This is a genomic window from Paractinoplanes rishiriensis (genome assembly GCF_016862375.1).
In the GTDB taxonomy this organism is placed as follows: domain Bacteria; phylum Actinomycetota; class Actinomycetes; order Mycobacteriales; family Micromonosporaceae; genus Actinoplanes; species Actinoplanes rishiriensis.
Window position 1 is genome coordinate 56,204 of the sequence record NZ_BOMV01000034.1, and the last position, 57,671, is coordinate 113,874.

Annotated in this window: 45 protein-coding genes (2 of these 45 running past the window's edge); 20 read left to right on the forward strand and 25 right to left on the reverse strand. The window is 72.0% G+C overall.

Going from position 1 to position 57,671, the window contains the following annotated elements:
• Positions 1 to 2,452, reverse strand: the 5' portion of a protein-coding gene (locus Ari01nite_RS15260; RefSeq protein WP_203781891.1) for an ATP-binding protein. The gene continues 560 nt to the left of window position 1, outside the view; only the first 2,452 of its 3,012 coding nucleotides appear in the window; the start codon lies at positions 2,450 to 2,452; the stop codon falls past the left edge of the window.
• 96 nt (positions 2,453 to 2,548) lie between these two features.
• Here Ari01nite_RS15260 and Ari01nite_RS15265 point away from each other — a divergent pair, with 96 nt between their 5' ends.
• Positions 2,549 to 3,382: a class I SAM-dependent methyltransferase gene (locus Ari01nite_RS15265; protein WP_203781892.1), complete on the forward strand. Its 834-nt coding sequence runs from the start codon at positions 2,549 to 2,551 to the stop codon at positions 3,380 to 3,382.
• 27 nt (positions 3,383 to 3,409) lie between these two features.
• Here the strand turns inward: Ari01nite_RS15265 and Ari01nite_RS15270 are convergent, their stop codons facing one another.
• The 5 genes from Ari01nite_RS15270 to Ari01nite_RS15290 all read right to left on the reverse strand — a co-directional run bounded on the left by Ari01nite_RS15270 (position 3,410) and on the right by Ari01nite_RS15290 (position 8,713).
• Positions 3,410 to 4,219, reverse strand: coding sequence for an ABC transporter ATP-binding protein (locus Ari01nite_RS15270; protein ID WP_203781893.1), 810 nt, complete (start codon positions 4,217 to 4,219; stop codon positions 3,410 to 3,412).
• Between the two features lie 2 nt (positions 4,220 to 4,221).
• Positions 4,222 to 5,247: a FecCD family ABC transporter permease gene (locus tag Ari01nite_RS15275; RefSeq protein WP_203781894.1), complete on the reverse strand. Its 1,026-nt coding sequence runs from the start codon at positions 5,245 to 5,247 to the stop codon at positions 4,222 to 4,224.
• Entirely contained in the window at positions 5,244 to 6,263 is a 1,020-nt protein-coding gene (locus Ari01nite_RS15280; protein WP_239162775.1) for a FecCD family ABC transporter permease, read from the reverse strand. The genes Ari01nite_RS15275 and Ari01nite_RS15280 overlap by 4 nt, the downstream gene beginning before the upstream one ends.
• 2 nt (positions 6,264 to 6,265) lie before the next feature.
• On the reverse strand, positions 6,266 to 7,264 hold the full coding sequence (locus Ari01nite_RS15285; RefSeq protein WP_203781895.1) for an ABC transporter substrate-binding protein: 999 nt from the start codon (positions 7,262 to 7,264) through the stop codon (positions 6,266 to 6,268).
• A gap of 78 nt (positions 7,265 to 7,342) precedes the next feature.
• The gene (locus Ari01nite_RS15290) at positions 7,343 to 8,713 is read right to left on the reverse strand and encodes a M14 family zinc carboxypeptidase (protein WP_239162776.1); all 1,371 of its coding nucleotides are present in this window, start codon (positions 8,711 to 8,713) and stop codon (positions 7,343 to 7,345) included.
• Between the two features lie 196 nt (positions 8,714 to 8,909).
• On the opposite strand from Ari01nite_RS15290, the gene Ari01nite_RS15295 reads away from it, so the two are divergent.
• The 3 genes from Ari01nite_RS15295 to Ari01nite_RS15305 all read left to right on the forward strand — a co-directional run bounded on the left by Ari01nite_RS15295 (position 8,910) and on the right by Ari01nite_RS15305 (position 14,040).
• Positions 8,910 to 9,683, forward strand: a complete 774-nt coding sequence (locus Ari01nite_RS15295) for a hypothetical protein (RefSeq protein ID WP_203782006.1) — start codon at positions 8,910 to 8,912, stop codon at positions 9,681 to 9,683.
• Positions 9,684 to 9,746: 63 nt separating this feature from the next.
• Positions 9,747 to 12,443, forward strand: coding sequence for a hypothetical protein (locus tag Ari01nite_RS15300; protein ID WP_203781897.1), 2,697 nt, complete (start codon positions 9,747 to 9,749; stop codon positions 12,441 to 12,443).
• Between the two features lie 181 nt (positions 12,444 to 12,624).
• Positions 12,625 to 14,040 carry a M28 family peptidase gene (locus Ari01nite_RS15305; RefSeq protein WP_203781898.1) on the forward strand — a complete coding sequence of 472 codons (1,416 nt, stop codon included), beginning with the start codon at positions 12,625 to 12,627 and terminating at the stop codon, positions 14,038 to 14,040.
• Positions 14,041 to 14,108: 68 nt separating this feature from the next.
• Here the strand turns inward: Ari01nite_RS15305 and Ari01nite_RS15310 are convergent, their stop codons facing one another.
• The 6 genes from Ari01nite_RS15310 to Ari01nite_RS15335 form a co-directional block, all read right to left on the reverse strand.
• A complete protein-coding gene (locus Ari01nite_RS15310) occupies positions 14,109 to 17,426 on the reverse strand; it encodes a S8 family serine peptidase (protein ID WP_239162777.1) in 3,318 nt (1,105 codons plus the stop codon).
• 80 nt (positions 17,427 to 17,506) lie between these two features.
• Positions 17,507 to 18,712: an ABC transporter permease gene (locus Ari01nite_RS15315; protein ID WP_203781899.1), complete on the reverse strand. Its 1,206-nt coding sequence runs from the start codon at positions 18,710 to 18,712 to the stop codon at positions 17,507 to 17,509.
• Between the two features lie 65 nt (positions 18,713 to 18,777).
• The gene (locus Ari01nite_RS15320; protein WP_203781900.1) at positions 18,778 to 19,446 is read right to left on the reverse strand and encodes an ABC transporter ATP-binding protein; all 669 of its coding nucleotides are present in this window, start codon (positions 19,444 to 19,446) and stop codon (positions 18,778 to 18,780) included.
• Positions 19,443 to 20,612 carry a peptidoglycan-binding domain-containing protein gene (locus Ari01nite_RS15325; RefSeq protein WP_203781901.1) on the reverse strand — a complete coding sequence of 390 codons (1,170 nt, stop codon included), beginning with the start codon at positions 20,610 to 20,612 and terminating at the stop codon, positions 19,443 to 19,445. Before Ari01nite_RS15325 ends, Ari01nite_RS15320 begins: the two co-directional genes overlap by 4 nt.
• Positions 20,609 to 21,535 carry a hypothetical protein gene (locus Ari01nite_RS15330; protein WP_203781902.1) on the reverse strand — a complete coding sequence of 309 codons (927 nt, stop codon included), beginning with the start codon at positions 21,533 to 21,535 and terminating at the stop codon, positions 20,609 to 20,611. Before Ari01nite_RS15330 ends, Ari01nite_RS15325 begins: the two co-directional genes overlap by 4 nt.
• Before the next feature lie 24 nt (positions 21,536 to 21,559).
• The gene (locus tag Ari01nite_RS15335; RefSeq protein ID WP_203781903.1) at positions 21,560 to 21,979 is read right to left on the reverse strand and encodes a hypothetical protein; all 420 of its coding nucleotides are present in this window, start codon (positions 21,977 to 21,979) and stop codon (positions 21,560 to 21,562) included.
• Positions 21,980 to 22,187: 208 nt separating this feature from the next.
• On the opposite strand from Ari01nite_RS15335, the gene Ari01nite_RS15340 reads away from it, so the two are divergent.
• Both Ari01nite_RS15340 and Ari01nite_RS15345 read left to right on the forward strand, forming a co-directional pair.
• Entirely contained in the window at positions 22,188 to 22,700 is a 513-nt protein-coding gene (locus tag Ari01nite_RS15340) for a SigE family RNA polymerase sigma factor (protein WP_203781904.1), read from the forward strand.
• A gap of 32 nt (positions 22,701 to 22,732) precedes the next feature.
• The gene (locus Ari01nite_RS15345; protein ID WP_203781905.1) at positions 22,733 to 24,016 is read left to right on the forward strand and encodes a hypothetical protein; all 1,284 of its coding nucleotides are present in this window, start codon (positions 22,733 to 22,735) and stop codon (positions 24,014 to 24,016) included.
• A 153-nt stretch (positions 24,017 to 24,169) separates the two neighbouring features.
• Here the strand turns inward: Ari01nite_RS15345 and Ari01nite_RS15350 are convergent, their stop codons facing one another.
• Positions 24,170 to 24,835: a DUF4360 domain-containing protein gene (locus tag Ari01nite_RS15350; RefSeq protein WP_203781906.1), complete on the reverse strand. Its 666-nt coding sequence runs from the start codon at positions 24,833 to 24,835 to the stop codon at positions 24,170 to 24,172.
• Positions 24,836 to 25,193: 358 nt separating this feature from the next.
• On the opposite strand from Ari01nite_RS15350, the gene Ari01nite_RS15355 reads away from it, so the two are divergent.
• The 3 genes from Ari01nite_RS15355 (at position 25,194) to Ari01nite_RS15365 (ending at position 30,679) form a co-directional block, all read left to right on the forward strand.
• The gene (locus tag Ari01nite_RS15355) at positions 25,194 to 25,856 is read left to right on the forward strand and encodes a DUF4360 domain-containing protein (RefSeq protein ID WP_203781907.1); all 663 of its coding nucleotides are present in this window, start codon (positions 25,194 to 25,196) and stop codon (positions 25,854 to 25,856) included.
• Positions 25,857 to 26,356: 500 nt separating this feature from the next.
• Positions 26,357 to 28,177, forward strand: a complete 1,821-nt coding sequence (locus Ari01nite_RS15360; protein WP_203781908.1) for an RICIN domain-containing protein — start codon at positions 26,357 to 26,359, stop codon at positions 28,175 to 28,177.
• Positions 28,178 to 28,285: 108 nt separating this feature from the next.
• Positions 28,286 to 30,679, forward strand: a complete 2,394-nt coding sequence (locus Ari01nite_RS15365; RefSeq protein WP_203781909.1) for a rhamnogalacturonan lyase family protein — start codon at positions 28,286 to 28,288, stop codon at positions 30,677 to 30,679.
• Between the two features lie 16 nt (positions 30,680 to 30,695).
• Here Ari01nite_RS15365 and fadD8 read toward each other — a convergent pair whose 3' ends face one another.
• The 9 genes from fadD8 to Ari01nite_RS15410 form a co-directional block, all read right to left on the reverse strand.
• Positions 30,696 to 32,282 (reverse strand): fatty-acid--CoA ligase FadD8, encoded by a 1,587-nt coding sequence (fadD8, locus tag Ari01nite_RS15370; protein WP_203781910.1) that lies wholly within the window; start codon positions 32,280 to 32,282, stop codon positions 30,696 to 30,698.
• A gap of 17 nt (positions 32,283 to 32,299) precedes the next feature.
• Positions 32,300 to 33,475: a thiolase C-terminal domain-containing protein gene (locus Ari01nite_RS15375; protein ID WP_203781911.1), complete on the reverse strand. Its 1,176-nt coding sequence runs from the start codon at positions 33,473 to 33,475 to the stop codon at positions 32,300 to 32,302.
• Positions 33,472 to 34,602 carry a thiolase family protein gene (locus tag Ari01nite_RS15380; protein ID WP_203782001.1) on the reverse strand — a complete coding sequence of 377 codons (1,131 nt, stop codon included), beginning with the start codon at positions 34,600 to 34,602 and terminating at the stop codon, positions 33,472 to 33,474. Before Ari01nite_RS15380 ends, Ari01nite_RS15375 begins: the two co-directional genes overlap by 4 nt.
• Before the next feature lie 14 nt (positions 34,603 to 34,616).
• A complete protein-coding gene (locus Ari01nite_RS15385) occupies positions 34,617 to 35,657 on the reverse strand; it encodes a thiolase family protein (RefSeq protein ID WP_203781912.1) in 1,041 nt (346 codons plus the stop codon).
• Positions 35,650 to 36,102, reverse strand: a complete 453-nt coding sequence (locus tag Ari01nite_RS15390; protein ID WP_203781913.1) for a Zn-ribbon domain-containing OB-fold protein — start codon at positions 36,100 to 36,102, stop codon at positions 35,650 to 35,652. The genes Ari01nite_RS15385 and Ari01nite_RS15390 overlap by 8 nt, the downstream gene beginning before the upstream one ends.
• Positions 36,099 to 36,527, reverse strand: a complete 429-nt coding sequence (locus tag Ari01nite_RS15395) for a PhlB family protein (RefSeq protein WP_203781914.1) — start codon at positions 36,525 to 36,527, stop codon at positions 36,099 to 36,101. The genes Ari01nite_RS15390 and Ari01nite_RS15395 overlap by 4 nt, the downstream gene beginning before the upstream one ends.
• The gene (locus tag Ari01nite_RS15400; protein WP_203781915.1) at positions 36,524 to 37,303 is read right to left on the reverse strand and encodes an SDR family NAD(P)-dependent oxidoreductase; all 780 of its coding nucleotides are present in this window, start codon (positions 37,301 to 37,303) and stop codon (positions 36,524 to 36,526) included. Before Ari01nite_RS15400 ends, Ari01nite_RS15395 begins: the two co-directional genes overlap by 4 nt.
• Positions 37,300 to 38,745, reverse strand: coding sequence for an aldehyde dehydrogenase (locus Ari01nite_RS15405; RefSeq protein ID WP_203781916.1), 1,446 nt, complete (start codon positions 38,743 to 38,745; stop codon positions 37,300 to 37,302). Before Ari01nite_RS15405 ends, Ari01nite_RS15400 begins: the two co-directional genes overlap by 4 nt.
• 80 nt (positions 38,746 to 38,825) lie before the next feature.
• Positions 38,826 to 41,609 carry an AfsR/SARP family transcriptional regulator gene (locus tag Ari01nite_RS15410; RefSeq protein ID WP_203781917.1) on the reverse strand — a complete coding sequence of 928 codons (2,784 nt, stop codon included), beginning with the start codon at positions 41,607 to 41,609 and terminating at the stop codon, positions 38,826 to 38,828.
• Positions 41,610 to 41,708: 99 nt separating this feature from the next.
• On the opposite strand from Ari01nite_RS15410, the gene Ari01nite_RS15415 reads away from it, so the two are divergent.
• Both Ari01nite_RS15415 and Ari01nite_RS15420 read left to right on the forward strand, forming a co-directional pair.
• A complete protein-coding gene (locus Ari01nite_RS15415) occupies positions 41,709 to 42,803 on the forward strand; it encodes a class I SAM-dependent methyltransferase (RefSeq protein ID WP_203781918.1) in 1,095 nt (364 codons plus the stop codon).
• Positions 42,800 to 43,498 carry a PIG-L deacetylase family protein gene (locus tag Ari01nite_RS15420; protein ID WP_203781919.1) on the forward strand — a complete coding sequence of 233 codons (699 nt, stop codon included), beginning with the start codon at positions 42,800 to 42,802 and terminating at the stop codon, positions 43,496 to 43,498. Before Ari01nite_RS15415 ends, Ari01nite_RS15420 begins: the two co-directional genes overlap by 4 nt.
• A gap of 35 nt (positions 43,499 to 43,533) precedes the next feature.
• Here the strand turns inward: Ari01nite_RS15420 and Ari01nite_RS15425 are convergent, their stop codons facing one another.
• The 3 genes from Ari01nite_RS15425 to Ari01nite_RS15435 all read right to left on the reverse strand — a co-directional run bounded on the left by Ari01nite_RS15425 (position 43,534) and on the right by Ari01nite_RS15435 (position 46,090).
• Positions 43,534 to 44,850 carry a LuxR C-terminal-related transcriptional regulator gene (locus Ari01nite_RS15425; RefSeq protein WP_203781920.1) on the reverse strand — a complete coding sequence of 439 codons (1,317 nt, stop codon included), beginning with the start codon at positions 44,848 to 44,850 and terminating at the stop codon, positions 43,534 to 43,536.
• Positions 44,851 to 45,073: 223 nt separating this feature from the next.
• Complete coding sequence (locus Ari01nite_RS15430; RefSeq protein ID WP_203781921.1) at positions 45,074 to 45,544, reverse strand: peroxidase family protein; 471 nt, start codon at positions 45,542 to 45,544, stop codon at positions 45,074 to 45,076.
• Positions 45,545 to 45,676: 132 nt separating this feature from the next.
• Positions 45,677 to 46,090, reverse strand: coding sequence for a hypothetical protein (locus Ari01nite_RS15435; protein ID WP_203781922.1), 414 nt, complete (start codon positions 46,088 to 46,090; stop codon positions 45,677 to 45,679).
• A 1,163-nt stretch (positions 46,091 to 47,253) separates the two neighbouring features.
• Here Ari01nite_RS15435 and Ari01nite_RS15440 point away from each other — a divergent pair.
• The 9 genes from Ari01nite_RS15440 to Ari01nite_RS15480 all read left to right on the forward strand — a co-directional run.
• Positions 47,254 to 48,357, forward strand: coding sequence for a GDSL-type esterase/lipase family protein (locus Ari01nite_RS15440; RefSeq protein WP_203781923.1), 1,104 nt, complete (start codon positions 47,254 to 47,256; stop codon positions 48,355 to 48,357).
• On the forward strand, positions 48,354 to 48,998 hold the full coding sequence (locus tag Ari01nite_RS15445; RefSeq protein WP_203781924.1) for a DUF1961 family protein: 645 nt from the start codon (positions 48,354 to 48,356) through the stop codon (positions 48,996 to 48,998). Before Ari01nite_RS15440 ends, Ari01nite_RS15445 begins: the two co-directional genes overlap by 4 nt.
• 128 nt (positions 48,999 to 49,126) lie before the next feature.
• Positions 49,127 to 49,783 carry a YesL family protein gene (locus Ari01nite_RS15450; RefSeq protein ID WP_203781925.1) on the forward strand — a complete coding sequence of 219 codons (657 nt, stop codon included), beginning with the start codon at positions 49,127 to 49,129 and terminating at the stop codon, positions 49,781 to 49,783.
• Positions 49,780 to 51,300: an extracellular solute-binding protein gene (locus Ari01nite_RS15455; RefSeq protein WP_203781926.1), complete on the forward strand. Its 1,521-nt coding sequence runs from the start codon at positions 49,780 to 49,782 to the stop codon at positions 51,298 to 51,300. The genes Ari01nite_RS15450 and Ari01nite_RS15455 overlap by 4 nt, the downstream gene beginning before the upstream one ends.
• A gap of 69 nt (positions 51,301 to 51,369) precedes the next feature.
• Positions 51,370 to 52,362, forward strand: a complete 993-nt coding sequence (locus tag Ari01nite_RS15460; RefSeq protein ID WP_203781927.1) for an ABC transporter permease — start codon at positions 51,370 to 51,372, stop codon at positions 52,360 to 52,362.
• 17 nt (positions 52,363 to 52,379) lie between these two features.
• Positions 52,380 to 53,303, forward strand: coding sequence for a carbohydrate ABC transporter permease (locus Ari01nite_RS15465; RefSeq protein WP_203781928.1), 924 nt, complete (start codon positions 52,380 to 52,382; stop codon positions 53,301 to 53,303).
• A 136-nt stretch (positions 53,304 to 53,439) separates the two neighbouring features.
• Positions 53,440 to 56,040 carry an exo-rhamnogalacturonan lyase family protein gene (locus Ari01nite_RS15470; protein WP_203781929.1) on the forward strand — a complete coding sequence of 867 codons (2,601 nt, stop codon included), beginning with the start codon at positions 53,440 to 53,442 and terminating at the stop codon, positions 56,038 to 56,040.
• Positions 56,041 to 56,584: 544 nt separating this feature from the next.
• Positions 56,585 to 56,707 (forward strand): hypothetical protein, encoded by a 123-nt coding sequence (locus Ari01nite_RS50905; protein ID WP_275410852.1) that lies wholly within the window; start codon positions 56,585 to 56,587, stop codon positions 56,705 to 56,707.
• Positions 56,708 to 57,197: 490 nt separating this feature from the next.
• On the forward strand, positions 57,198 to 57,671 hold the 5' portion of the coding sequence (locus tag Ari01nite_RS15480; protein ID WP_239162778.1) for a Xaa-Pro dipeptidyl-peptidase. The gene runs 1,236 nt beyond the window's last position; the window shows 474 of its 1,710 coding nt (coding positions 1-474); it begins with the start codon at positions 57,198 to 57,200; the stop codon falls past the right edge of the window.

Below are 57,671 nucleotides of genomic sequence, written 5' to 3' on the forward strand. Positions count from 1 at the left end.
GCCGGTGGATGTCGCGTGCCTGCCGCAGCGAGGCGGCCGCCGCCGCGGTGTCGCCGAGAGCCGCCTCGAGCAGGCCGACCCGGTGCGCGTGCGCGCCCATGAAGCAGACCAGCGCCCCGTTCACCGTGCAGGTGCCGGCCAGCGGCCGCAGGTCGGCCAGCAGCAGGGTGCACAGCGCCCGGTCGCCCAGCGCGATCGCGGCCGCGGCCAGCTCGCCGGCGAAAACCGACCAGAGGTACGAGCGGTCGGCCCGCCAGTCGTCCAGCGCCAGCACGGTGTCGACCTCGCGCCGCGCCGCGTCCAGGTCGCCGGCCCGGGCCAGGAACCCGGCGGCCACCGCGTGCGCGTGCGCCGGCGCGCCCACCCACCAGCGCACCGCCTCGGCCGCGGTCCGGCGCAGCTCGTCCGGCTCGCCGCGGGCCCGGACCAGCTCCAGCCGCTGCGACATCCGGACGTTGCCGGTGTCGCTGTCGCCGGCCGCCTCGCCCAGCCCGGCGGCCTCGTCGCTGAGCCGTTCGGCCGCCGCCAGGTCGCCGTCCAGCAGCGCCAGCGCGGCCTGCCGGGTCCGCAGCACGTAGTCGTGCCGGGGCTGGCGCAGCCGCTCGGTGACGTACGCGAACTCGGTGAACGCCGCCCGGAACGCCGCCGACCCGTTCTCCAGGTGCGCGTTCGCGGTGAGCAGCAGCGCCTGCGCCGCCCGCTCCGGATCGCCGGCCAGCCGGGCGGCGGCGGCGATCTCGGCCGCGATGGCCGCCCGCTGCGCGCCGGTGCCCGGGGTCCAGAGCACGTCGTGCTGGGCGAGCAGGCAACTGGCCAGGGTGGCCGGATCGTCGAGGCCGCGGGCGATGGCCACGGCCCGCTCGGCGTAGGGGGCGGCGCGCGGCCGGTCGGCCGGCACCGAGTGCTGCAACTGCCGGGCCAGCGCGGCGGTGACCTGGGCCTCGGCCGGGGTACCGCGGCCGTCCAGGGCGGCGCGGGCGGTCTCCAGCACGGCGATCAGGTCGGTGCGTGGCATGGCGAACCGGGCACCGAGGCGGTCGAGCCCGAGGGCCACCAGGCCGAGCAGTTCGGGGTCGCCGCCGGATCCCGGTGCTCCGGCTGGTGCAGCCCGCGTGGCCCCGGCGGCTCCGGTGGCCGCAGCCTGCTGCCAGGCGGTCTCCAGCAGCTCCCGGGCGTCGTCCGTGGCGCCGGCCCGCGACCGCAGCTCCGCCTCCCGGGTGAGCAGCCCGACCAGGTCGGCCGCCGACAGCCGACGGCCGGTGTCGGCCGCCGCCGCGCGGACCCGGGCCAGGTGGCCGGCGGCCTCGGCGAACGCGTACCGGGCGGTGTCCGCGTCGGCGGCCGCGTGCGCCCAGGAAACCGCCGGGCCGGTGGCGCCGGCGGCGGTGAAGTGCCGGGCCAGCTCGGCGGGAAAGATCCGTCCGCCGCGATCGTGCCGGTGCTGGAGGGCCTGGCCGACCCGGGCGTGCAGGTCGAGCCGGCGGTTCGCGGTCAGGCCGGCGTAGATCGTCTCCCGGTAGAGGTCGTGTGCGAACGATCCGTCGCCGGCCAGGATCCCGGCGGTGACCGCCTCGGCGGCCCGGTCGGCGACCTGCTCGGGCGACGCGCCGGTGACCTCGGCCAGCACGTCCGGGTAGAGCACCGGCCCGGCGACCGCGGCGACATCGAGAAGTGCCCGGCACCCCTCCGGCAGCCGGTGGAGACGGCGCCGGACGGCCTCGCGGGCCGCGGCCGGCACCTCGTCGGCCGCGCCGCCGGCCGCCAGCAGGTGGCACAGCTCGCGGGCCAGGAACGGGTGCCCGCCGCTGCGCCGGTGCACCAGCGAAGCCCAGGCGGTGGCGGCCTCGTCGCCGGCCAGCGTCGTGATCAGCTCGGCTACCGCGCCGGCGGTCAGCCCGGTCAGCGCGATCGGCTCGGCCAGGCCGGCCAGGTCGGCCAGGGCCGCGGCCACCGGCGGCGACGCCTCGCCGGGCCGGTAGGCGCCGACCAGCCGGAGCCTGGCCGGGCCGCGCTGCCGGGCCAGGTAGTGCAGCAGCTCGACCGTCGACGGGTCGGCCCACTGCAGGTCGTCGAGCACCACGACGGCCGGCCCGGCCCGGTGCAGCAGGCGGGCGACCGCGTCGAAGACCAGCACCCGGCCGGTGTCGGCCGGATCGGCCGTGGCCGGTGCGCCGATCAGGTCGGGCACGATCGCGGCCAGCCGCGGGTCGGCGTCGGCCAGCAGTTCGGGGCGGCATTCGAGCAGGCCGCGCAGCGCCTGGGTCCACGGCCACCAGGCCGGCGCCCGGTCGTCGTCCCACGCCGTGCCCCAGAACAGGGCGCCGGCCTCGGTCGCGAAATGGCTCAGCAGGGCGGTCTTGCCGATGCCCGCCTCGCCGGTGACCAGCACCAGGCCGGAGGGCGCCGCGCGGAGCCGGGCGAGTGGCTCGGCCCGGCCGACGAAGGGTGACACGTTGGCATTTTGCGCGCCCGGGCAGGTGCCAGGCCAGTTCTGGCGGATGTCCGACCGGATCTGGCGCGTATCCGGGTGAACCCAAGGAGGACACCCATGTTCGACCCTGTGCAGTACAAGACCACCACCCGCGCCCAGTGGGAGGAGGCCGCCGAGGCGTGGCACCGCTGGGGACCGACGATCGAGGACTGGCTCGGCGCGGCCACCGAACGGATGCTCGACGCGGCCCGGCTCACCGCGGACAGCCGGGTGCTCGACGTCGCCGCCGGGGCCGGCGGTCAGACGATCGCGGCGGCCCGCCGGTCCGGTCACGTCCTGGCCACCGATATCGCGCCCGCCATTCTCGGCTACGCGGCGAAGGCGGCGAGCGACGCCGGGCTGACCAACGTGGCGACCCGGGAGGTCGACGGCGAGCACCTCGGCATCGACGGCGAGTTCGACGCGGTGATCTCCCGGGTCGGGCTGATCTACTTCCCGGACCAGCGGGCCGCGCTGGCCGGCATGCACGCGGCGCTGCGGCCGGGCGGCCGGCTGTCCGCGGTCGTCTACTCCACCGCGGACCGCAACGGGTTCTTTGCGGTGCCGGTCGGCATCATCCGGCGGCGGGCCCAGTTGCCGCCGCCGGCGCCCGGCCAGCCCGGCCCGTTCAGCCTCGGCTCGCCGGGCGTCGCCGAGCGGTTGCTGGCCGATGCCGGTTTCCGCGAGATCACCGTCGAGGCGGTGCCGTCGCCGCTGCGGCTGCCCGCGGCGGCCGACTGCGTGCGGTTCGAGCGGGAGTCGTTCGGCGCCCTGCACCAGATGCTGTCCGGCCTGGACGCCGCCGCGCGGGACGAGGCCTGGCAGGAGATCGAGCGGGAGTTGCGCCGGTTCGAGGGGCCGGACGGCTTCGCCGGTCCGTGCGAGATGCTGGTGGTGTCCGGCACCCGATGAGTCAGGCCGATGAGTCAGGCCGATGAGTCAGGCCGGTGAGCCGGTACGGTGCCGGCCGATCGGGACGATCATCGGGGTGCCCGAGACCGGGTCCGGCACCACCCGGCAGCGCATGTCGAACACGTCGCCGACCACCTGCTCGGTGAGCACCTCGGCGGGCAGGCCGGCCGCCGCCACCTGGCCGGCCCGCATCACGATCAGGTGGTCGGCGTAGCGGCAGGCCAGGTTCAGCTCGTGCAGCACCATCACCACGGTCGCGCCCTCGGTCTCGTTCAGGTCGGTGAGCAGGTCGAGGACCTCGACCTGGTGGCTCACGTCCAGATAGGTGGTGGGCTCGTCGAGCAGCAGGATGCCGGTCCGCTGGGCCAGCGCCATGGCGATCCACACCCGCTGGCGCTGGCCGCCGGACAGCTCGTCGACCGCCCGCGTCGCCAGGTCGAGGGTGCCGGTGGCGGTGAGCGCGGCGGTCACCGCGGCGTCGTCGTCGGCGGTCCACCGGCGGAACCAGCCCTGGTGCGGGTGCCGGCCGCGGCTGACCAGGTCGGTCACCGTGATGCCGTCCGGCGCCACCGGGCCCTGCGGCAGGATGCCCAGGCGCAGCGCCACCTCGCGGCTGGGCAGATCCTGGATCGACCGGCCGTCGAGCAGCACGGCGCCGGACGCGGGGGAGAGCAGCCGGGCCAGGCCGCGCAGGAAGGTGGACTTCCCGCAGGCGTTCGGTCCCACCACCACGGTGACCTTGCCGGGCGGCACGGTGAGGCTGAGGTCGTGCACGACGCGGCGGTCGCCGTACCCCAGCGACAGGCTTCGCGCCTCGAGAGCGGACGGGGCGAACACGGTCAACCTCCTCGGCCGGTACGGTTCGACTTGGCCAGCAGCCACAGCAGGTAGGGCGCGCCGATCGCGCCGGTGACGACGCCGACCGGGAACGGGGTGGGCCCGACCAGGTGCGCGCCGATGAAGTCGGCGACCAGCACCACGAGCGCGCCGACCAGGGCGGCCTGGAGCAGCACCGGCCGGCCGCCGCGGACCAGCCGCACCGCGATCGGCCCGGACAGGAAGGCCACGAACGCGACCGGGCCGGCCGCCGCGGTGGCCGCGCCGACCAGGCCGACCGCGACCGCGAGCAGGGCGAGCCGGCTCAGCTGCACCCGCTGGCCGAGGCCGCGGGCCAGGTCGTCGCCGAGTTGCAGGCTGGTCAGCGCGCGGCCGAGGACCAGTGCCGCGGGCAGCAGCACCACCACCGCGGCGGCCAGCGGGATCACCTGCTCCCAGGTGCGGCCGTTGATGCTCCCGGTCAGCCAGATCAGCGCGTCCGCCGCCACCCGGATGTCCGAGCGGGTCAGCAGGAACGAGGTGACGCTGGACAGACCGGTGCCGACCCCGATGCCGACCAGCACGAGCCGGTAGCCGCTCACCCCGGACCGCCAGGACAGCAGGTAGACGGCGGTCGCCGTGAGCAGGGCGCCGAGCAGCGCGGCCACCGGCACCGACGGCCCGCCCGCGACCAGGCCGGCCAGCACCGCGGCGGCGCTCGCGCCCTGGCTCGGGCCGATCACGTCGGGACTGGCCAGCACGTTGCCCGTGAGCTGCTGGAAGACCGCGCCGGCCAGCCCGAACGCGAGGCCCACCAGCACGCCGGTGAGCGCCCGGGGCAGCCGCAGCGAGTGCATGACGTACTCCACCCCGGCCGGGGCCGGCAACCCGAGCAACGACCGGACCACGTCCGGCAGGGAGATCTGGAATTCGCCGTACGACAGAGTCAGCGCGACCATCGCGATGAGCGCGACGGACAACGCCAGCGTCACCACCCGGCCGCGCGCCGATTCCCGGCGGCGGGCCGCGGTGACGATCCCCGCGGTCACAGTTCCGCCAGCCGGCGCCGGCGGGCCAGCGCCACGAAGACCGGCGCGCCGATCACCGCGGTCACGATGCCGACCTGCACCTCGCCGGGCCGCGCCAGGACCCGGCCAAGCACGTCGGCGATGAGCAGCAGCAGCGGTGCCAGCAGCATCGCGTAGGGCAGCAGCCAGCGGTGGTCCGGCCCGGTGACCGTGCGGGCCAGGTGCGGGATCACCAGGCCGACGAACGCGATCGGGCCGGCCATCGCGGTGGCGGTGCCGCACAGCAGCACGATCGCGGTGGCGGCCAGCAGCCGGGCCGCGGTGACGTTCTGCCCGAACGACACGGCCACGTCGTCACCGAGCGCCAGGGCGTTCAGCGCACGGGCCGACAGCAGCGCCAGCAGCACGCCGGTGAGCAGGAACGGCACCGCCTGCACCACGACGTCCATGCCGCGCCCGGCCAGCGAGCCGACCTGCCAGAACCGGAACTGGTCGTACGCCCGCACGTCGAGCATCAGCATCGCGGTGGTGAACGAGCTGAGCGCCGCCGAGACCGCCGCGCCGGCCAGGGCCAGCTTGATCGGGGTGGCCCCGCCGCGTCCGATCGAGCCGACCGCGTACACCAGCGCGGAGGCCGCGGCCGCGCCCAGGAAGCCGAACCACACGTATCCGGTCAGGCTGGTGATCCCGAAGACGCTGATCGCGACGACGACGAACAGCGAGGCACCGAAGTTGACCCCGAGGATGCCCGGGTCGGCGAGCGGGTTGCGGGTGACGCCCTGCACCACGGTGCCGGCCAGGCCGAGGGCCGCGCCGGCGAACAGGCCGATGAGGGTGCGCGGGAGGCGTACCTCGCTGACGATCAGCTCGTCGCGGGTCGTCCCGCCCGGATTGGCCAGCGCCTCCAGCACCGTGCCGAACGGTACGGCCCGGGAGCCGACCACCAGGCTGAGCACGGCCGCGCACGCCAGGGCCGCCGCGATCACCACCAGTCCGGTGGTGAGCGCGGCGGCCCGATGGTGGCGGGCGCTTGGCACCGTCAGCCGAGCGCCGCGGCGAGCAGCGGCGTGACCTTGTCGACCGCGTAGGACAGGCCGCCGACCGAACTGCTGGAGAACGCCGCCGAGATGTCGGCGTCGTCCATGTACGCGACGTGCCCGGCCTGCACCGACGGCACCGCCTGGAACAGCTTGTCGTTCTTGACGGTGTCCAGCGTCGCCTGGATCAGGAAGACCACCGTGAGGTCGGCGTCCAGCAGGTCGAGCTGTTCCTGGGAGAGCTGGATGTAGAACGAGTTGGTCTTCTTGGCCTCGATCGCCGGCGCCGGAGTGAAGCCGAGCTTGGTGAGGAAGTCGACCCGGCCGTCGCCGGTGACGTAGGCACCCCAGCCGTCGCCGGTGCGCACCGCGGCGGCCACGGTCTTGCCCTGGAACGCCGGGTTGGCGGCGGCCGCGGCGGCGAACTTGGCGTCCAGGTCGGACTTGAGCCTGGCCGCCTCGGCCTGCTTGCCGAGCGCCTTGCCGGCCATGTCGAGCTGCTGCTCCCAGGTGGTCAGGTACTGCTCGGCGCCCTTCGGGATGCCGACCACCGGCACGCCGAGCTTGGCCAGCTGGTCGTGGCGGGCCTTGTCGCCGCTGGACCGGGTGTCCAGGATCAGGTCGGGCTTAAGCGCCGCCACCTTCTCCATGTCGAGCTCGAGGGTGCCGAGCAGCTCCGGCGGCGTCGTGTACCGGCCGGCGTTCCACGGGCCCTGTCCGTCGCCGCCGAGCGCCAGCCAGTCGGCCGCACCGACCGGCTGCACGCCGAGCGAGAGGGCCACGTCGGCGTCGCTCCAGCCGAGGGCGACCACCCGGGTGGGCTGCCGGTCGACGGTGACGTCGCCGAACGCGGTGGGGATGGTGACCGGGAACTGCGCCGAGGCGCCGGCCGACGGCGCGGTCGAGCCGGTGTCCCCAGTACCGGTGGTGGTGCAGGCGGCGGTCGTGAGGGCTACGCCGAGAAGGGCTACCGGCAGCAGCCGGCGAACGCGAGAAATCATCTGTGACCAGCTCCAACGGCAAAGGTTAGGCTCACCTAACCCTCACGGTACCGCCCCGGCAAGCCGGAGCGGGACAGGTCACATGTCCAGCGTTCCGGCCAGGTGGGCGGCGGCGGCCACGGTGGCGGCGTACTGGACCGCGACCAGGCGGCGGATCTCGATCGGCTCCAACTGAGCGGTGCGGGCGTCCTCGTCGAGCCAGGCCCCGTACCGCCGCTCGACCTCGGACAGCGCGCCGCGCACCGACGCCCGCACGTTGCCGACCGCGGCCTCGCCGCGCAGCGCGCGCAGCAGCACGCCGCCGTAGCGCAGTCGCCACTCGTGCACGTTGAGCGCCAGCGAGTTCGCCTCGGCGACGGTGGCCGGTCGCTGCGACGCGGACTCGGCGCTGCGGGCCAGCCGGGTGGTGGCGGCCTCGGCGAGCACCCCGGCGTAGAAGCGGGCGGCCCGCCAGAACGGCGCGGCCGGAGCAGCCAGATCCGGCTCCACCGCGGCGAGCGTACGCCCGAGCAACTCGGCCGCGTCGCCCATCGCGTGCGCGTTCGCGGCCAGCGCCTCGTGGTAGCCGATCCCGGCCGGCGAGGTGTCCGCGGCCCGTGGGTCGTACCAGTAGGGCAGCTCGCTGACCAGCATGAGCGCACCCCACCGGCCGGCGTACCAGGTGGTGCTGCCGCCGCCGAAGGTCCACCGGCCACCGCGTTCGGTGATCCGTTGATAGACCTCCGGGAACGCGGTCGCCTCGTAGATCGCGTCGGCCAGCCGGACCAGGTCGGGCGCCTCCGGCTCACCCCGGTCCAGCGGGATGCCCAGATGTTCGGGCACCGCCTGGAGCACCGGGTGCAGCACCGGCTCGGGCCGGCTCAGCCAGTAGTACGCGCCGCCCAGTTCACTGTTGTGCAGCGAGGCCACCAGTGCCGGCCGGTGCTCGTCGATCAGCCGCATCAGCGCCTGCGTCTCCGGGATCGCGTCGTCGAAGTACGCGTCCTCGTGGTTGATCGGGAACGTCCACTCCACCTGGTCGGCGCCGGCCGGCCGGTAGAAGTGCCGGGCGTAGTGCGCCCGGGTGAACGGCCCGCGCAGCCAGCCCTCGTTGAGCCGCAGGCCGTCCGGGTCGGCGCAGTCCACGATCCGCCACCGGTGCCCGAGCCGGTCGCGCAGCCCGGGATCGGCGCACAGCCGCTCGGCCAGGTGCAGCGCGGTGAGCCCGCCGATCGGCTCGTTCGGGTGCGGCAGCCCGAACACCAGCGCCTCCGGCCGGGCCGGCCCGGGTGCGTCGACGGTGAGGCACCAGAGCGGGTCGCCCTGCCGGGAACTGCCGCACCTGCGCAGCGTGCTGATGTCGGGGTACCGTTCGGCGATCCGGCGGAGCCCGGCGTGCAATTCGTCCACACCGGCAAAGACCCGGTGGGGCGGGACGGTGGTCAACTCGTCGAGGATCCAGGGTGGCAAGCATCCGATCACCGTGCCATCCTGCGACAGATTCGCAGGTCGGGCCGGGTTTCGGTGAGTGCAAGCACAAGAACCCGCCAGTACGTTGTCGGCTCCGCCGCTTGACGGCGGAACAGACCGTACTGAACCGGACACGGTCGGGAGAACGTATAAACAGCTGTCGATCTCTCCACCTGAGTGGAAGGGAAGGTCCCCGATGGCCGACTGGGTCCTGATCCCCTGCTTGAAGGCGTTGTTCGCCGAGTTCAACCGGATCGCACCGCGCCGCGACAAAACCACCGACGGCAGCATCGGCGATCCCGCGCACCGGAACCGGGTCTCCGACCACAACCCGGACGAGACCGGCGCCGTGCCGATTCACGACGCCGACCGCGTCAACGAGGTCCATGCGATCGATGTCGACAAGGACCTCAACGAGAGCGACCTGACCATGGAGAAGGTCGTCCAGTTCCTGATCAACCGGTGCCGCAACGGCAGCGAGCGGCGGCTGCGCTACGTCATCTACAACAAGCGCATCTGGTCCGCCTCGTCCGGCTGGGTGCAGAAGTCCTACACCGGTGCCTCGCCACACACCGGGCACGCGCACTTCTCCGCCTCGTACGACACGAACCTCGAAGCCAGCACGGCTTCCTGGCACCTGGAGGACATCCCGGTGGCACTCACCGCGGCCGACAAGGCCTGGATAACCAACACGATCGCGACGCAGACCCAGAAGGCGATCGAGGCCAAGCTGGCCGAGATCGCCAAGGAGGTGCTGCTGGACTACCGGATCAACGGCACCCAGACGCCCGGCTCCAGCTACCAGCGCAACCTGACCGACCTGACCGGCGACGTCTGGTTCGCCACCATGGTCGGCACCACCCGCGGCGGCGACCCACTGCCGCCGGACGGCGCGTTCTCGCAGATCATGCAGGACATCGCCGAACTGTCCGCCAAGGTGGACGAACTGGCGGCACGGCTGGACGGCTGACCCCCGGCCGTCCTGTTTAGAGCAATATCGATGTCGTTGCACGGGTCGGATAGACAGAGCTGCATGCGCAGACTACTGACGTCGGCCGTGCTCGCCATGGCCCTGGTGGTGGGTGCGGCCGGGCCCGCCCCGGCCGCACCGCCCGGGCCGGACGGGGCGCCGGTCGCCGGCTGGTCCGTCGTGGACGGGCGGCTGACCTGGACGTCCGGCAAGCCGGTGCCGCTCGCCGACGCCGCCGTGGAGTTCTGGTCGGGCGACCGGCGGCTGGGCCGGGCCAAGCCGCACCCGGACAGCCGCACCTTCAGCCTCGACCTGGCCAGCACCGCGGGGCTCGACAACCTCGGCGACCTCGAGGTGCGGGCCGGCGGCAAGCGGCTCGACCGGGCGGAGCCGCCGCGTACCACCTCCCGGAAGCAGGCGGTGCCCACCCCGCCGGCACCGCAGCCGGCGCATGGCGCCGACCCCGGCAAACCGGGCCCCTACCGGACGGTCACCGGCGAATACGACCTGCCCGGCGTCAAGCTCCCGGACTTCGGAGTCCCGGTCGAGATGCGCGGCGTCGTGGTGGCGCCGCGGGGCGCACCCGGCGCTCGCCCGCTCGCGCTGTTCCTGCACGGCCGGCACCTGCTCTGCTATCGCGGGATGGACGAGGAGGTTCCGCAGGAGTGGCCCTGCCCGGCCGGCACCGACCCGCTGCCGAGCCACCGGGGCTACATCCAGGCGCAGCAGTTGCTGGCCTCGCAGGGGTACGTGACCGTGTCGATCTCGGCGAACGGCATCAACGGCCAGGACTACGCGGTCGAGGACGGCGGCGCCCAGGCGCGGTCGTCGCTGGTGCGGCTGCACCTGGCCAAGTGGGCGGAGTGGGCCGGAGCCGGCCGGGCCGGCGCGCCGGGGATCGCCCGGTCCGCGCCCCGGGCCGACCTGTCCAAGGTCTTCCTGATGGGCCACTCGCGCGGCGGCGAGGGCGTCAGCCGCGCCGCGATGGACAGCCTCACCCCGCCGCCGGCCGACCGGGACGGCTACCGCGGCCCGGTCCGCTGGACCATCCGCGGCATGCTGCTGATCGGGCCGACCATCTTCGGCCAGAACCCGGTGCCGGACGTGCCGTCGGCGACCATCCTGCCCGGCTGCGACGGCGACGTGTTCGACCTGCAGGGCCAGCTGTTCGTGGACGAGACCCGCGGGGTGAGCCGGGGCCGGGCGCTGCACAGCGCGCTGTACTTCGTCGGCGCCAACCACAACTTCTTCAACACCGAGTGGACGCCGGGCCAGTCGGTGGCGCCCTCCTGGGACGACTTCGGCTCCACCGAACCCGACCCGGTCTGCTCGCCGGGCACCCCGACCCGGCTGACCGCGGCCCAGCAGCAGACCGCCGGCGCCACCTACATCGCCGCCGCGGCCCGGCTGTTCGTCGGTGGCGACGACCGGATCCGGCCGCTGTTCGACGGCAGCGGCGTGCGGGCCCCGTCGGCCGGCCCGGCCCGGGTGCTCAGCCACGCACTCGGCGGTAACCGCACCCCGGTGCTCGCGCCCGGCCCGTCGACGAAGGTGTCCGCCGGAGCCCGGATCTGCGAGCAGATCACCGACGACGCCGCGAAGTCCTGCATCGACCCGCAGGACATGAACTCGCGGCTGGCGCACTTCGCCCAGATGTACCCGATCGTGCCCGAGCCCGGCCGGTACGCCGCCGAGCTCAGCTGGTCGGCGGCCGGCCGCCCGATCCGGCTCGCACCGGCCCGCCCGGTCTCCGTGGCCGGCAGCCGCGAGCTGGCGCTGCGGGTCATCGTGCCGCCGAACACGACCGGCACCCGATTCGGCGTGACCGTGGTCGGCGCCGACGGCCGGCGGGCCGCACTCGGCGACGTGCGCATCGACGGGCTGCCGGGCACCGAGTGGACCACCTCGTACTGGGGCCAGGAGGTGCGGGTGCCGCTGACCGGTGCGCCCGGGCGGGTGGCCGCGGTCGAGTTCGTGCCGCGCAGCGGATCCGGCCGGGCCTGGGTGCTCGACGCCTGGGGCTGGTCGCCGGGCACGCCCGACCCCGCGCCGGTGGCGTTGCCGCGGCTGGACATCGGCAAGGTCCAGCCGGTCGAGGGCGACACCGGGAGCGCGACCTACGAGGTGCCGGTGTCGGTCACCGGGAGCGGCGGCGGCACGCTGCGGCTGTTCCTGACCGACAACGTCTCGTGGGTGACCCGGTCGTGGGTGGCCACCGTGCGGCCGGGCCAGCGCACCATCGAGGTCCCGGTCGAGGTCACCGGCGACACCATCTACGGCGAGGGCGAGGGACAGCAGCTGACGGCCAAGGCCGAGAGCGGCTTCGTGGTCGGCGACTACGTGGGCGGTCTCGACGTGGTCAACGACGACCCGCGGCCGGGTGTGTCGGTGGCCGCGACGTCCGTACGGGTGGCCGAGGGCGCCCAGCTGACCTGGGAGGTCACCCTTTCGGCGCCGACCGAGACGGTGTACTTCGTGGTCACCGAGCCGCGGGCGCCGGCGTCCGGCGTCGAGCTGTCGACCCTGGACGTGGACCGCGCCTGGTTCGAGCAGAACGCGTGGCAGAGCGCCGACCCGGAGCGGCCGCTGTCCGCGACCTGGCTGGTGCCGTACCTCGGTTTCGCGCCGGGCGAGACCACCAACCCGTTCACCATCCCGACCGTCACCGACGACCGCACCGAACCGGACGAACTGGTCGAGCTGCACGCGATCGACGAGTCCGGCCTGCCGGTGCTGACCGGCACCGTGACCGGCGGATAACCCTCCGCAAGGCGATGGCCGCAGCGCTGCCCGGGTGAACTTTTCCGGGCAGCGCCGCGCGCCTCCGTGACACTGTGTCTATTGAAGATGGACGAACGGTGTCCTAGGTTTCTTGCGATGTGATCGACACCCGTCTACGTAGCCGGATCGGCCGGGCGGGGAATGCACAAGGAGGAAACCAATGGATTCGCGTGCCTCGAACGGCTCGCTCAGTCGGCGCAGAATGCTGACCATAGCTCTGGGTGGCGCGGCGACGGTGGCCCTGCCGGCCCCGGCCTGGGCGGCGGACGACCTGCGTCCCGGAGCTGTCAACCTGCCCACCCTGACCGACAGCGACCGCCTGGTGGCGAAGCGGGTTTCCGCGGAGCGGGCGCTCAAGCATCTCAAGGTGCTCTCCCAGGACATCGGCCCACGCATCGGCGGCACCCGCTCCGAGCGCACCGCGGCGCACTACATCGCCGGTGTGCTCGACGACCTCGGCTACGAGGTGGAGCTCCAGCCGTTCGCGGTGGCCGACAAGTTCCTGGCCCAGCTGGACGCGCCGTTCGGGCTGCCGGACGACCTCTGCTGGCAGGCCGGCGCCTCGCCGCACGCGGCCCTGGACACCCGGGTCCGCGGCGACGTGGTGGACGTCGGCGCGGGCGCGCCGGAAAACTACCCGGCGTCCGGTGTGACCGGCAAGATCGTGCTGATCGACTACGTGGCGACGACCCGCGAGCAGCTGGTCGCCACCGCGGTCGCCCAGGGCGCGGCCGGCGTCGTGTTCCTGCCGGCCGACCTGGTCGAGCCGCGCCGGGCCTCGGCGTTCAGCCCGACGCTGCCGGCCTCGGAGGCCAACCCGGTCGCCATCCCGGTGGTCGGCGTGGCCCAGGCGCAGAAGCACCGGCTGCGCGCGCTGCTCGCCCAGCGCCGGCTCATCCTGAGCATCTCGACCCGCGCGCACCGCGGCCTGACCTCGCACAACGTGCTCGCCGAGGCACGCCGCCGAGGCCCGGTCGACCCGGCCCGCCCGGTGGTCATGGTGAGCGCGCACTACGACTCGGTGATCGGCGCGCCCGGCGCCAACGACGACGGCTCCGGCACCGTGCTGACCATGGAGGTGGCCCGCGTACTGCGCAAGCTGCCCACCGACGCCACCCTCCGCTTCGCGCTGTGGGGCTCGGAGGAGCAGGGCCTGATCGGCTCCCGCTACTACGTGGCGCAGCTGCCGCAGGCCGAGCGCGACCGGATCGTCTGCGTCTACCAGAACGACATGGTGGCCACCAGCTGGGACCCGGCGACCCGCTACTGGCTGCTGTCGTTCACCGGCCAGCCCAACGCGGCCACCGACGGCGTCACGGCGGCCGCGATCCGCCTCGGCTACCAGCCGCAGATCTCGCCGGTCACCCTGCGCGGTGCCAGCGACCACCAGTCCTTCCAGGAGGTGGGCATCGCGGCGGCCAACTTCTCGTGGCGCGGCGAGGAGTCGCCGGCCCTGCTCGAGCCGCCGTACCACAGCCCCGAGGACACCATCGCCAAGAACATCAGCCTGGAGCGGCTCCAGGTCTCCCTCGAGCTGATCGGCTCCGCCGCCTACGCGACGGCGGGCCCCCGCTAGACACCAGCACTTCCGAAGGGCGGCGGTCAGGGGCCCGCGGACGACTGAACGTCCGCGGGCCCGTTCGGTTATCCGGCGCGGTAGGCGTCGATGACGGTCTGCTCGAGGCCGCTACCGGCACTGCCGGTGGCGGCGACCTTCAGCGAGACCGACTGACCGGCCGCCGGCGTGGGCAGAGTTGCCCGGAACGAGCCGCCGGCCCGGGTGACCACCGTCGGCCGCCAGGTGGCGCCGCCGTCCAGCGACGTCGCCACCGTGAACTTCGTGACGGTCTGCGCCGGAACCCCGCGCGCCTGACGGACCGTGAAGGTCGCCGTGCCGGACGCGGTCGGGTGGTTCGCGTCGTCCAGCGGGAGCGCGTAGTCGACCGCCAGCAGCGGCAACGGAACGTCGCCGGTGCCGGACGGGCCGGCCGAGCGGAACGTCCATGACGTGCTGACCCGGGTCGACACCGGCAGCGACCGGCTCGCGTCCACGTCGTACGTGATCCGGTATTTGGCGTTTCTGCGCGGCACCGGGAAATCGCCTATGGAACCGTCGACCGCCCCGACGGTCCGTCCGTTCCGCTCCAGGGTGAGCTTCTGGGTCAGGTCGAGCCCCCAGCCGTCGGACAGGCAGTCGAACCGGTTGTGCTGGTCGACCAGCGTGACCATCTCGAGGTGCATGTTGCCGCTGGTCCGGGTGGGCGGGAGCGGCCGGCACCCGCTGGGCGAGCCCGGATCGTCGAAGAAGCCGGACCGCAGCGGCTGGCGCACCCAGCTCTTGCTCTGCCGGCTGCCGGCGGCGTGCTTCTGCGGCGCCTCCTGGGTGACGAACCCGTTCCAGAACGCCTCGTCCACCCATGCGTAGCCGGGCGACACGTAGTCGGTGCGGGTGCCGACCAGCTGGTCGGTGCTGTGCTCGGCCAGGAACACGCCCTCGGGGCTGAACCCGTACCGCTTGTGCATGGTGACCGAGTCCGGCACGTCCAAGCGGTGGAAACGCTGGTCGATCCGGGCGAGCGTGGCGTGCTCGGCGGCGGTCACCCGGTAGGTCGGGTCGGCCGGGATGCCGTTGCCGAACAGGTGGATGAGGTCGTAGAGCCGGCCCGGGGCCAGCAGACCGAAGGCGCCGTACGCTCGGAAGGTGCCGATGGCGGCGCCGTCGTTGGGCACCACGAACACGTTGCCCGCCTTGGCCGACTCGCCCCACGCGAACGCGAAGTCGTTCCAGGCGATGCCGCGCGCCGCGGTCTGGATGTAGGTGAGGCCGAGCGAGCCGGCCGAGGTCTGCACACCGTCCACGGTCGCGCCGAGCCGCTCGGCCGCCGCGAGGTCCATCCGCACGGTGGTGTCCGCGCCGATGGTGACGTCCGGGTCGCCGGCCATGGCCATCCGCTCGTCGAGGACCTCGTCGGAGAAGGCCATGAACGAGCCGAGCACGCTGTACCGGCCGGCCGGCACCCGCAGGCTCACGGTCTCGCCCGGCTCGCCGAACACGGCCCACGCGAACTCGGCCGGGTCGTCCAGGTTGACCACCTGGATGGTGGACCAGCCGAGGGCGCCCTCCGGGGTGCCGGGGATGGCGGTGGACTCGATGGTCAGGTCATGGCTCGGCGGCTCCACATAAAAAGCGATGGGGGTACGAGTCATCGCCGCGCCGCCGGAGCGCGCCGTGACCACCGCCTTGTAGAGGCCCGGTGCGGGCCGGTCGACGTGTACCGCGACGCCCCCCGCGGCCCCCGCGGCCAGATGCAGCCGACTGTCCCACAGAGTCACGACACCGGCCGGGACGGCCTTGCCGCGCGCGTCGGTGACCGCCACGTCGAGGGCAAGATCGGCGGCGGCGGTGCCGGTGTTGAGCCAGCCGAGCTTGCCCTCCACCGATTTCTCCGCGGTCAGGGTGCCCAGGTTGACCACCGGCGACGTGCTGACCACGCCGGACAGCGCCCGGGCCGCGTTGAGCCGGCCCGCGCCCAGCGCGTACGGGTCGGTCGTGTCGATCGGGTCGGCCGCGCCGACCAGGGCCGCCTTGATCTGGTCGCCCCGCCAGTCCGGGTGCCGCTGGGCCAGCAGCGCGGCGGCGCCGGCCACGTGCGGCGACGCCATCGAGGTGCCGGACGCGGCCACGTACCGAGCGTCGACGGCCCGGCCCATGGTGGTGCCGGCCGCCCGGGCCGCGACGATCTCCACGCCCGGCGCGACCAGGTCCGGCTTCATCGCCTTGGAGCCGAGCACCGGCCCGCGGCTGGAGAACTCGGCCAGCGCGTCCGCGCCGTCCACCGCGCCGACGGCGAGCGAACTGGGCGCCGCACCCGGCGACGGGATCGAGTTGTCCACCGGACCGGCGTTGCCGGCCGCCACCACGAACAGCGTGCCGGTCTCCGCCGACAGTTCCTCCACGGCCAGCGACACCGGGTCGGAGCCGTCGCTCGGCTCGTATCCGGTGAGGCTCATGTTGACCACCGGCGCCCGGCTCGCGGCCCACTCCATGCCCGCGATCACCATCGAGTCGGTGCCCTCGCCGCTGTCGTCGAGGACCTTGCCGACCAGCAGCTTCGCGCCCGGCGCCACGCCCTTGCGGGCCCCGCCCGAGGCCGCGCCGGTGCCGGCCGCGACGGCCGCCACGTGGGTGCCGTGCCCGAACCGGTCGACGGCGTCGCCGCCCTCGACCGTGAAGTCGGCCTTCTCGACGATCTGGCCGGCCACGTCGGGGTGGGTGGCGTCGATGCCGGTGTCGAGCACCGCGACCTTGGCGCCGGTGCCGGTGTAACCCGCCTGCCAGGCCTGCGGTGCGGACACCTGGCGCAGGTTGCGGTCCAGCGCGGTCACGTGCTTCTTGCGGTCCAGCCACACCTTGGCGGCCGGCGCGGTGGCGCGTGCGGAGGCCTGCATCAGCTTGGGCCCGGCAGCCTTGGCCTGGTGCCCGGCGACCGCGCCGATGCTGGGCAGCGCGCGCTGCCCGGCCAGGCCGGCGACCAGCGGGTCGGCGGTCAGCCGCGCGGCGTTGCCGCCGGGCCGCACGATCAGCGGCAGCGTCCTGCTGCGCGCGTCGTCGTACCCGTTCAGGATCAGGCTGGTCACGTCGAACAGTGCCGGGTCCAGCACCTTGCCGACGAGCGGGGCCACCTTGGCCGGTACGACGTGCACGTGCCCGTCGGGGCGGCACTGCCGGGACAGTACGCCGCTCGGCTCGGCCGGCCGGACGCTGACCATCGGGCAACCGGACGGCCGGGCCTGCACCGACACCACATCACCGGTCAGCAGCGTCACCGTCCAGGTCTGTCCCGGTGGCAGCACCGCGGTGCCGGCCGGTGCTTCCTCCGCCGCACCCACCCCGGGTACGGCCAGGGCGGCCAGCAACACCCCGGCGGCCGGGAGCGCTAAGAGTTTCCGTGAGACATTCATGCTCCTAAGTCGGGTTGAGAGACGCACTCGGTTGCCCGCCTTTGCTGTCGGATTTGGACAGGTGTCGATCAGGCCGCGGATCAGGGGCCGCGCTGAAGTGCCTGCACCGGCGGGATGCGCACCGCCCGCGCGGCCGGCCACAGCCCGGCGAGCAGGCCGGCGGCCGTGCTGGCCGCGCAGGCGACCAGCGCCGCCCGCACGTCGATGCTCGGGGTCCAGGCGTTGGCCAGCGCGACCACCGAGACGACCAGGACGCCGAGCAGCGCGCCGGCCGCCCCGCCGGCCGCGCCCAGCAGCGACGTCTCGGTGACGAGTTGGACGAACACGTGCCGCGGGCGGGCGCCGAGGGCCCGCCGCAGGCCGATCTCCGGCGCCCGGACGGCGATCGCCGCGGTTGCCGCGTTGCCGATCGAGATGGTGCCGATCACCAGCGCGATCAGGCTGAGGACCAGGGTGGAGCGGGTCAGGTCGCCCTCGATCTCGCGGCGCAGGGTCCGTGGGTCGGGCGGCGCGATGGCGCGCAGGTCGCCGGCCGCCTCCGGGCGCACCGCGAGCGGCGCCTGCCGGCCGACCACCTGGGCGGCGCCCGGCGCGGTCTCGATCAGCACGTCGCGGGCCGCCGTCCCGTCGGTCACCAGCCGCTCGCCGAGGGCGTGCGGCACGATCGCGGCGGCCATCGCCTCCTCGCGCCGGGCGACGTCGCCGTAGATCCCGATGACCGTGTACGCGGCATCGCCGATGAAGACCGCGACCCCGACCCGGGTGACCGCGAGTTGCGCCGCGACAGGCGCGGACAGCAGCACCACGGGCACCCGCCGCTCGTCGTGGAACCGGTCGAACAGCCGGCCCGAGGTCAGCGCCGGTCCCATCACCCGCAGGGCGTCCGCGTCGGCCCCGATGACGGGTACCGCGGCGCCGGTGGTCGACGCGTCGAGGGTCCGTCGCAGTGGCCGCTCGCCGACCGCCACCCGGCTGCCGGCCCGGACCACGCCGGTCAGGCGGGCGAGCCGCTCCCCGGCGTTCGCGCTCCAGGACGGGTCGAGGCCGGCGTCCTCGGGCTGGACGATCACCTCGGTGGCGCGCCGCGCGTCGAACACCGACGACACCTGCCCGCTCATGGTGGCGCCGAGCCCCAGCGTCGAGACGTAGGCGGCCGCGCCCAGCACCGTGCCGACGACCGTGACCAGCGACCGCCCGGGGTGCCGCAGCGTGGAGAGGGCCGACTCGCGCAGCAGGTCGCCGGCGCGCAGCCGGGCCGGGGTGAGGCCCATCCGCCTCCAGTCCATCCGCCTCCAGCCCATCCGCCTCCAGCCCGGCCGGCCCCAGTCCAGCCGGCTCCAGTCCGGCCGCCTCACTGTTCCCGCACCGTTCCGTCGATCACCTGGAGCCGCCGGCCGGCGTGACCCGCCACGTCCGGGTCGTGGGTGACCACCACGAGGGTCAGCCCCTGGTCGTTGAGTTCTCGCAGCAGGGCCAGCACGTTGGCGGTGTTGCCGCTGTCCAGGTTGCCGGTCGGCTCGTCGCAGAAGAGCACCGCGGGCCGGGCCGCGATGGCCCGGGCGATCGCCACCCGCTGCCGCTCGCCGCCGGAGAGCCGGCGCGGGTCGGCGTGCATCCGGTGTGCCAGCCCGATCCGGTCCAGCGCCTCCTCGGCCCGGCGGCGGCGCTGCCGGCGCCGCAGCGGGCCGTAGAGCATGCCGATCTCCACGTTCTCCACGGCGGTGCGCCCGGCCAGCAGGTGGAACGCCTGGAACACGAAGCCGAACAACTGGCCGCGGACCGCGCCGTGCAGCCGCTGACCGCCGCCGACCGTCTCGGTGTCGCTCACCCGGTACGACCCGGCGGTCGGCTCGTCGAGCAGTCCGAGGACGTTGAGCAGGGTGGACTTCCCGGAGCCGGACGGGCCGGTGACCGACACGTACTGCCCGGCGTCGATGCTCAGGGTGGTGGCCCGCAGCGCGTGCACCGGCTGGCCGTCGTCGTAGGTCCGGCTGACGTCGCGCAGGGCGAGCAGACTCATCGCGACTCACCGACCACGACCGCGGTGCCCTCGGCGATCCGGCCGTCCGGCTCGACGATCTCCACCCAGCCGGCGGCGACGCGCCCGGTCCGCACCGGCACGTCCGCGCCGTCGACGGTGACGAAGGTGCTGCCGTCGGCCCGGGAGAAGATCGCGGTGACGGGTACGGCGAGCACGGGTGCCACCTCGCCGGCGGCCTCGACGTCCACCCGCACGGTGCGCTGGCCGGTGCTGGCGAGGGCCTTGCCGGTGAACCGGAACCGCACCTCGAACCCGGTTCCGCTCTCGGCCTCGACGGGCTTGTCGCCGATCGCGCCGATCGCCACCGTGGTCTTGAGGCCGGCGCCCTCGTCGGTCGCGGTCGCCTTCTGCCCGGCCGCGAGCAGGGCGACCTGTTCCGCCGAGGCGACCGCGACCAGCGCGGGGGCGGCCCGGTCGAGGTCGAAGAGGGCCGTCTTCGGGTCGGTCAGGACGGTACCGACGCGGACGTTGACCGCGCTGATCCGCTGCCCGTCCTTGCCGAGCACCACCACGTGCGCCTGCGGCAACGACACGGTGGCCGGTGTTGCCGCGGCAGGAGCCGTGGCCGGCTCGGTGGTGGGTGCCTTCGTCGGCGCCCGGTAGCCGCGGTCGGTGTAGAGCGCGGCGACGGCATTCTGCGTGCGTTTGTCGAAGGCCCCGGTCACCGGCAGGCCGTAGCCGAGCCGCCGGAGCGCGCGCTGCACCTGTGTGACGTCCGGCCCGGTCACCCCGTCGGTCAGGTCGCGGTACAGCGGGAACGGCGACACCAGCAGGAACAGCGGCTCGCCCGAGCGTTCCAGCACCACCCGGCCCTCCCGCAGCCGGGTGCCGGGCCGGACCGGCACCTTTGTGACGACGCTGTTCGGGCCGGCCGCCGCGGCCGGCAGCGCGAGCCGCACGCTCGCCCCGGGCTGGATCCGGCCGCGCAGCACCACCGGCTCGGCCAGCACCCGGCGCTCGGCCGCGGCGGTGACGGCCGACGGCGCCGGCGGTTCGGCGTCGGCCGCCAGCTGGGCCGGCGAGCGCAGGTTCCGGCCTACCGCGGTGGCCGACGCCGCGACGACCAGGACCGCCAGGAGCGACCCGCCGCCGGCCAGCAACCAGCCGCGGCGGGCGCGCCGCAGCCGGTCCTCGGCCGGGTTCACCGGGTGCCGATCAGCGCGGTCGCCTGCTTGGCGATGTCCCTGATCCGGGGGTTGAGCTCGGTGAAGGAGGTCTCGTACCGGGTCACCATCTCCTTCTGCACCGCCACCGCGACGGCGAGTTGCTGCTCGGCCAGGGTGGTCCGCTGGCGGCAGCGCAGCCAGACCACCGCGAGCTCGCTCTCCTCGGCGGTCGGGTGGTACCGGAGGGCGGGCACCGCCGGGCCGACCTCCACCGTCCCCGGCTTCTTCGCCGGCTGCCACTCGGTCGCGGACGTCTGGTCGACCGCACCGAACGCCACACCGAGCAGTTGCGGCCGCGGGGTGCGGAGGAATTCTTCCTCGTCGGTGGTCCGGTATCCGCTCTCCCGGACGCAGGCGAGCATTTTCGCCGGTATTCCTTTGTCGAGCCGGTCGTGGACCGTCTTCATCAACGAGCCGGCGATTTTGTTACCGAGGTCGAAATACGAGTGGTAAATATCCCGGACGTCGTCGCCCAGCCGGTCCCACGCTTTTTCGCCGCACTCGTCCATGGTCCGGTCGTAATTGGGGTCGAAACTGACGACAGGGGAGGGTTCGGCCGGTTGGTCCCGGCCGAACCCGACCCGTCGTGCCTCCTGCTCGGTGGTCGGACCGAAGGTGCGGGCGGTGATGGCGAACGTGGCGAAGGCCGGGATCGGCCGATCCATCATGGTTTCCAGGTTCTGCCGGTAGCCCGCCTCCGCCAGGCACTCGTTGCGGAGCTTGAGCTGGGCGTAGTCGATCAGCCCGAGGCTCTCGCCGAGGAACAGCGCCAAGGGGTTGCGCTCGTCCACGACCTCGGGCCGGGCCGGCGTACCCCCGCTGCACGCCGATATCGACGCCGTGGCCAGCAGTGCCGTCAGCGCGGACACCACCAGCCGCCGTGCTTGCCGTTCGCTTCTCATCTCACCCGTCCGTCCGGCCCGCCGTTACCAGGTGTTGCAGCGCTTGTGCGCGTCGTTCAACTCGAAGCCGACGTCGACCCGGACGTCCCGGGCCACCTCGGCGTAGTGCCACTCGGCGCCGGTGGTGTCGTAGTCGAGCAGCTGCACCCGGCACGTCGAGTCCCGGTTCCAGACCCCGACGGCCTTGTTGTTCAGCGGCGCCGACCAGGCGTGCGCGTTGTTGAAGATCAGGATGTGGGCGTGGGCGCCGTACGAGTACCAGAATGAATGCGAGTAGTTCCAGTTGACGTTGAACATGGTGTGGCTCTCGAAGGCCCGGAAACAGATTTCGTACCGGTCGCAGGTGCTGTTTCCGTTACCCCGGTCCTCGGCCATTGCCGGGGACGGGATCAGCATCACGGCGGCACCGGCCGCCGCCGCGATGGCTGTTCTGAGTTTTCGCATAGGTGTCCTCCCGTTGGTGGGAGGCTCATTATTGGGAGCGGCCGCGCGGCGTGAAAACGGCTCTTCGGTATACCGCCCGGCCGGCTTGCCGGAAACCGCACGGCCGGCCGGTGGCCGTAGGCTGCCGCGGAGATCTTCCGGCATCTGACAACCGGGCGACCGGCCGTCCCCGTCTGAGGGTTGATGACCCGACGGAGGGGCGAGACGAATGCGGGACGGTTCGGAAGCGGAGTACACCGAGTACGTCACGGCGCGGATACCCGTGCTGCGGCGGCTGGCGTACGTGCTGACCGGCGACGGGCACCGGGCCGACGACCTGGTGCAGCAGACCATCACCACGCTGTACGTGAAGTGGCACCGGGCACAGCACGCGGACAACCTGGACGCGTACGTGCGCACCATGCTGGTCCGGACGTACGTGGACGAGCGGAGGCTGGCCTGGGCCCGGGTCCGGCTGTTCCGCGAGACCCCCGAGCCGCCACCGGTGCAGGCCGGCGGCGTCGAGGACCGCCATGTGCTGCGGCAGGCGCTGCACCGGGTGCCCCGCCGCCAGCGGGCCGTGCTGGTGCTGCGCTTCTTCTACGACCTGTCGGTCGAGGAGGTGGCCGCGATGCTCGGCTGCTCGACCGGCACGGTCAAGAGCCAGACCTCGCGGGGACTGGCCACCCTGCGCCGTCTGCTCGGCGAACGAGCATTCGCCGATTTCTCCGCGATGGGCTGATTTTCCCCGTGATGACCCAGAGGAGTCGATAGATGCCATCCGAAGCTGACCTGTTTCGGGCGCTCGACGACGAGCCGCCCACCCCGTCGACCGTGAGCGTCCAGCGCGCCATCGCCACCGGACGCCGCCACCGGGCGCGCCGCAACGCCGGGTACGCCGGAGCGGCCGCGCTGACCGCGGTCGCCGTCGCCGGCGTCTCGGTGGCCGGCAACCTGGTGGCCGGGCCGCCGGGTCAGCCCGCCGCCACGGGGCCGACCCCGTCGAAGACCGTGCCGTCGAAGGCTGGGCCGTCCGAGGCGCCGGCCAAGCCCGCCTACACCATTCCGGGTACCCCCGGCTGGAACGCGCCCCCCGCGTCGCCGCCGTCCCGCTGCACCATCGAGAAGCTGCCGGTGCCCAGGAACGTGCGGATGGCGCTGATCTCCGGCGCCGACCCCACCGGCCGCTACCTGGTCGGGCGCTCCTACCCGCCGGGCGGCGGCTACCAGGCGGTCATCTGGGCGGACGGCAAAGGCCGCGAGGTGCCGCTGCCCGGCGACTCGGAGGAGCTGCTCACCGACGCCAACTCGGCCGGTGTCGCGGTCGGCTGGAGCTACACCGAGAAGGGCCAGCTCCCGTACGTCTACCGCGACGGCAAGGTCAGCAAGCTGCCCGGCGTGAAGGAGGGCCAGGCGATCGCCATCAACGAGGCCGGCGCGATCGTGGGGGACAGCGGCGGCCCCGGCGGCGGGCGGGTGCTGGTCTGGCCGTCGCCCACGGCCAAGCCGATCAAGCTGCCGCTGCCGGCGGGCGCGCAGTCGGCGTCGGCCGGTGACATCGACGAGGACGGCACCGTGGTCGGCATGCTCGACTATGAGACCCCGTACGTGTGGTTCGCCGACGGCACCCACCGCGAACTACCGGTGCCGGACATCGACGGCAAGCCGGCCGAGACCGCGAGCGTCATCGGCGTCCGCAACGGCTGGGCCATCGGCACCGCCACCAACGGCATGGGCCGGAAAGGCGAGGGCGCGGAGGGCGGAAAGATGGTCTCGGTGCGCTGGAACATCCGCACCGGCGAGGTCCAGGAGCTGGCCGGCCGGGTGCGCTCGCTGGATGCGGTGAACGCACAGGGGTGGGTGATCGGCACCGGCGCCGAGGGCCATGCGGTGCTGGCGGCCGGTGGTACCACGGTGAAGCTGCCCGCGCTGGCCGCCCACCAGCCGGACGGCCTGTCGAACATCGCGAACGCCCTCTCGGACGACGGCCGGACGATTGCCGGCCAGTCCGACGACGCGTCCGGCACGATCCGCGCAGTCATTTGGCGGTGTCAATGATTGAAACCCGTTTTCCCGGTAACAGGTAGCTGTAACGGAATTCAGAGACCGTTTTTGAACACGCCGATAGCGCCGGCCGGACTTTCCCGGCCGGCGCTAGTGCGCCGGTAAGAGTCTTACCGGGTTACGTGGACGTGCTCCCTACTTCGTGGTTCAGCTGCTCGGGCAGGTCGCCCACTGGAAGTGGTAGACCGTGTTGATGGCACCGTCGGTCGAGTCCATCGAGATGAAGGACGTCGTCTTCTTGGGGTCCGAGGTACCGGCCGAGACGCGCAGCTCGGTGTTGATGTTCAGGTTGCGCAGCGCACCACACGGGTGCCAGACCATGGCGGCGATCGGAACCTCGTCCGAGGTCTGCCAGTCGTCGGCCAGCGGGCCGGCGAACGGGTGGCTCGTGTACGCCGTTTGCGACGAACCCTGGAAGTAGTAGTTCGCCCGCTGCACGGCGCTGGCGCCGTTCTCGATCGAGGCGAAGCCGCGGTAGTCCACCTTGCTGATCGCGTAGGTGAAGCCCTGCGGCACGTGTACAACCAGGTTGAGCTGGCAGTTCTTGCGGAAATCGGTGGTGGTGGCCCCGACGCCGACCTGCGCGATGTAGTTCGAGTAGGTGACGGTGAAGGCCTCGTTGTCGGGCGACATCGCGACCGCTGCGGTCCCGACCGGGCAGCCGGAGCCGTTGACCGTCACCACGTCGATGACGATGCGGTCCTGCGGCGGCGGCACCGGTAGAACGATGCCGATCGCCTTGGCCGGGCTGGCGAACAATGTGGTCGCCAGGACGACCAGCATTGCGCAGCCCAGGTACATAGCCTTGCGCATTTGGACTCCTTCCAAAAAAGACCTGCGGCAAGCCTCCGCGATGTCGCCATGCTATTTAGACAATCGATGGCCGTCAATGTATGATGTTGGACTCCACCGATCATTAGATCGGGCAGCCCCCCAGAATGGCAGCGACCGGCACGAGCAGGCAAGAATCCGATCAGGCTAGACCGCCCGGGCGGTCGTCGTCGACTGAACGGCGGTTTAAAAGATCTTCATCGCGGGTTGCCGCGGTCCGGGTTTTCGGCGCCGGTCGCGAAGGGTCCTTGTTGTAGGCCCCGGGCGCGGCTAGCATCCTCGCAAGACATTAATGTCGATCAATACGTCTGCTGTTTAGACCGCCCAGGAAGGATCCCCCATGACCTTCAGGCTGACCGGCGCGAGGTGGGCCGCACTCGTGTCCGCGGTGGCTCTCTCCACCACGCTTATCCCGAGCGCTGCGCTCGGGGCCGGCGCTGCCGAGGATCTGTCCGCACCCCCGAGCGGGCGCATCACGCTCGATGTGCAGACGGTGAACGGTTCCGGCTGCCCAGCCGGCACGGCATCGGTAAGTATGCTCCCCGACAACACCGGCTTCAAGATCAACTACTCCAATTTCCGGGCTGAGGACGGTGGGACTGCCGACCCCACCGCTTTCCGCAAGAACTGCCAGGTGAACCTCAACGTGCACATCCCGCAGGGCTTCACCTTCGCGGTCGCACGGGCGGATCACTGGGGTCGCCTGCATCTGGAGGCCGGTGCGACCGCGTTGGAACGGTCGAACTACTACTACCAGGGTTCGGCCGAGAACAACTTCGTCGACCATGCGTTCACCGGGCCGCTGTCCGGCACCTGGCGGGCGACCGACATCACGCCGGTCGCCGAGTTGGTGTACTCGCCCTGTGGCGAGACCCGCAACCTGAACATCAACAGTGAGTTGCGGGTGAACTCCGGCACCTCGACCGGTCGGAACTACATCTCGATGCGTGCCTCCGACGGTGAGGTCTACACGCTCGTGCAGTTCCAGTGGAAGCAGTGCTGATCGCACTTCCTTCACACCGCGAAGGCTCCGTCGACCGACGGAGCCTTCGCGATTTTCCGGGACCGGAACTGGGCTGGTTCGCCGCCGCCGGAGAGTGACCAGGCTCGACGATCCGTGCAGGTTACGACGCGTACGGTAATTACGTCAAGCTGAGAAATAAATTCTACCTGGCCGACGTCTGGGGCATTGACCTCGGTCTCTGGTCGTATCTACCGTGAGCGGCGGGTGCACGCCCGCATGCCTCACTCATCGTTGCCGCGCAGGGGAGTACCAGCGCGACAGGGCATCGATAGACGTAGATATGCATGCCAATGGAGCTTTACCGCGGCGACGCTGCGCGGACCCACTGTGCGGTCCTGGCGCGGTGACGCACGGGTGCGGTGGCCGGCGGGCTGGCCGGTCACCGCACCCGCCGTACCTCGATGGCGAATTTCGGTGATCGGGGCCACCTGCGGAGCATCTACACATTGGTGACCGTCACTACCAGGTAGGGGAGACTCATGCGATCGCGAATAGCTGCCGCCGTGGCCGTGGCCGCGGCCGTGCCGATCGGGGTGATCGCGGTGATGACCACGTCGTCGCTGGCCGCCACCGCGCCCGTCGCCGGCGGGGTGTACACCGTGGTTCCCGGCGCCAGCGGCAAGTGCATCGAGGTGGCCGGCGGGTCGGCCGCCGACGCCGCCCTGCTGGTCCAGCTGGCCTGCAGCGCCGGCGCCACCAAGCAGCAGTGGCAGGTGGTGGCCCGCGCCGGCGGACAGTTCAACCTGGTCAACGGCAGCAGCGGCCGGTGCGTCGACGTGCCCGGCTCGGCGGTCACCTCGAACCTCCAGCTGCAGCAGTACGGCTGCGGCGACGGCACCAAGACCAACCAGCTCTGGACCTTCACCGGGTCCACCGCGGCGTCCGGCAAATACCTGATCCGGAACGTGGCGACCGGGCTGTGCGTGAGCACCCGGGACGGCTCGACCGCGGGCAACAACCCGATCGTCCAGGAGACCTGCTCCGACATCGCCCGGATGCAGCAGTCCTTCAACTACGTGTCCGGGGCGACGACGAGCCCGACCACACCGCCGACGACCGGCCCGACTACTCCGGCCCCGACGACGCCGGCCCCGACCGGTCCGGTGCTCGCCTTCCCCGGCGCGGTGGGCTTCGGCGCGGCGGCCACCGGCGGCCGGGGCGGCTCGATCTACCACGTGACCAACCTGAACGACTCCGGCGCGGGCTCGTTCCGGGATGCGGTCAGCCAGCCCAACCGGATCGTGGTCTTCGACGTCGGCGGCTACATCCGGCTCACCTCGACCGTGCTGGTGAAGAGCAACATCACGATCGCCGGGCAGACCGCACCGGGCGGCGGCACCGGCGTGATGGGCGGCGAGGTCTCGTTCAACAGCGCCAAGAACGTGATCGTCCGCAACTTCCGGTTCCGCCAGGGCGACCTCGACCCGGTGCACGACAACAACGCCATGAACTGGCTGGACGCCAGCAACATGATCTTCGACCACGTGTCGATCGAGTTCGGCCGGTGGAACAACATCGGCGCCGTCCGGGCCTCGAACATCACGTTCCAGTACTCGATCAACGCGAACCCGATCGGCCAGCAGTTCGGCGCGCACACCGAGACCGGGCCGTACACCTGGTGGCGCAACCTCTGGGCCAACTCGCACGGCCGCAACCCGCTGGCCAAGGGCAACACCCAGTTCATCAACAACGTGGTCTACAACTACCAGGCCGGCTACACCGCCGGTAACTCGAGCGGCCACTTCCTGCACGACGTGGTGAGCAACTACTTCATCACCGGGCCGCGCACGACCAGCGCGTCGAACTACTACTACCAGATGGGCAACCAGACGGTTTTCAACCGCGACAACCTCTGGGACAGCAACCGGGACGGCTCGCTGAACGGCGTCGCCGGCGCGGTCCGGGCCGGTGCCACCGAGATGGCCTCGCCCTGGTCGGCCACCACCACCTCGATCCCCACGCTGGCCGCCACGGCCGGCTACAACGAGGTGATGGCGAAGGCCGGCGCGCTGCCCCGGGACGGGGTCGACAACGTCGTTCTGGCCGACATCCGCTCGCTCGGCACGACCGGCAACTTGTGGGCCTCGCAGACCGCCACCGGCCTGGGCAACAGCGGTTACGGCACGCTCGCGAGCGGCACCGCCCCGGCCGACACCGACCGGGACGGCATGCCCAACGCCTGGGAGACGAAGTACGGGCTGAACCCGTCGGCCAACGACGCCGGCGGCGACTTCGACGGCTCCGGCTACACCAACATCGAGAAGTACGTCAACGGCCTGATGGACGGCCGGTACCCGTAATTTCTGTTGTCGCCCGGCTCCGGCGACATCTACCGCAGTGCGGCCCTCCGTCCGTTCCCCACCCGGAGGGCCGCGCTGTCGGACGTCCTCCCCCTTGAAAGGAACGTCATGCTCAGAGATCTGCCCAGGCGGCGCCGCCGCGGGGTGATCGCGGCCGGCGCCGCCATCGTCGCCGTGCCGATCGGGTTCGTAGCAGTCTCGATGCTGCCCGCTTCGGCCGCGGTCGCTCCGGTCGCCAACGGCATCTACACGCTGGTCCCCGGGGCCAGCGGCAAGTGCGTCAACGTCACCGGTGCGTCGGTCGACAATTCGGCGCTGCTCGTCCAGGCCGCCTGCGCGGCCGGCACCACCAGCCAGCAGTGGAAGGCCGTGGGCGGTGCCAGCGGCCAGTTCAACCTGGCCAACGTCAACAGCACCCGGTGCATCGACGTGCCCAGCTCGTCCACCACCTCGGGCACCCAGCTGCAGCAGTACGGCTGCGGCGACGGCACCAAGACCAACCAGCTGTGGACGTTCACCGCCTCCACCGTGGCCGCCGGCAAATACCTGGTCAAGAGCGTGGCGACCGGCCTGTGCCTGAGCACCAGGGACGGCTCCACGGCCGGCAACAACCCGATCGTGCAGGAGACCTGCTCCGACATCTCCCGGATGCAGATCGCGTTCAACTACGTCTCCGGCCCGACCACGGGGCCCACCACCGGCCCGACGACGCCGCCGACCACCGGCCCGACCACCCCGCCGCCGTCGGGCAGCGGCAAGCAGGTCGAGGATCTCGACCGCGGCGTGGTCAGCGTCCGGTCCGGCAGCGCGAACCTGGTTTCCTGGCGGCTGCTCGGCACCGAGCCCGCGTCCACCGGCTTCAACGTGTACCGGGCCGGCACCAAGGTGAACTCCAGCCCGATCACCAACTCGACGAACTACCTCGACTCCGGGGCGGCGGCCGGGGTGTCCTACACCGTGCGCGCCGTGGGCGCCGACGGCACCGAGGGCGCGGACTCGCCGGCCTCGCTGTCGTTCGCGAACGGCTACTTCGACGTGCGGATGCAGATCCCGCCGGGCGGCACGACGCCGTCGGGCGAGGCGTACACCTACTCGGCGAACGACGCGTCGGTGGGTGACCTGGACGGCGACGGCCAGTACGAGATCATCGTGAAGTGGGACCCGTCCAACGCCAAGGACAACTCGCAGTCCGGCTACACGGGCAAGGTGTTCGTCGACGCATACAAGCTCAACGGCACCCGGCTGTGGCGCATCGACCTGGGCATCAACATCCGGGCGGGCGCGCACTACACCCAGTTCCAGGTGTACGACTACGACGGCGACGGCAAGGCCGAGGTCGCCATGAAGACCGCTGACGGCACCCGCTCCGGCACCGGCGTGGTCATCGGCAGCTCGTCCGCCGACCACCGCAACTCCGGCGGCTACGTGTTGTCCGGGCCGGAGTTCCTGACCATGTTCAACGGCCAGACCGGCGCCGCGATGTCGACGGTCAACTACAACCCCGGCCGTGGCACCGTGTCGTCCTGGGGCGACTCCTACGGCAACCGGGTCGACCGGTTCCTGGCCGGCACCGCCTACCTGGACGGAACCCGGCCGAGTCTGATCATGGCGCGGGGTTACTACACCCGGGCGACGATCGCGGCCTGGGACTTCCGCAACGGCTCGCTGACCCAGCGCTGGTTCTACGACTCCGGCAACAGCAACGTCGGCGCCTACGGCCAGGGCAACCACCAGCTGTCGATCGCCGACGCGGACGGCGACGGCAAGGACGAGGTCATGTACGGCGCGGCGGCGATCAACGACAACGGGTCGCTGATGTGGCGCTCGGGCCTGGGCCACGGCGACGCCCTGCACGTGGGCGACCTGAACCCGGCCCGCGCGGGCCTGGAGGTCTACCGGCCGTCGGAGAGCACTTCGCAGCCGACCGACGCGATGCTCGACGCCCGCACGGGCGCGGTCATCTGGTCGCACCCGTCCTGCGGCTGCGACAACGGCCGGGCCGTGGCCGGCGACGTCTACGCCGGCAGCGCCGGCGCGGAGTCCTGGTCGTCCTCGGTGGCCAACCTGACCAGCGCCACCGGCGGCGCGCTGGGCCGCAAGCCGTCCTCGTCGAACTTCCTGATCTGGTGGGACGGCGACCCGGTGCGTGAGCTGCTCGACCAGACGCGGATCGACAAGTACGGCACCAGCGCCGACACCCGGCTGCTCACCGCGTCCGGGGTGGCGTCGAACAACGGCACCAAGGCCACCCCGGCGCTGTCCGGCGACATCCTCGGCGACTGGCGTGAGGAGGTGATCTGGCGGACCACCGACTCGTCGGCGCTGCGAATCTACGCCACTCCGACGCAGACCGACCGCCGGATACACACCCTGGCGCACGACCCGCAGTACCGGGTCGCGCTCGCCTGGCAGAACACCGCCTACAACCAGCCGCCGCACCCGAGTTTCTTCCTGGGTAACGGCATGGCCAACCCGCCGCAGCCGAACGTCTACGTGCGCTGAGGTAAACGCCGTTCAGTCATCCCCGGGCCGTCGGTGGCTCCCGGCCCGGGGAACTGAACGAGGCCCGCAGCGCCTTCTTGTCGGGCTTGCCGAGGGCGGTCAGCGGCAGCCGATCGGTGACGATCACGTTCTTGGGCACATGCACGGGACCCTTGCGGTCGCGTACGGCCGCCTTGATCTCCTCGGTCAGACGGCCCGACGCCGAAACGCCCGGCCGGAGCACCACCACCGCGGTGACCGCCTCACCCCAGGTGGAATCGGGTACGCCGATGACACCGACCTGTGCGACGGCCGGGTGCCCGGCCACCGCGTCCTCCACCTCGCGCGGAAAGACGTTGAAGCCGCCTGTCACGATCATGTCCTTGACCCGGTCCACGATGTGCCAGAAGCCGTCCTCGTCCTGGCGCGCCACGTCGCCGGTCCGCAGCCAGCCGTCCCGGAACGCCTCGGCGGTCGCGTCCGGCTTGTTCCGGTAACCGGCGGCCAGCAGCGGCCCGGCCACACAGATCTCGCCCGGCTCGCCCGGCGCCACCCGGTTGCCGGCCTCGTCCAGCAGCGCGGTGCGCAGGAACGCGGACGGCCGGCCGCACGAGCTGAGCCGCGCGTCGTCGTGCTCGTGCCGGGCCAGGTAGCTGATCGCCATCGGCGCCTCGGTCTGCCCGTAGAACTGCGCGAAGATCGGGCCGAACCGGTCGATCGCCTCGCGCAGCCGGACCGGGTTGATCGCCGCGGCGCCGTAGTAGACGGTCGCCAGGCTGGACAGGTCGCGGGTGGCCGCGTCCGGGTGGTCCAGCAGCGCGTACAGCATGGTCGGCACCAGCATGGTGGCCGTGATCCGCTGTTCCTCGACGGTGCGCAGCACCTCGGCCGGGTCGAACCGGGGCAGCACCACCATCGACCCGCCCTTGATCAGCGTGGGCACGAAGAACGCGGCCCCGGCGTGCGACAGCGGCGTGCACACCAGGAAGCGCGGCTCCGGCGGCCACTCCCACTCGGCCAGCTGGATCTGGCACATGGTCAGCATCGAGTGGGCGGTGCCGGTGACGCCCTTCGGCTTGCCGGTGGTGCCGCCGGTGTAGGTGACCGAGACGATGTGGTCCGGCGGCAGGTCGGCCGGCCGCAGCGGCTGCGGCTCGAACCCGGCCGCCACCGCGGTGAGGTCGACCGCGCCGGCGCCCGCCAGCGCGCCCGGCACCGGCCCGATGGTGAGCACCTGCTTGAGGCAGGGCACCCGTTCGAGCAGGCCGAGCGCCCGGTCCGCGAACAGCGGATCCACGATCAGGGTACCGATCGCGGCGTCGTCGAGCGCGTAGGCGTGGTCGTCCAGCGAGCCCAGCGGGTGCAGGGCGGTCCGCCGCGAGCCCAGCATCTGGCTGGCCCCGATGATCAGCAGCACCTCCGGCCGGTTCGTGGCCAGCAGTGCCGCGGCGCCGTCGGTGCCCACGCCGAGCGACTGGAACGCCTGGACGTACCGGCTCATCGCGGCGGCGGTCGCGGCGCCGGTCAGTGTGGTGTCGCCGAGTTCCAGCACCGGGCGGTCGCGGTGCCGGGCGAGCGCCGCGGCGACCAGATGACCCAGGTGATTCGGCTGCCGAAGCCCCATGTTCGCCTCCTGTGTGACTAATTGAGCGATCCGGCCTGGTAGAGCGTCACCACGCAGGCGCCGCCCAGGCCGAGGTTGTGCGCCAGCCCCAGCCGGCAGCCGGGCACCTGGCGGTCGCCGGCGGTGCCGCGCAGCTGCCAGACCAGCTCCGCGCACTGGGCGAGGCCGGTGGCGCCCAGCGGGTGTCCCTTCGAGATCAGGCCGCCGGACGGGTTGACCACCCACCGGCCGCCGTAGCCGGTGGCGCCGTCGCGGATCAGCGCCGCGCTCTCGCCCGGCGCGCACATGCCCAGGGCCTCGTACGTGAGCAGCTCGTTGATCGAGAAGCAGTCGTGCAGCTCGACCACGTCCACGTCGTCGATGCCGGCGCCCGCCTCGGCCAGCGCGGCTCGGGCCGCGCGCCGGGTCATCCCGCTCCCCACCACGTCGATCGCCGCACCGGCGAACGCGTCCGGCTCGTCGGTGACCAGCTGCTGCGCCGCGATCCGCACCGGCCGGCCCGCGACCCGGCCGAGAAGGCGCTCGCTGACCAGCACGGCCGCCGCGGCGCCGTCGGACATCGGCGAGCACTGGCTGCGGGTCAGCGGCCCGGCCACCGGCTTGTCGGCCAGCACCTCGTCGAGGGTGAACGGCCGGCGGTACTGGGCGAGCGGGTTACGGGTGGAGTGCCCGTGGTTCTTGACCGCCACCCGGGCCAGGTCGGCGGCCGTGGTCCCGTACGTGCTCATGTGTTCCTGGGCGGCCTGGGCGAAAAGCCAGGCGGTGAGCGGGGTGCCGCCGGTGGGTGGCGGGCCGAGCGCGGCGAGGTGCCGGTCGATCGTGGACACTCCGGACGCGGTGCCGGACAAGGCGTCCCGGGTCATCTGCTCGAAACCCACCGCGAGCGCCACGTCGGCCTGGCCGCCCTGGATCCACTCGCGGGCGAGCATCAGGGCGGTCGAGCCGGTGGCGCAGTTGTTGCTCACGTTGACCACCGGGATGCCGGTCGGGCCCAGGTCGTAGAGGGCGCGCTGACCGGCCGCGGACGGCTGGAACACGTAACCCACCGCGGCCCGCTGCACCTGCCGCCACTCCAGACCGGCGTCGGCCAGCGCGGCGCGCACGGCGGTGCCGACCATGTCCGGGTACGCGACCGGGCCGCCGATCCGCACGAACGGCGTCATCCCCACCCCGGCCACATGGACGCCGGTCACGTGGGTGCCTCGCTGCCGACCACCCACAGCGCGTGGAACTGGGAGGCGCCGCCCATCGCGTGACCCAGCGCCCGGCGTACCCCGTCAATCTGGTGTTCCCCGGCGAGCCCGCGCACCTGCAGCGCCGCCTCGGCGAAGCGCAGCAGCCCGGTGGCGCCGGTCGGGTTGCCGGCCAGCACGCCGCCGGACGGGTTCACCGGCAGGTCGCCGCCGAACGCGGTGCGGTCCTCGTCGACCAGCCGCCAGCCCCGGTGCTCGGCGGCCAGCCCCAGGTTCTCCAGCCACATCGGCTCGTACCAGCTGTACGGGACGTAGAGCTCGGCCACGTCGATGTCGCGGGCCGGGTCGGTGATGCCGGCCTGCCGGTAGGCCTCGGCCGCGCAGTCCCGGCCGGCCCGCGGGTTGACCTCGTCCCGGCCGGCGAAGTGCCCGGTCTCGGTGCGGAAGGCCATCCCGTGTATCCAGGCCGGCCGGCCGGTGACGTGCCGCGCGTCGGTGATCACCACGGCGCACGAGCCGTCCGAGGACGGGCACGACTCCAGATACCGGATCGGATCCCAGAGCATCGGCGAGTCGCGCACCTCCTGCACGGTGAGGCCGGCCTTCCGGAGATGGGCGTACGGGTTGAGCGCCGCGTTGCGCCGGTGGTTGACCGCCACCTTCCAGCCGATGTGCTCGGGCGCGCCGGACCGGCGGATGTATTCCCGGATCACCGGCGCGAAGTGCCCGCCCGCGCCCGCGCCGAGGTGCGCGCTGAACGGCAGCCCGCGGGACAGCGCCCAGGTGAAGTTCCCCTCCGACTCCTTCGAGTAGGCGACCACCAGCACCCGCCGGGCCAGCCCGGCCGACACCAGGTGCGCGCCGTGGATCGCCGCGTGCCCGCCCACGCTGCCGCCGGTGAACACCCGGGTCACCGGCAGGCCGACGGCGCCCATCGCGTCGGCCAGGTACAGCTCCGGGTTCATCACGCCGTCGAACAGGTCGGGGGTCTTGCTCAGCACCACCGCGTCGATGTCGGCGAACCCGACTCCGGCGTCGGCCAGCGCGGCGTCCACCGCCTCGCGGACCAGCGCGCCGATGGTGACCTCGCGGCGCTTGGCCTGCCGGCTCTGCCCGATGCCGACCACGGCGAGCGGCGCGCTCACGGTGAACCCGCCAGCAGGCACACCAGGTTGTGCTGCAGCACCGGGCCGTTGGTGGCATGGGCGGCCGTACGCTCGGCGGTTCCGGCCAGGATCCGGCGGGCCGCCTCGCCGATCCGGATCAGGCCGGTGGCGGTGGCCGGCCGCCCGGCCAGCGGCCCGCCGGACGGGTTGACCTCGGTGGTCGCGGTGAGTCCGAGCGCGTCGGCCAGCAGCGGCTCCTGATGGCTGTATTCAGTGTGCAGCTCGGCCACCTCGGTCTCGGCGGCGGTGAAGCCGGCCATCTCGGCGGCGCGGGCGGCGGCCAGCTCCGCCGACGGCGACCGGGTCAGGTCGCGGCAACCGGGGTAGTGCGTGTCCATCCGGTGGTCGAGGCCGCGCACCCAGGCGGGACGTTCGGCCAGCCGGCGCGCGGCCGGCTCGGCGGCCAGTACCAGCACGGCGGTCGCGTCGCCGGACGGCGCCACGTCGTGCGCCCGCAGCGGGCTGGCCACGTATGGCGCGGCCAGCAGCTCGTCCACGGTGTACCGGCCCGCCAGGCAGCGGGCCACCACCTCGGCCATCTGCCGCTCGCTGACGCGCCCGGCGTCGATCAGCGCGGCGGCCTGCAGACCGGCCAGCGCGTCCCGGTGCGGGCGCAGCGGCGCGAGCAGGTACGGGTCGAGCTGGGCCGGCATGATCTGGTCGAGGTCGGCGGCCAGCGAGCCGCGGCCGATGCCGTACACCAGCGCCACCTCGCCCTCGCCCAGCTGGAGCCAGGACCAGGCCTCGGCGAACGCCCAGGCCGCGTCCATCTCGACGTGCGACTCGGCGATCGGCGGCCAGGCGCCGACCGCGTCCAGCGACTCGATGTAGGCGAAGGTGCGGCCCTCGTAGAAGTCGTGGCTGCCGGAGGCGACGAAGTCGACCTCGGAACGGTCCAGGCCGGCGGCGTCCAGCGCCGCGCGCAGCACCGGCAGCACCGACTCGGCCATGTCGTGCTCGCGGTCGGCGACCACGAACGGCGACCGGGCGAACGCCACCACCGCGACGTCACGCACCGGGCACCGGCCGGAAGTAGCGGATGCTCGCGGTGGACGTGTCCGGCGCGCCCCACACCGGCTCGACCGGCAGACCGATCCGCACCCGGTCCGGCGCGATCTCCCGCACGAGGTGCATGAGCCGGTTGTCGGCGCCGGTCAGCCGGATGTGCGCCACCACGTACGGCGGCTCGTGCGCCTGACCCGGGAACGGGAAGTTGACCACGCAGAACGTCGACACCACGCCGTCGCCGGGCAGCTCGAACGGCGGCCCGACCGGCTCCAGGCAGCGCGCGCAGAACTCCGGTGCGGGCGCGTAGACCCGGGAACAGCCGGGGCAGCGGCGGGCCAGCAGCCGCCGCCCGGCCAGTCCGCGCAGGAACGCCGACCGCCCGGTCCCGGCCACGTACGTGTAGTCCATCCGCAACGGCCCGGCCATGCTGGTGACCGGCTCGGGCAGGGTCACCGGACCGGCTCGAAACACTCGAGGTCGCGCAGGTCGCCGACCCGTTCCGGCCGCCACCTGGCCCGCACCCGCAGGCCGGTCGCCATCCGGCCGGGGACGCCGCCGGTGTCGACCGCGTGGAAGAACGTCCCGGCCGTGCCGTCGATCGCCACCAGGGCCCAGGCGAAGTCGTGCGGCACCGGGTCGCCCGGGCGGCCCGGCACCCAGGTCCAGCAGGTGACCATGCCGACCGGGACCAGCTCGACCAGTTCGCCGGTGGCGGCGCCGGTGACCGGGTCGAACTCGAGCGGCGGGCAGAGCACCCCGCGCGCGGTGCGCACGCCGAACAGCCGGGCGTCCCGCAGCCCGCCGAGAAAGGTGCCGATCTTCGGCCCCACGGTCCGCCGGAACGGGAACTCGACGGTGTACGGCGCGGTCAGGCTCATCGCGCCGCCCGCCGCTCGTACTCCCGCCGGCCGTCTGACCCGATCGCGCCCAGCACCACGTCGTCCGCGCCGGAGACGCGCTGCAGCCAGTCGCCGAACCGCCGGCCGGCCAGCGACCCGACCCGCAGCAGCACGCCCACCTGGGCCGGCACGTACACCTCGGGCCGGGGCCGGCGCAGCACGCCCAGCACGGCCCGGCCCACCCGGCGGGGGTCGATCGGCCGGTAGCCGCGCACCGCGATGCCGGCAGACAGGTCGGTGGCGACCAGGCCGGGCAGCACACAGGACACCTCGACGCCGGTGCCGCGCAGTTCGGTGCGCAGCGCCGCCGAGAACGCCAGCATCCCCGCCTTGCTGGCCGCGTAGGTGGCGGCGCCCGGGTTGGGGGCCCGGGCGGCCACCGAGGCCACGTTGACGATGTGCCCGCCACCGCGCGGCAGCATCCGGCGCACCGCCTCGCGGCTGCCGTGGATCACCGCGTGCAGGTTGACCGCCAGGATCCGGGCGGTGGTCTCGTCCGGCTCGTCGGCGACCCGGGACAGCGGCATGATCCCGGCGTTGTTGACCAGCACGCCGAGCGGGCCGAGCCGCTCCTCGGCGGCGTCCAGGAAGGCGGTGAACGCGGCGCGGTCGGACACGTCCAGCGGCAGGGCCGCTCCGGTTGGCTCGATGTCGCCGACCACGACCTGATAACCGGCCGCGGCGAGCGCGGCCGCGGTGGCGGCGCCGATGCCGCGGGCACCGCCGGTCACCACCGCGGTGCGCGGCGGGGTCATCCGAGCGGGAGGCAGATCGACTTCAGTTCGACGTACGCGTCGAGGCCCTCGGGACCGAACTCGCGTCCGATGCCGCTGGCCTTGAACCCGCCGAACGGCGCGTTGAAGTCCAGCAGGTACTGGTTGATGCCGAGGGTCCCGGTGCGCACCCGGCGGGCCACGTCGACGCCGTGCTCCACGTCGGCCGTCCACACCGTGCCGGCCAGCCCGTACTCGGAGTCGTTGGCGATCCGGACCGCCTCGTCCTCGTCGTCGTACGGGATCACGCAGAGCACCGGCCCGAAGATCTCCTCGCGCGCGATGCGCATGTCGTTGTGCACGTCGGCGAACACCGTCGGCCGCACGTACCAGCCGGTGTCCAGGCCGTCCGGCATGCCCGGGCCGCCGGTCACCAGCCGGGCGCCCTCGTCCTGGCCGAGGCGCAGGTACGACTCGACGCGCTCCTGCTGCCGGCGGGCCACCATCGGCCCGATGTAGTTGGCCATGTCCAGCGGGTCGCCGACGGACAGCCCCGAAACCATGCCGGCGACCGCGCCGACCACCTCGTCGTAGCGGCTGCGCGGTGCGAGCACCCGGCTCTGCGCGATGCACGCCTGCCCGCTGTTCATCAGCGCGGCCATCTGCAGCCCCTGCGCCACCTGGTCCGGGTCGGCGTCGTCGAGCACGATGGCGGCCGACTTGCCGCCCAGTTCCAGGGTGACCCGCCGCAGGTCGTTGCCGCAGACGGCGGCGATCCGCCGGCCCGCCGCGGTGGACCCGGTGAACGCGATCTTGTCGACTCCCGGGTGCCGGACCAGGTGCTCGCCCACCTCGCGGCCGGCCGGCAGCACGCTGACCACGCCCTCGGGCAGCCCGGCCTGGTCGAGGATCTCGCCCAGCACCAGCCCCGACACGGGCGTCTCGGGCGCCGGCTTGAGCACCACGGTGCAGCCGGCGAGCAGGGCCGGCACCAGCTTCGCGACCGTCACGAAGTGCGGCACGTTCCACGGCGTGATCATCCCGGCCACGCCCACCGGTTCCCGCCGGACGATCACCGGGGTGCCGAACGAGCCGGTGCGCCGCTCCTCGAACGGGTACTGCTCGGCGGCGTTCAGGAAGCCGTCCAGCGCCATCAGGGTGGCGCCGACCTGCCCCACGTGTGAGAACCAGAGCGGCGCACCCATCTCGGTGCTGATCAGCTCGGCGAGTTCCTCCTGCCGGGCCAGGTACGCGGCGGCGAACCGGCGCACCGCGGCGATCCGCTCGGCCGGCGGGGTGTGCGGCCACGGCCCCTCGTCGAACGCCGTGCGTGCCGCCGCGACCGCCCGGTCCACGTCCTCCTCGGTGGCCTCCGGCGCGCTGCCCACCGGCTCGGCGGTGTGCGGCGACACCACCCGGATCCGCCGGTCGCTCGCCGGCGCCACCCACCGGCCGCCGACGTAGAGCTCCTTGTATTCCAGCATCGCCCGGGCACCCCCAGAACTAGAACGTGTTCTGGTGACTCTACAACGATGGCCGTAGCGTGAAACAGATTGACCTGAAGTCAGGATGAAACAAGTTCCAGCGACAGCGCGAACGCGACGGCCTGGTCCGGGGTCATCGCCGCGCCGCGGGCGGTGGCGGCGGCGAAGTCCGGACCCAGCGCGGCGGCCGTCTCGGCCATCCGGGCCGCGTCGGTGCCGAACGCCGGCGGACCGGCCGTGGCCACCGCGGCCAGCAGGGTGGCGGCGTCCGCCCGCGCGCCGGTCTCGGCCAGCAGGTAGCCCAGGTTGCGCAGGGTCGTCCACTGGTGGTGCCACACCTGCATGGCGTGCCAGGCGGCCACCGTGCGGCGGAACGCGGCCAGCGCCGCCGCGGTCTCGCCGGTGCGTGCGAGGAGGGCGGCCAGGCTGACCTCGGCGATGGTGGCGGCGAACTGGTCGCGTACCGAGGTGGCCAGTGCCACCGCCTCCTCGTAGCGCGGGCGGGCGGCGGCCGGGTCGATCAGGGCCAGCGCCTCGGCCTGGCCGTAGACGGCCCACGCGGTCAGGCTCGGGTTGCCGGTTTCCCGGGCGGCCACCAGGTTGTCGGCGGCGATGGCCAGGCCGGCCGCCGGGTCGCCGGCGTACGTGCGGGCCAGGCCGCGGTACAGGAAGGCCTCGCTGACCCGGACCCGGTCCTGATGCGCGCGGGCCAGCCGCAGCGAGACGCCGGCCAGGTCGTAGCAGTCGTCCAGCCGGCCCTCGTAGAGCGCCACCGCGGTCAGCACCTTCTGCAGCGGCAGGCGGCGCTCGTCGTCCGGGTCGCCGAGGCCGGCCAGCGCGCGGTCGGCCAGATCGCGGGCACCGGCCAGGTCGCCGCGCAGGGTGCGGCCCTCGCCGACCGTGCCGCACACCGCCGGATAGGCCGGATGGCCGGCAGCGCCGGGCAGCGACAGCGCGGTCTCGCCCCACGACACCACCTCGTCGCGGAACTGGTAGAGCACGTAGTAGTACAGCCCCGCGGACAGCCGCAGCGCCAGGTCGGCGTCGGCGCGCCCGACCGCCCACCGGTGGGCCGCGCGCAGATTGCCGTATTCGGCGTCGAGCAGCCTGGTCCACCGGCCCTGGCCGGGGCCGCCCAGTTCGGAGTGGGCCCGCAGCGCCAGCCCGGTGTAGTACTCAGCGTGCGCGTGCCGCAACGCGTCCTGCTCGCCGCGCTCGGCCAGCAGCGCCCCGCCGTACTCGCGCAGCGTCTCGAGCATCGTGTAGCGGGTCTCGCCGGCCGCCGGTCCGATCCCGATCAGCGAGCTGTCCACCAGCGCGGACAGGCCGTCCAGGTCGCCACCGCACACCCGTTCGGCGGCGGCCGGCGTCCAGCTGCCGGCGAAGACCGACAGGCGCGCCAGCAGGTCCTGGTCGGCGGGGGAGAGCAGGGCAAAAGACCAGTCCAGTACGGAACGCAGGGTGCGGTGCCGGGCGACCGGGGCGGAGCGGGGCGCGGTCAGCACGGCGAACCGGTCGTCCATCCGGGCGGCCAGGTCGGCCGGGTTCAGCGAGCGGATCCGGGCCGCGGCCAGTTCGATGGCCAGCGGCAGCCCGTCCAGGCTGCGGCACATGTCGGTGACCTGGTGCAGGGTTTCGTCGTCCGGCCGGAAATCCGGCCGCACGGCCGAGGCGCGAGCCAGGAAGAGGCGTACGGCATCCGGGGTCGGCAGCGGCTTGGTGGGGTGCAGGCATTCACCGGGTACGCCGAGCGGGGTGCGGCTGGTGGCCAGCACGGTGACCCGGGGACAGCGGCGCAGCACGGCGTCGACCAGCCGGGCCGCCTCGTCCAGCAGGTGCTCGCAGTTGTCCACCACCAGCAGCAGTTCCCGGGACCCGAGGTAGGCGAGCAGCGAGTCCTCCAGGCCGCGACCCGGCTGCTGGATCGCGCCGGTCGCGGTGGCCAGCGCCGGCAGCACGTCGGCGGCCGCGGTGACCGGGGCCAGCTCGCCGAACGCCACCCCGTCCGGGAACCGGGCGGCGACCGCCTCGGCGCTGCCCAGCGCCAGCCGGGTCTTGCCGACACCGCCCAGCCCGGTCAGCGTCACCAGCCGGTGCGCGGCCAGCGCGTCCGCCACGGCGGCCACCTCCTCGAGCCGGCCGACCAGGGGCGATGTCGCAGCCGGCAGGCCCCGGACCGGTGCCAGTGACGTGTCCTGGCGCAGGATCGCGGTCTCCAGGTCGCGCAGTTCCGCCGACGGGGTCACGCCCAGTTCCTCGTCGAGCCGGTCGCGGAACGCGCGGAACACGGCCAGCGCCTCGGCGTGCCGGCCGTCCCGGTACAGCGCCCGCATGAGCTGCCCGACCGGGCGTTCACGCAGCGGGTGTGCGGTCGCGTGCGCCTCGATCTCGCCGGCCAGACCGCTTTCACCCAGCCCCAGCCGGGCCTCGACGAGATCCTCGACCGCGGCCAGCCGGAGCCCCTCCAGGCGGACCGCCTCGGCGCGGGCGAACTCGTCGTCGGCAAATTCGGCGTACGCCGGGCCGCGCCACAGCGCGAGAGCCCGCTCCAGGGCGTCCCGCGGGTCCGTGGCGGCGCGGGCCTCGGCCAGCAGATCCTCGAACCGGGCCGCGTCGGTGCCCGCCCGCACCAGATAACCGGGCGCCGCCGTGATCAGCACGTCGCCGGGGAGCACGGAACGCAGCCGGGACACGTACGCGTGCAGGGTCGAGGTCGCGGTGGCCGGCACCCGGTCGCCCCAGAGCACGTCGATCAGCCGGTCGGCGGACACCACCGTGCCGGCCTGTACCAGCAGGGCGGCGAGCAGGCGGCGCTGCTGCCTGCTGCCCAGCTGGACGTCGCCCGCCCGCAAGGGCCCCAGCACCCCGAACTCCATGGCCGTCCCTTCGCGCAAGCGCGGCGCAACCGAGCCGCAAGGCCGCGCGGCAATCGTGGTCCGCGAACCGAACAGGAGGCAAGCCAAATGACAACGACCCAACTCACAACGACTCAGCTGACCACCACCATCAACCCCGCCGAAATCGAGGCCTTCGCCGGGCGGGTCACCGCCGACACCAGCGCCTGGATGGTCACCACGATGGCCATGATCGGCGACCGGCTCGGCCTGTGGCAGGTGTTCGCCGACGGCGCCGCCCGGACCACCGCCGAGTTCGCCGGCCAGGCCGGGATCAGCCGCCGGTACGCCCAGGAGTGGCTGTCCTCGATGGCGTCGCACGGCTACCTCACCTATGACCCGGCCACCGGGGGCTTCGCGCTGCCGGCCGCGGCCGTGCCGGTGCTCGCCGCCGACAGCCCGGTCTACTTCGGCGGCCTGCATCAGGCGCTGTACGGGCTGACCGCGGTGCTGGACCGGATCACCGACGCGTTCCGGCACGGCAACGGCGTGCCGATGTCCGAGTACGGCGACGACTGGTGGGAGGGCCTCGAGCGTTTCACCGGCGGGGCGTTCGACCACCTGCTGCCGCAGCAGTGGCTGCCGGCCATGCCCGCGGTGCAGCGGCGGCTCGAGGCGGGCGCCGCGGTGGCCGACGTCGGCTGCGGCCGGGGCCGCGCGCTGATCGTGCTGGCCCAGCACTTCCCGCAGAGCCGGTTCACCGGCTTCGACATCCACCCCGAGTCGATCGCCGCCGCCCGGCAGGCCGCCGCCGAGGCGGGCGTGTCCGACCGGGTGGTCTTCGAGTGCCTGGACGCCGCGGCCGGCCTGCCCGGCACCTACGACGTCATCACCACGTTCGACGTCATCCACGACGCGGCCGAGCCGGACCGCCTGCTGCGGGCGATCCGCGCGGCCCTGCGGACGGACGGCCGCTACGTCTGCGTCGACATCAACGCCAGCCACGAACTGCCGGCCAACGCGGGTCCGCTGGGTGCCTACTTCTACGGCATCAGCGTCCTGTACTGCCTCAGCACCTCGCTGGCGCAGCACGGCGCCGGCCTGGGAACGTGCGGCTTCAACGAGCACACCGCGCGGCTGATGTGCGCGGCGGCCGGCTTCGGCGAGGTGCGCCGGACCGAGATCGACAACCCGTTCAACATCGTCTACGAGGTCAGCGCATGAGACTCGGCACCGTACTCGGCATCTGGGCGCACCCGGACGACGAGGTCTATCTCTCCGGCGGCCTGATGGCGACCGCCCGCGCGGCCGGCGACCGGGTGGTCTGCGTGACCGCCACGCTGGGCGAACACGGCACCGGCGACCCGCAGCGCTGGCCACCGGACCGCCTCGCACGCACCCGGGCCGTCGAGTTGCGGGCGTCGCTGGCGGCGCTCGGCGTCGACGAGCACCGGCTGCTCGGGCTGCCCGACGGCGATTGTCCCGGTCAGCCCTTCGAGGAGGTGTCGGACCGGATCGCGGCGATCGTCGACGAGGTCCGGCCGGACACGATCCTCACGTTCGGCCCGGACGGATTCACCGGGCACGCCGATCACCGGACCGTCAGCGCGTGGGCCACCACCGCCCATGCAAAATCAAAGTCCAGGGCCAGATTGCTGTACGCGACCAGCACCGACGAATTCGCGGAGCAGTGGCAGCACGTCTACGACCGGCTGCCAGTGTTCATCGACGGTGCGGAACCCCTGCGCACTCCGGTGGACAAGCTCGCCGTACACCTCAAACTCGACGAGGAGACGGCGGACCGCAAGCTGGCCGCGCTGCGCTGCCAGGCCACCCAGACGGCCGGGGTGGTGGCGCTGCTCGGCGAGGACACCATGCGCGACTGGTGCGCGACCGAGGCGTTCGTGCTCGGCGCCTGACCGTCGCGGGGCGTGGGCGGCCGGTGCCCGCCCGGTCAGAACGTCTCGGTGTCGCCCGCCGCCTTGAGCGGCACCACCCGCGGCTGGCGCGAGTTGGCGAGCAGTTCGAGCAGGCCCAGGGCGTGCGCGGTGGCCAGGGCGCCGGCCCGGTTGCGCGCACCGAGTTTGCGGAACAGCCGGGCCTGGGTGTTCTCCACCGTCTTCTCGGCGATGCCGAGGGAACGGGCGGTCTGGCGTACGGTGTCACCCTGCGCGATCGACCGCAGGATGTCGCCCTCCCGCTCGGTCAGTTCCGGTACGCCCTCGCCGTCACCCCAGCCCACGCCGGCCGCCGCCAGGGCCGCGCCGGTCGCCGGCTCCAGGGTGAGGTGCCCGCAGGCGGCCAGTTGCAGGGCCGGCACCAGGGCGTTGAGCACCTGGGTAGCGGCCACCACGCCGACCACCCCGTGGGCTAGTGCGGCCAGGGCCTCGTCGCGCGACATCGGGACGGAGCGGACCAGCAACGCCAGCGTGCCGGGCCGGGTCATGCCCAGCCAGTCCCGGGCGACCGGATCGACCACCACGAGGATGGTCGGTACCGCTACCGCGCTGGCCCAGCCCAGCCGGTGGTGCTCGGGGCTGCCGTCCAGCACGAACGGCAGGTGAGCGCCGCGCAGGGCGACCTCGATGTCGTCCCGGATCGGTCCGTCCGCGGCGTGCAGCACCACCAGCGGCACGCCGGTGGACGGGTCGCCGCCGTGCACCACCGTGGTAGGCGGGCGGCCGACCAGGCCCAGAGTGGCGGCCCGGGCGGCCAGGTGGCTCTGGCTCGAGACGGCGAGCTTCTGATAGATCCGTCGCTTGTGGTTCTCGACCACCCGGGTGCCGATGCCGAGCAGCCCGGCGATCAGGCCGACCGGGTGACCGGCCGCGAGCAGCGCCACGATGTCCTGCTCGCGGTCGGTCAGGAGGGCGGACGGTGTGGCCGGCAGGCTGGCCGCCGCGCCGGCCGGGCGCAGGTCCGCGTGGTGCTGGCTGAGCAGCCGCACCAGCGCGTCCAGCCCGTGGGAGAACGGGACCAGCGTGTCCACCCCGGCCCGACGGCTCGCGATGAGGTCGCCGCGGGACAACTCCCGGTAGATCAGCACGAGCCGGGTCCGGCTGCAGTGCGCCCGGACCCGGGCCAGCGCGGGCAGGACCCGGTCCACGCCCTCCCCGGCGGTGCAGAGCACCATTTCGGGCGCCCGCAACTGGCACAGCGAGACCAGGTCGTCCGGATCGCCGACATCACCGACAACGGTGAATTCGGACCGGGCGGACAGGGCCGCTGCGAGTGCATCGCGAAACAGCCGGTGGTAACAACAGATTGCCACTAGCGCGGGCTCACCGGTCGATCTCTGCACCGCAGCCTCCCACCTGGGCCGGGTTGAATGATTGCCGCTCGCGGCGTAAATGGTTGCCTTTTCAACCGTCGTTTTTCATTGACAGAGGTGATTGTTATTTGGATTCGGTCAAGTAGCCAGCCACCTAGGGGATTTTCGTTGATTCACTGCCCGCGACTGGCCGGGTCGACCCGGGCGAAGCGGAGCAGATCGGTCATGTGGAAGGTGCCCGCGGACGTGCTGGGCAGGGTGGCCGCCAGCCGGGTTGCGCCGCGAGATACGAGTTCGGGTCGAGTTCCAGCACGCCGCAGAACGTGTTCAGACGGACCTGGCCGTCCCCGAACTCGAAGAACGTCTGCCAGCCGATGAAGCGGCGCTGCGCCCGGGCCCCGCCGCGCAGGTCCTCCGGGTCGGCCTGACCCTCGCCGGCCGGGTCGAAGACGAAGCCGAAGAACGCGGTGCCGTCCGGGTTGCCGGCGAGATTCGCGCGGTAGGAAGGCCGGACCTGGCTGTGCCCGAACCGGTACGCCGCACCCTGGAATTCGACCGGGATGGAGGCGGGTCCCGGCTCCGGCCGGCAGTAGCGGCGCCCGTTGTTGAAGATGTCCTGAGTGGCCGCCGTGCCGATGATCTGCGGCAGGAAGTCGTGCGCGATGATCCACTGGTAGTGTCGGCCCGCGATCATCAGGTTCTCGTCGTTCCGCGCGTCCGCGATGATCGCCGTACCCGTTCGCCGCCCGCGGCAGGTCCTCGAACAGCCCGTCCGACTCGATCCGCATGTGCAGGCGGTCCGCTACCGGTCCGCCACCATAGAGAATCAAGATCCAACGCGGGCGTACGCGCATTCGGCGACGACTCGGGCGGCGTGACCACCCCGAGCAGCGACGACGGGTCGAAGGTCATGTCGTGGTCGAGGAACTGCCCGAGGAACGTGACCCCCCGGTCTGTGTCGGGTGTCCGGGTTGTTGAGGCTCAGGGCCGGGTCCAGGATGAGCTGGATCGGCCCGGCCGCCAGGTTGTCGGCCGCATCCAGGATGCCGCCGCGGCGCCCGTCCACCAAGGCGTCCCGGAGGCGCTGATCGACCTCGGTCAGGAACGGCGGCAGACTGGTGAAGATCCGGCCGAACCGGTCGAACCGGTCGGCCGGCGTGGCGGCGTGCACGGCCCGGGCCGGCCCGGCCATCGCACACATGGGCCCGACCGCGACGGCGCCCGCGGTGCCCGCGCCCACACCCTTGAGAATCGGCGGCGGCTGACGGCCTTACGCTCGGTTTTCTCGGGGAGCGCCATTCCTGCCCCCTTTTCGCCGGCGGCGCCGACGGTGGCACCATCGAGGCCGGGCGGATGCGTTCCGCAGTCTGAAACTCCGTTCCGCGGCAAACCAGATGCCCACGGGTTATTCGTATCGACCCCGACCTATCATTTACGCCACCAAGCGCCCCGCAATTTTCCCGCGCGCCGCCATTTCCCCCGCCAAACCCCTAACCCACCCGTACCCCCACCACCGCGAAGCCTCCGCCCCCGCGCCCCGCGCCCGGCCTCCGCGGCAGCGCCGTCGCACACAACCGGGTGGGCATGTCATCCCGCGACGCGGTCCCGCACTGTGACAGCGTCCCGAGAAGTGGATGATCTTCCGGTGATCTGACACTGACCCAAGCCGCAAGGTCCGCATACCGGCTCATTCCGCCCATCGTTCGCCATCTTGTGGAAGCGCTGTTCCGCCCGAGACCCTTGCGTGGACCGGTGATGCCTCGGCGTCAATCCCTCAGTCGAGTGGCCTCCGCTTCCCGGTCTCGTGGTACCCGGCGAGGTATCGAGCGCGGCGGCGAGGACCGGTTCGATCAGGTGGATTTGCGGTTCCTGGCAGACACCAGATCGACAAGATCTGGCCGTGCAGACCGGAAAGGCAAGCGTTTGGGGCATTGGCCGGTTACGTTCCGATGGGGGATGCCGGATCGTGAGAGCGTCCGGTCATCTGTTGGGAACGCGATCATTCTCCGGCCCGAACTCTCACGGTGTGGACGGGCAGACCGGCACGCGGTGGCCGACGTCGCTGGATTGGTGGATTGACCCTGAGGCGACACTGTTCCGTGCAGAAGTCCCGCCCGAACGCGAAGTCCACACGATCTCTGAGTTGCGCGGCCGTCCGGCTACGGCGAGGCGGGCGGCCGGCTCGGGTGGTGCCGGCGTCAAGGTCGGGCATCGCCGTCTCGGGCATCGCCGTCTCGGGCATCGCCGTCTCGGGCCGAGGCGTGGGTGCGGGTGCGGGTGCGGGTGCGGGGATCTTGGTGTGTTTGGTGCTGCCTGCGGTGGTTGTGGCATCTGGGTCCGATGTGGCCGGGTGGGCCGTGGGACGCTGTCGACCAGCGGTAATAGATGTGCTTGGATGCCAGCATGCGTAGTCTCCGACTTCGGGCCGCCGCTGGGGCGCTGACCGCCGCGGTCGCCGCGGCCGTTGGCCTTCTCGTCGCGGGTCAGGCCCAGGCCGCCGTGCCGGTGGCGATCATGCCGCTGGGCGACTCGATCACCGACGGCTTCAATGTGCCGGGCGGATACCGGATCACCCTGAAGCCGAGGCTGAACGCCGGTGGCTACGCGACCGACATGGTCGGCACGATGAGCAACGGCCCGGCCGCGCTCACCGACCGCGAACATCAGGGACTCTCCGGCTGGCGGATCGACCAGCTGGACGCGAACGTCGTCTCCTGGCTGCAGCAGACCGCGCCGGCCGTGGTGCTGCTGCACGCCGGCACCAACGACATGATCCAGGGCGTCAACCTGTCCACCGCGCCGGCCCGCCTGGGCGCGCTGATCGACAAGATCACCGCAACCCGGCCGCAGGCCAAGGTGCTGGTGGCGTCGATCGTGCCGCTCGGCACGGCGGCCTGGGAGGCGAACGTCCAGGCGTTCAACGCCGCGATCCCGGGGCTGGTGCAGAGCCGCGCCGCGGCCGGCAAACAGGTCCACTTCGTCGACATGCACGCCAAGCTCACCGCCGCCGACCTGGCCGACGGCATCCACCCGTCCGAGGCCGGCTACGCCAAGATGGGTGCCGCCTGGTACGAAGCGCTCCGCCCGGTACTCGGTGATCCCACCACGACCACCACGCCGCCCACCCCGCCGACGACGGCGCCGTCCACCATCACGCCCACCTCGTCGAGCAACCCCACGCCTACGGCGACGCCCACGCCCACGCTCCGGCCCGGCGGCGCCTGCACCGCGACGCTCACCGTGGTGGGGCAGTGGCCCGGCGGCTTCCAGGCGAACGTCCAGGTGGTCAACGGCGGCAGCGCGGTCACCGCGTGGTCGGTGGCGTGGACCCCGTCCGGCTACACCCTCAACCAGTCCTGGAACGCCGACGTGACCACCAACGGCACGCTGGTGGTGGCCCGCAACGCCGGCTGGAACGGTGCGCTGCCGCCCAGCGGCACCGCGGAGTTCGGATTCCTGGCCACCGGGACAGTGCCGACATCCCCCCTGCTCACCTGCACGGCGTGACAAAAAGCGGGTATCAGAACAGGCTGGCGTCGCCGGACGATCTGGCCGGCTTCCGGCTGGAGGGCGAGGGTGCCCTGTCCTTCCCACGCGGGCGGTTGCGGCTGGAGAGCCTGCGACCGCCCGAGGACGGCCAGGACGCCAACATCGTGCTGTGGTGCCCCGAGGACTTCGGCCCGGACGTCACGGTGCGCTGGGACTTCTGGCCGATCCGGGAACCGGGACTGGCCATCGTGTTCTTCCACGCCCGCGGGCGGCAGGGCGAGGACATCTTCGACCTGGCGCCCCGGACCGGGCCGTACGACCAGTACCACCACGGCGACCTGAACGCGTACCACGTCTCGTATTTCCGCCGGATGTGGCCCTCGGAGCGCAAGCTGCACACCTGCAACCTGCGCAAGAGCTACGGCTTCCACCTGGTGGCGCAGGGACCCGACCCGCTGCCGGCGGTGCTCGACGCACAGGGCCCGTACGCGATGAGCCTGACCGTCCGCGGCGGCGAGGTGACCTTCGCGGTCGAGGATCTGGTGTCGTTCCGGTGGCGCGACGACGACCCGCTGCCGGGCGGAAAACTGGGCTTTCGGCAGATGGCGCCGATGATCGGCGAGTACGCCAACCTGCGGGTCGACACCTTTGCAACTTGACTGCAAACAGCTATCGACGAGCGTTGACATTGAGACGATTCAAAGTTACGGTCACACACACGTTTTGGTGCTGTAACTCCCTCGTCACAAGGCAGGTCCCGGTGCCGCGACGGATATCGCAAACTGCAGTGGTTCCACCCGATCGCCGGCTCGCGACGACCTCGACGACCTGGGTCATAAAGCTGTACGAGGCCGCCGACGAGGTGGTCTGGGCAGCCAAGATCAACATGCTCTGGCTGCTGTTCACGTTGGTGGGCGGCGTGCTCCTCGGTGTCGGCCCGGCTACCGTCGCGGCGTACACCCTGGCGCGCCGGCATGCCCTCGATGAATCATTTCAGGCGTTCCCCGCATTCCTCGCCGTCTACCGGCGGGAGTTCGTGCGGGGCTCGCTGCTGTTTCTTCCTGTCCTCGGGGTAAGCGTTTTCCTGGTCAGCAACTACTTCTACTTCGCGTCCATGGGAGGGGTCGGCACACTACCCCGGCTCGCCACGCTGGTGGCTCTCGCCGCCGTCGTGGTGATCGTGTCCTTCCTGCTGCCCATGGCGGTGCACTACAACTTGCGGGCGCAAGCCTTTCTCCCCAAGGCCTCGCTCTTCGCCCTCACCCGCCCGGTGCCCTCCGTGCTCCTGCTGTTCCTGTTCACGGCGGTCATCTACGCGTCCACGATGTTCCCGTTCCTGGTACTGACGGTCGCCATCGGCGGGTGGATTCAGCTGAACACCTGGCTTTGCCTGCGCTTCTTCGCCGAGAACGAGGCGCGCCTACGAGTGGAACGGATCCCATGAAGATAAAAAAGCTGGCGGCAGCCGCTCTCGCCCTGTCCACCGCCCTCACGCTCACCGCGTGTGGTGACGATGCCGAAAACGCCAACCTCGACACGCTCACCGTGATGTCGAAGCTGTTCGGCACGGCACCGAGTCCCACCGGCGAGTTGCAGAAGGCCGTCGAGGGGGTGATCGGCAAGAAGCTCGACATCACCTGGGTCCCGAACGCCGACTACGGCGACAAGAGCAACGTGACCCTGGCGTCCAACAAGCTGCCCGACATCATGGTGGCCAACGAGAAGGCGCCGGCGTTCATCAAGGCCGCCGAGGCGGGCGCGTTCTGGGACCTCACCGGCAAGCTCGACAAGTACCCGAACCTGGCCATCACCGACCCGCAGGTCGCCAAGAACGTCCAGGTAAACGGCAAGCTGTACGGCGTGCCCCGGGCCCGGCCGCTGCTGCGCTCGTCGATCTCGATCCGCAAGGACTGGCTGGCGAAGGTCGGCCTGCCCGAGCCCGAGTCGGTGCCGGACCTCTACAAGATCGCCAAGGCGTTCACCGAGCAGGACCCGGACGGCAACGGCAAGAAGGACACGTACGGCCTGATCATCCCGAAGTGGCCCGGCCCGTACGGGAGCGCCAGCCCGTACGACGCCTTCGAGACCTGGCACGGAGCGCCGAACGGCTGGGGCGAGCGCAACGGCAAGCTGGTGCCCGGTTTCGACACCGAGGAGTTCCTGACCGCCAACCGCGAGCTCAAGAAGTGGGTCGACGAGGGCCTGATCAACCCCGACTTCGCGACGCTCGACACGGCCAACTGGATGGACCCGTTCGTGCAGGGCAAGGGCGGCATCATCATCGACGTCAACGTCCGCGCCACCCAGCTGTTCGACCTGTTCAAGGAGAAGGACCCGAACGACGCCGACAAGGTCGCGCAGACCGGCAACCTCAAGCGCGCCGACGGCCAGAAGTTCTCCCTGCCGTTCACCGGTTACAACGACGTGCTGGCCGTCTCGAAGCAGCGGATCAAGACCGAGGAGCAGCTGAACGAGGTGCTGGCGGTGCTCGACAAGCTGCAGTCGCGGGAGGGCACGGTCCTGCTGACGAACGGCATCGAGGGCCGCAACTTCAAGGTCGAGGGCGAGTACGCGGTGCCGATCAACCAGGAGGACCCGGCCGTCAAGGTCATCCAGAACGACGTGGACAAGGCGTTCATCCAGATCGGCACCAAGGCCAGCATCGGCATGGAGGTCTACACCCTCAAGCCGACTGACGAGGCGAAGCGCCTGCTCATCGAGGAGCGCGAGCCGCTGATGGTGGAGGACCTCAAGACCGCGGTGCACAACCCCGCGCTCAGCATCATCGCCCCCACCTCGGTGCAGGTCGGTGCGACGATCGAGAAGATCGTCTCGGACGCGCGGGTCAAGTACCTGTCCGGCACGATCGACGAGGCCGGGCTCAAGGCCGAGATCAAGCGCTGGTACGACGGTGGCGGCACCAAGATCGTGCAAGAGACCAACGAGCTGTACAAGAAGTAGCCCGCCCACCGACAGCACGACGGGGCCCGGTCACGAGGCCGGGCCCCGCCCCATTGACAGGAGGCCGCCGTGGCCACCGATGTAGTTCCGGGCGTGGCACCGGAGACCCCGCCGACTGCCCGGCCACCGGCGGAACCCCCGATCCGCAGGACGTGGCGCGACCGCGCGGGTGCGGTCGGCCGCAGCCGCTGGCTCTACCTGATGCTCCTGCCGGGCCTCGTCTACTTCGCGCTGTTCCGGTACTGGCCGATGTACGGCCTGCACATCGCGTTCAAGGACTACCTGCCCTTCGCCGGCTACTCGGGCAGCCCATGGGTCGGCCTCCAGCACTTCGAGACGCTGTTCACCGGCCCCGACTTCAGCCGGCTGATGGTCAACACGCTGGTGCTGGCGCTGCTCACCATCGTCTTCGTGTTCCCGGCGCCGATCATCGTGGCGCTGCTGCTCAACGAGTTGCGGCACAGCATCGTGAAGCGCTCGGTGCAGTCGCTGATCTACATCCCGCACTTCCTGTCCTGGACGATCGTGGCGTCGCTGACCTACCTGCTGTTCTCGGTGGACTACGGGGTGATCGCCCAGTGGATCCACGGGGTCATCGGCGGGCGCCAGGTCGACTACGTGGCGCAGGAGGCCTGGTTCCGGCCGATCATCGTGCTCCAGCAGCTGTGGAAGACCACCGGCTGGGGCACCATCATCTACCTGGCCGCTCTGGCGAGCGTCGACACGCAGCTGTACGAGGCGGCCCGGGTCGACGGCGCCGGCCGGTGGCGCCAGTTCTGGCACATCACGCTGCCGGCGATCCGCCCGGCCATCGTGGTGATGGCCATCCTGACCTCCGGAAACCTGCTCGACACCGGGTTCGAGCAGATCTGGCTGATGACGACCTCGCTGAACCGGGACGTCGCCGACGTCTTCGACACGTTCGTCTACCAGGTCGGCATCAACCAGGGTTCGTTCAGCTACGCCACCGCGGTGGGCCTGTTCAAGGGCGTGGTCGGAGTAATTCTGATCTTCGGCTCGAACTGGATGGCCAAGCGCATGGGCGAGCGCGGACTTTACTGAGGGAGGCGGAGAAAATCATGGCAATCGACGAGACCGTCAACGAGAAGATCCGCCAGGGCAACCCGGTCCGGCACTACGACTCCAAGAGCGGCCGGTTGTTCGACGTCCTCAACGTCGTCCTCCTGCTCGGGCTGGCGGTCATCACGGTGCTGCCGCTGATGTACGTCTTCGCGGGCTCGTTCGCGAGCGAGTCGGAGATCCGCAGCCGGCCGTTCTTCCTGTGGCCGGAGGAGTTCGTCACCGACACGTACGACTACATCTTCGCCACCGACACCTTCATCCGGGCGCTGCTCACCACCATCGGCGTGACGCTCGTGGGCACGGCCGTCCAGGTGGCGCTCACGCTCACGATGGCCTACCCGCTGGCCAAGAGCCACCTGCCGGGCCGCACCCTGTTCCTGAACATCGTGCTGTTCACCATCGTGTTCGGCGGCGGCATGATTCCCACCTACCTGGTGGTCCGCGACCTGGGGCTGCTCGACTCGTACTGGGCGCTGATCCTGCCGCTGGCCATCAACCCGTTCTATCTGATCATCGTGAAGACGTTCTTCCAGGCGCTGCCGGAGGCCCTCGAGGAGGCGGCCCGGATCGACGGCGCCAACGACCTCAAGGTCTTCACGAAGATCGTGCTACCCCTGTCCAAGCCCATCATCGCCACGTTCTCGCTGTTCTACGCGGTCGGCATCTGGAACGACTACATGTCGCCGCTGCTCTACATCTCGGACAGTGACAAGTGGACGCTGCAGGTGCTGGTGCGGCAGCTGACCGCGCCCAACGCGGACTCGGCGAACGCACTCGACGCGCTGACCGGCGCCGCGTTCCCCGAGCAGGGCCTCAAGTTCGCGGTCATCGTGATCGCGACCATCCCGATCCTGCTGGTCTACCCGTTCCTGCAGAAGCACTTCGCCAAGGGCGTCCTCATCGGTTCCGTCAAGGAGTGACCTTCCACCCGTGAACTCAATAAGCCGCCGCCAGGTCCTGGCCGGCGCTGCCGCCGTGCCCGTGTCGGCGCTGGCCGCCGCCAACCTGGGACCACGCGCTGCCGCCGCGCAGACACCAATGGTTAGGAGAGCCGACGTGCCCGAGGTGAAACTGACCTGGCTCGAGGGCAAGCCCGGGGCCGCGGCCACCTCGACCTGGGGCACGCCCTGGGCGCAGGGTGCCGTGCCGGCCGACCAGACGTTCCAGCTCACCGCCGCGGACGGCAGCGCCGTGCCGGTGCAGAGCTGGCCGCTGGCCTACTGGCCGGACGGGACGCTGAAGTGGAGCGCGCACGCGGTCGCCGCGGACGCGCCCGCCGACGCGTACACCCTCGCCGCCGGGGCGCCGGCCACGCCGGCCACCGTGGTCAAGGTCAGCGACCACAAGGACTACCTCGACGTCGACACCGGCGTGATCCGGGCCCGGCTGCGCAAGCGCGGCCGGGAGCTGATCAGCCAGCTGTGGCGCGGGGACGTCGAGATCGCCCGCAAGGGTGTCCTGGTAAACCTGCGCCAGGAGCGCATCGAGGAGGACGAGGAGAAGACCGCCGGCCGGGACCGCTTCGAGAGCGAGATCCACAAGGTCAAGGTCGAGCAGTCCGGGCCGATCCGGGCGGTGGTACGCATCGACGGCGTGCACGCGAACAAGCGGGGCAAGTCGTGGCTGCCGTTCACCGTACGGCTCTACTTCTACGCCGGCGCCGAAAGCGTGCGGCTCATGCACACGTTCATCTACGACCGGGACGGCTCCAAGGACTACATCGCGGGCCTCGGCATCCGCTTCAAGGTGCCGATGCGCGACGCCGGCTACGACCGGCACGTCCGGTTCGTCGGCGATGGCAAGGGCCTGCTCAGCGAGGCGGTCAAGGGCATCACCGGCCTGCGCCGCGATCCCGGTGCCGCGGTCCGGGCCGCGCAGATCGCCGGGACCGCGCTGCCCGACCCGGCCACCTGGGACCAACGGGTCACCACCCGTCTCCAGTACATCCCGGAGTGGGGCGACTACTCGCTCAGCCAGCTCTCCGCCGAGGGTTTCACCGTCCAGAAAAGAACCAAGAAGGGGTACGGCTGGGTGCCCGTCGACCAGGGCAAGCGGGCCTCCGGGCTGGGCTATGTCGGCGGCGTCAGTGGCGGGCTCGCGTTCGGGCTCCGCGATTTTTGGCAGCGACACCCCACCCAGCTGGACATTCGCGGCGCCGCCACGGACGAGGCCGAGGTGACGGTCTGGCTGTGGTCGCCCGAGGCCGGTCCGATGGACATGCGCTTCTACCACGACGGCATGGGCCAGGACACCCACCCGAAGCAGCTCGAGGGCCTCAACATCACCTACGAGGACTACGAGCCCGAGTTCGGCACCCCGTACGGCATCTCCCGGACCAGCGAGCTCACCCTCTGGGCCCTGCCCGCGACGCCGACCGCGCAGCGGCTCGGCGCCATGGCCGACCAGGTGCGCACGCCCCCGCAGCTGATCAACCCGGTCGGCCAGCTGGTCGGCAGCCGGGTGTTCGGCGGGCTGTTCGCGCCGGTGGACCGCTCGCACCCGGTCAAGGCCGTGATCGAGGACCACCTGGACTTCCTGTTCGGCTTCTATCAGAAACAGGTCGACCAGCGGCACTGGTACGGGTTCTGGGACTACGGCGACATCATGCACACCTTCGACGAGGACCGTCTGGTGTGGCGGTACGACGTCGGCGGCTACGCCTGGGACAACTCGGAGCTCTCGCCCGACCTGTGGCTCTGGTACGCGTTCCTGCGCTCCGGCCGCGCCGACATCTACCGGTTCGCCGAGGCCATGACGCGGCACACCGGCGAGGTCGACGTCTACCACCTCGGCAAGTGGGCCGGCCTGGGCACGCGGCACGGCGTACAGCACTGGGCCGACAGCGCCAAGCAGCAGCGCATCAGCACCGCCGTCTACCGCCGGATCTACTACTACCTGACCGCCGACGAACGCACCGGCGACCTGCTCACCGAGCTGGTCGACTCGGACCGTACGTTCCTGGTCCTGGACCCGATCCGCAAGATCCGCACGGAGCCCTACACGCCCGACCCGCACGCCCTGTCGATCGGCCTCGGCACCGACTGGAGCGGCCTGGCCGCCGCGTGGCTGGCCGAGTGGGAGCGGCGCGGGCCGAAGGCGGAGGTGGCCAGGTCGAAGCTGATCGGCACGATGGAGACGATCGGCGCCATGCCGAACGGTTTCGTCACCGGCAGCGGCCTGTACGACCTGGACACCGGCCGGTTCGCCCCGGTCACCGAGAAGACGGTCAGCGTCTCGCACCTGAGCGCCATGTTCGGTCTCGTCGAGGTCTGCGCCGAGGTGATCGACCTGGTCGACGACCCGGCGTTCGAGAAGGCCTGGCTCCAGTACTGCCGCCTGTTCAACGCCACCCGCGACGAGCAGACCGCGGAGTGCGGCGCCCACTTCGGCAACCTGATCCTCAAGCAGGGCCACGCCCGCCTGACCGCGTACGCCGCGGTCCGCCTGAAGAACACCGACCTGGCCAGCCGGGCCTGGCGCGAGTTCTACACCGGCGACGGCTACGCGCCCACCCTGCCGTGGACCAGCCAGCGGATCACCTCGACGCTGAACCCGACCGACGCGGCGACCTGGGTGTCCACCAACACCACGGCGCTGTACGGCCTGTCCGCCATCCAGATCCTGGCGCTCGTGCCCGACCAGATCGTCGCACCGTAGGGCAGACTCTGCTGCTGTGCGGATGCGGGTCCGGCTCTTCGTCAGCTCGACCTTCGCCGACCTCGGCGCGGAACGTGACGCCCTGCACGCGGAAGTCATCCCGCGGCTGAGGCGGTTCTGCGCCGAGCGCGGCGTGCAGTTCTCCGCGGGTGGACCTGCGCTGGGGCATCAGCCGCGAGGCGGGCCTCGACCAGGCCACCCTGGAGATCTGCCGGGCCGAGGCGGAACGCTGCCGGCCGTACTTCGTCCTGCTTCTGGGGGAGAGGTACGGCTGGCGCCCGCTCCCGCAGCGGATCACCGGCCGGCAGTCGCCCGACGCCCGCTGGTACCGGCGCGACACCAACGCGGTGCCGGCGTCGTTGCTGCTGCAGCCCCGAACCGGTGAGTTCGGCGTGTTCGCGAACCGGTACCGCCACCGGCTCGTCGTGGTGCACCTCGCCGACGGGCGCCACCACGAGACCGACGGGCTGGACGCGGCCCCGGACGTGCTGGTCGCGCACGCCGTACCCGGTCAGGGGCTGACCGCCCAGCCGGCGGCTTCCGGGTGTGGAGCGTCGCGGTCTCGGTGTGGCATCTGCGCACGCGGCAGCGGCTGGCCCGGGTGGAGCTGCCGGGCGAGGTCACCGCGGTCGCGACGGCGATCGACGGCGCCGCGCGGTCCGGATGACGTGGACGCCTGGCCACATCTGGCAGACGACGGTGGCGGCTCCGCCGGCCGGGCCGGGCCGTTACAAGTACCTGGTACGCCGGGGAGCCGCCGACCCGGAGTGGGAGCCGGGGCCCGACCGGACGGAATCTGCCGACCTCGACACCTTCTGGTCGCCGCCGAGGTTGGCGGGGTTCGCTGCGGAGTTCGCGCTTTGCGCTCAACGCTCAGTGTCGTCGGAAGGTGGGTGGGTGGCGGCCAGCCGTGATCGGGCGCCGGGTCGGTGATCCGGGTGGGTGGCGGGAAAGCGCCGGACGGGTGGGCGGCGCTCCTGCGTTCGGTTGGAGTAGGGATATGCCGAGGTCGGGGAGGCCAAAACATTGATGGCTGGCTATATCTTGGGCGGATGCGAAGCGTAGGCCTGTTGGCCGCCACCCTCAGTGCCCTCACCGTCGCGACCCTGTTGGGACCAGCACCCGCAGCGGCGGCGGCGCCGGAAAATACTCAACCTGTGCACGATTACACAACGGCCATCCGCGAGCGGGTCTGGGTGCAGACCGCGGTGGACAGTGATGCCGACGGGCAGCCCGACCGGGTGGCCGTGCGGATCATCAGGCCGGCCGCGACCGCGGACGGGTTGAAGGTGCCGGTGATCTTTCAGGCCAGTCCCTACTACGGCGGTATCCGGGGCGTCGCCGGCCACGACGACGTGGACCGGAGCGGCGTGGACTACCTGCTCGGCGAGCCGGCACCGGCCAAGGCCGAGCCACCGCCACCACCGACGTTCGGCGGGTACCTCGACAACTACTTCGTGCCGCGCGGCTACGCGGTGGTCTTCGCCGACAGCCTGGGCACCGGGCGGTCCGACGGGTGTCCGACCGCGGGTGGCAGCAACGAGGCGCTGGGCATGAAAGCCGTCATCGACTGGTTCAACGGGCGCGCGACGGCCGTCGACGCGGACGGGGCGCCGGTCGCCGCCGACTGG

Coding starts and splice junctions, on each gene's coding strand:
- Ari01nite_RS15285 (WP_203781895.1), bottom strand. CDS start 7,264: ATGATTTCTCGCGTTCGCCGGCTGCTGCCGGTAGCCCTTCTCGGCGTA.
- Ari01nite_RS15305 (WP_203781898.1), top strand. CDS start 12,625: ATGGATTCGCGTGCCTCGAACGGCTCGCTCAGTCGGCGCAGAATGCTG.
- Ari01nite_RS15320 (WP_203781900.1), bottom strand. CDS start 19,446: ATGAGTCTGCTCGCCCTGCGCGACGTCAGCCGGACCTACGACGACGGC.
- Ari01nite_RS15310 (WP_239162777.1), bottom strand. CDS start 17,426: ATGAATGTCTCACGGAAACTCTTAGCGCTCCCGGCCGCCGGGGTGTTG.
- Ari01nite_RS15350 (WP_203781906.1), bottom strand. CDS start 24,835: ATGCGCAAGGCTATGTACCTGGGCTGCGCAATGCTGGTCGTCCTGGCG.
- Ari01nite_RS15300 (WP_203781897.1), top strand. CDS start 9,747: ATGCGCAGACTACTGACGTCGGCCGTGCTCGCCATGGCCCTGGTGGTG.
- Ari01nite_RS15315 (WP_203781899.1), bottom strand. CDS start 18,712: ATGGACTGGAGGCGGATGGGCCTCACCCCGGCCCGGCTGCGCGCCGGC.
- Ari01nite_RS15265 (WP_203781892.1), top strand. CDS start 2,549: ATGTTCGACCCTGTGCAGTACAAGACCACCACCCGCGCCCAGTGGGAG.
- Ari01nite_RS15335 (WP_203781903.1), bottom strand. CDS start 21,979: ATGCGAAAACTCAGAACAGCCATCGCGGCGGCGGCCGGTGCCGCCGTG.
- Ari01nite_RS15415 (WP_203781918.1), top strand. CDS start 41,709: ATGACAACGACCCAACTCACAACGACTCAGCTGACCACCACCATCAAC.
- Ari01nite_RS15395 (WP_203781914.1), bottom strand. CDS start 36,527: ATGAGCCTGACCGCGCCGTACACCGTCGAGTTCCCGTTCCGGCGGACC.
- Ari01nite_RS15355 (WP_203781907.1), top strand. CDS start 25,194: ATGACCTTCAGGCTGACCGGCGCGAGGTGGGCCGCACTCGTGTCCGCG.
- Ari01nite_RS15400 (WP_203781915.1), bottom strand. CDS start 37,303: ATGACCCCGCCGCGCACCGCGGTGGTGACCGGCGGTGCCCGCGGCATC.
- Ari01nite_RS15455 (WP_203781926.1), top strand. CDS start 49,780: ATGAAGATAAAAAAGCTGGCGGCAGCCGCTCTCGCCCTGTCCACCGCC.
- Ari01nite_RS15440 (WP_203781923.1), top strand. CDS start 47,254: ATGCGTAGTCTCCGACTTCGGGCCGCCGCTGGGGCGCTGACCGCCGCG.
- Ari01nite_RS15365 (WP_203781909.1), top strand. CDS start 28,286: ATGCTCAGAGATCTGCCCAGGCGGCGCCGCCGCGGGGTGATCGCGGCC.
- Ari01nite_RS15430 (WP_203781921.1), bottom strand. CDS start 45,544: ATGATCGCGGGCCGACACTACCAGTGGATCATCGCGCACGACTTCCTG.
- Ari01nite_RS15360 (WP_203781908.1), top strand. CDS start 26,357: ATGCGATCGCGAATAGCTGCCGCCGTGGCCGTGGCCGCGGCCGTGCCG.
- Ari01nite_RS15330 (WP_203781902.1), bottom strand. CDS start 21,535: ATGAGAAGCGAACGGCAAGCACGGCGGCTGGTGGTGTCCGCGCTGACG.
- Ari01nite_RS15340 (WP_203781904.1), top strand. CDS start 22,188: ATGCGGGACGGTTCGGAAGCGGAGTACACCGAGTACGTCACGGCGCGG.
- Ari01nite_RS15295 (WP_203782006.1), top strand. CDS start 8,910: ATGGCCGACTGGGTCCTGATCCCCTGCTTGAAGGCGTTGTTCGCCGAG.
- Ari01nite_RS15420 (WP_203781919.1), top strand. CDS start 42,800: ATGAGACTCGGCACCGTACTCGGCATCTGGGCGCACCCGGACGACGAG.
- fadD8 (WP_203781910.1), bottom strand. CDS start 32,282: ATGGGGCTTCGGCAGCCGAATCACCTGGGTCATCTGGTCGCCGCGGCG.
- Ari01nite_RS15345 (WP_203781905.1), top strand. CDS start 22,733: ATGCCATCCGAAGCTGACCTGTTTCGGGCGCTCGACGACGAGCCGCCC.
- Ari01nite_RS15465 (WP_203781928.1), top strand. CDS start 52,380: ATGGCAATCGACGAGACCGTCAACGAGAAGATCCGCCAGGGCAACCCG.
- Ari01nite_RS15405 (WP_203781916.1), bottom strand. CDS start 38,745: ATGCTGGAATACAAGGAGCTCTACGTCGGCGGCCGGTGGGTGGCGCCG.